Here is a 56,687-nt window from a genome sequence, read left to right as displayed (position 1 = left end):
GCAGATCCGCAGCCTTGAGGCGTACCTCGAGCAACCGCTGTTTTTCCGCAGCGGACGCAGCGTCAGCCTGACCGACGCCGGCCACGATCTGCTCAGCACCACCCAGGCCATGCTGCAGCAACTGTCGGTGGGCATCCGGCGGCTGGGGCAATACCAGAAACCCAATCAACTGGTGCTCAACACCACGCCGGCGTTTGCCCGGCACTGGCTGCTGCCACGGCTGGGGGATTTCCGCCGTCAGCATCCGCAGGTCGATCTGTGGATTTTCAGCACCGATGAGGTGCCGGACATGGCGACCCAGACCATCGATCTGGCGGTGCGCGACGACATCAGTTCCCAGGCTGAATGCAGCTTCAAGGTGTTGCACGCAGACCGCCTCTATCCAGCGTGTCACCCGAGCCTGCTGAGCGTGCCGAGCGCGCAGCGGACAACACTGCACGGCGAGCGGGAAATGGACTGGAGCCATTGGGCGGTGGAATCGGGGATCGATGTCGGCCAGCAGGATCAGGGCTTGAATTTCTCTGATCCTGGGCTGCTGCTGGACGCGGCGTGTTCAGGTCTGGGGATTGCACTGGTCAGTCAGTTGCTCAGCCGTCAGGCGCAACAAAACGGGTTGTTGCAGCCAATGGTGGAGCAAACCATTCGCGGCCCGAACTGGGCGCTGCTGACGCACCGCGACAGCGAGAACGACCCGATGGCGCGATGCTTCAGTCAATGGCTGACAACTCAGCTGGCAGAACCCGATCCGCAGGTTCAGACCGCCGTGAAATGACCGGCGCCGAGCCGGCCTTCCAGTCGACCGAACAGTACGTAATGCTGATAACCGCTGGTGAAGGCACCCGTGGAAATCGCGTTCCTGACGTCCTGATTCATATGCAGGTATTGCGCTTCGTCGAAGTTCTCGGCACTGACTTCGCCATTGCGACCAAGCCTGTCGCTGTCAACTGGCAACCCCATGATCGTGCGTCGCTGAAAGTCGATGATCCGGTTGACGGCGTGACTTTCGAGCGGTCCCCGGTTGGAGTGCGCCGAGTAGATGTGCAATCCGTTGTTCGCGCAGCGATTGCACATGTCGATGCAGTTCGACTGAGTGGACTTGCGTTCGGTCAGTTGCGCCAGCGGCATGTCCAGGTATTTGCCCACCTGATATTCGGTCTGATTGAAAATCGAACAACACAGGATGGTGTTGCCATTGCAGTCGAGCACCAGCCAGTCATCCTTGAGCGTGCAGGCCTGCTGGGGGTACTGGCGGACCAGATTGACCAGGTCGTCGTAGGGCGGCAACGCGAGTCGCTGCAGGGTCTCGCGATCAGTATCGGTCACCGACGGGTCGCGCTCGATCAGCGCCAGCGTCTTCTCCAGCGGCATCATCACTGAATAACCGGTCGAGAACTGAAAGCCCAGGCTCTGGCTGAATTCGCGCATCAGCCCTTCTTCTTCCATGTTGTCCAGGTAGCGGTGGTAATAGACCTCGATCCGCGTGTTCAAGCCATGTTGCTGCTTGAGCTCATGCAGTTTGATCATGTTGGCCTTGACGGCTTCAATGTCACCGCCCACATGGCCCTGTTCGTACGTCTCCTGATAAAACCCGGATAGCGAGATACGGAAGAACCATGGATTGGCGAGCATCGCCGTCTCCATGTTTTTCGCCAGATTCAGGTTGGAACTGATGCCGCTGCGCAAACCGGCCGCGTTGATGATTTCGACAAACTCGCCAATTCGCGGGTGGATCAGCGGCTCGGTCCAGTTATACAGAAAGATCGCCTCGACCCCTTCGTTTCGGGCCTTCTCGACGATCTTCCTGAACATGTCAACTTGCATGGCTTTCTTGAAGTTGACATTTTCCGAGTTACCCATCGGACACGAAGGGCAGCTCAAATTGCACGCGCCGACAATATCGATGTACATATTCATTGCGAGTGACGCTCCTGGGGTGAATAGCGGTGCATCCAGACTGTCGACTTTTGTGATTGCCGTTATTCGCTATTTTTTTGACAGTCCGAGAGCGCCGCGAGCAAGTTCCGCGCCATTGGCACGCTTGGCCATCAATTCCACGATCCAATCGATAAATACCCGCAGCTTTTGGCTGATATGCCGGTTCGGCGGGTACGCAACGTACAGTGGCATCGGGTCAAGCGCCCAGCCCTCGAACAGCGCCACCAGTTCACCCCGGGCCTCGTGCTCTGCTGACATATAGCGAGGCAGCCAGAGCACACCCAGCCCGGCGAGGCCTGCCGCCAGATAGGCGTTGCCGTCATCGACCGCCAGGATATGTCGACCCTTGATCAGCAGATTTTCGGTTGCGTTGCGCAAGGCGTAAGGCACCGGCCTGCCGGTGCGCGCCCAGAGGAAACCGACCACCCGGTGATGGCTGTCTTCCAGTTCCAGGGGATGCGTCGGGGTGCCGGCCCGGGCCAGATAGCTCGGCGCGGCATAAACACCCAGCTCAAGATCGGCGACCCGACGGGCCATCAATGACTGATCCCGCAGCTCCCCGCCGCGGATCACGCAGTCGACGTTTTCATCGATGATGTCGACGATCCGGTCGCTGACGCCCATGTCGATCTGGATCTCCGGATATCGCGCACAGAACTCAGGCAGTGCCGGCACCAGAATCAGATTGGCCAGGGGGCTGGGTACGTCGACTCGCAAGCGCCCCTTGGGCTGGGCCGTCGCGCCGGGAAGGCTGGTTTCAGCGTCGTCCATGTCCGCGAGTAACCTGATCACCCGCTCGTAATACGCCGCACCGTCCGCCGTGACGTTGACCTTGCGCGTGGTGCGGTTGAGCAACTTCACTCGCAGCCGCGCCTCCAGTTGCTGAATGAGCTGGGTCACGGTGGTCTTGCTCATGTGCAGGGTTTCGGCGGCCTTGGTGAAACTGCCCGCCTCCACCACTCGGGCGAAGGCTTGCATCGCGTCAAAACGGTCCATATCCCACCTCTGATAGCGGCTCGATTGTTCGGGATTTGCAAACAGTGATCGCCAAGGTTGCGCGTTTATCGCGCCGAGGCAAGTCCCTACAGTTGCTCCATCACCGGTTTTCAACCCATTGAAGGAGAAGCCCCATGACCCGTGCCCAGCCAAAACGCGACGTGGTTTTCCCGCCTGGACGCCATGCGCTTTACGAGCGCAATCGCTACTCCCCGGCGGTCCGTTCCAACGGTTTTCTGTTCGTCTCCGGCCAGGTCGGCAGCCTTGAGGACGGCTCGCCGGAACCCGATCTCAAGCAACAGGTGCGACTGGCCTTCACCAACCTCAATGCAATCCTCGGCGCGGCCGGCGGCAGTTTCGATGACGTGGTGGACGTGACGGTGTTCATGGTCGACCCGCAATCGACCTTCGAAACCATCTGGGAAGTAGTGCCCGAGTTCTGGGGCGAGGCGCCGCACCCGACGATTACCGCAGTCGGCGTGACCTGGCTGTATGGGTTTCAGTTCGAGATCAAGGTGATTGCCAGGTTGCCGGAGAAGACACGGGTGTAGGCTTGCGGCCATTGCTCACAATTCGTGTTCAACGGCTTCACTGAAGCGCTCTTGATGCCATTTCTGCGATCAATATTCTGTCCTCATGTTGTTTTTGCCCGGACAGAAAAGAGCGCAAGCCATGCCCAGCCCGAGAACGCTGTACCAGAAGCATATCGACAGTCACACCGTCTGCACCCTCGACGATAAGGGCCACGTGCTGCTTTACATCGACCGCCAGGTCGCCAACGAATACACCAGCCCACAAGCATTCAGCGGCCTGCGCGAGGCCGGGCGTACGGTGTGGCGGCCTGCGGCGACGCTGGCGGTGGTCGATCATGTGAACCCCACCGCACCGAAACGCATCGCGACCATGCCCGACGCCGGGGGTGCGCGTCAGGTGTCGTACTTCGAAGAGAACTGCCGTGACTTCGGCATCGAGCTGTTCGATGTGCTGGACAAGCGCCAGGGCATCGAACACGTCGTGGCACCGGAACAGGGCTTCATTTTGCCGGGCATGGTGGTCGCGGCCGGTGACAGCCACACCACCACTTACGGCGCACTGGGCGCCTTCGGTTTCGGTATCGGCACTTCGGAAATCGAGCATCTGCTGGCAACTCAGACTCTGGTCTACAAACGTCTGAAAACCTTGCGTGTGACGGTCAACGGTGAGCTCGGCGCAGGCGTCACCTCCAAGGACATCATCATGGCGCTGATCGAAAAAATCGGCGCTTCCGGCGCCACCGGTTACGCCATCGAATTCACCGGCCCGGCCATCAGCGCCCTCAGCGTCGAAGCGCGCATGACCATCTGCAACATGGCCGTCGAGGCCGGCGCCCGGGGTGCGTTCATGGCGCCGGACGACAAGGTGTTCGCCTACCTGCGACACAAGCCGCGTGCGCCCAAGGGCAAGCTCTGGGAGCAGGCCGTCGAGCGCTGGAAAACCCTGCGCAGCGATGAGGGCGCGGTGTTCGATCGCGAAGTCATCCTCGATGTCGCCGCGCTGGAGCCGATGGTGACCTGGGGCACCAGCCCCGATCAGGCTGCGCCGATCAAAGGGCACGTGCCCGACCCGGCCGCTCAGCCCGATCCGATCCTGCGTCAGGGCCTGCAGCGCGCCCTCGACTACATGGGCCTGACACCCGGCATGCCGCTGAACGAAGTGACGATCAGCCATGCCTTCATCGGTTCCTGCACCAATGCGCGGATCGAAGATTTGCGCGACGTTGCCCGCGTGGTGCGCGGCAAGCGTGTGGCGGCCCATGTGCGGGCGATGATCGTTCCCGGCTCGACGTTGGTGCGCAATCAGGCCGAGGACGAAGGCCTGGAGCAGATCTTTCTCGACGCGGGATTCGAATGGCGGCAATCAGGCTGCTCGATGTGCCTGGCGATGAACGACGACGTGCTCGCGCCGGGTGATCGCTGTGCGTCGAGCACCAATCGCAACTTCGAAGGCCGTCAGGGCGCCGGTGCGCGCACCCACCTGATGAGCCCGGCGATGGTCGCCGCCGCCGCCATCAGCGGCCATTTGACTGACGTGCGCACCGTCGCGCTGGAGGCTTGAACCATGCAACTTTTCGACACCGTCAGCGGCAGCGCCGCGCCGTTTCTTGCATCCAACATCGACACCGACGTGATCATGCCCAAGCAGTTTCTCAAGGGCATCGATCGTCAGGGCCTGGATCGCGGGCTGTTCTTCGATCTGCGCTTTCTCGCCTCCGGCGAACCCAACCCTGAATTCGTGCTCAACCAGCCGGCCTGGCAGGACGCGGCGTTTCTGGTGACCGGCCCCAATTTCGGCTGCGGTTCCAGCCGCGAACACGCGGTGTGGGGCTTGAAGCAAGTCGGCATCCGGGCTTTGATCGGCACCACGTTCGCCGGGATTTTCTACGACAACTGCCAGCGTAATGGCGTGTTGGCGATTCAACTGGACGACGCGCAGTTCAAGCGTGTGGCCGAGGCGATCAGCGTCCCGGCGACCGCGCGGATCAGCGTGAGGCTGGCGCAGCAGACCCTCGAGCTGGCGGACGGCACGCAGATCGAATTCGAGATCGATCAGCTGCGCAAACAGTCGTTGCTGCTGGGACTGGACGCCATCGGCACCACGCTGCAACGCACCGAGCAGATCCGCGCCTTCGAGGCACGGCATCTGGCGGACAATCCCTGGCTGGGTTGATGGCAAAAAAACGGGCGGTTCATTGAACCGCTCGTTTTCATTCCACGGACAAATCGCGGAAGTACTCCTCCAGAAACTCCACGCATACCCGCAATTTCGCCGACTCGCTGAGGCGCGTCGGATAGACCGCCCAGACGTTGGCGCTCTGGGTGTAGCCGTCCAGCACCTGCACCAGCCTGCCCTGCTCGAGCATCGGTTTGACGTCCCACATCGAGCGCAACAGGATCCCGCCGCCGCTCAGCGCCCACTCCAGCACGATCTCGCCGCTGTTGGAGGACAGCGGGCCATTCACCCGCACCGTCTCTTCTTGCCCGTCCTTGCTCAGGGTCCAGATGCCGAACGCGTTGTTGCGCTCCTTGAGCACCAGACAATCGTGGTCTTTCAGGTCTTCGAGAGATTGCGGCGTACCCCGGCGTTCGAGGTATTCCGGCGTGGCGCACAGCACGCGCCGGTTGCTCACCAGTTTGCGCGCCAGATGCTGGCCCGGCAGGTCATCGCCGACGAGGATTTCCAGATCGAAGCCCTCGCCCACCAGATCGACCACCCGGTCGAACACGTCCAGCCGGATATCGAGTTTCGGGCACGCCCGGGACAACTGGCAGATCGCCGGCGCTACATGATTGCGGCCGAAACCGAAACTGCTGCAAATGTGCAGCGACCCCGCCGGCTGGTGCCGGGCCTGGGAAATCTCGCCGAGGAACTGATCGAAATCCCCCAGCAGTTTTTCCGCCCAGATCCGCACCCGCTCGCCATCGTCGGTAAGCGCGATACGCCGGGTGGTGCGGTGCAGCAGCTTGCTTGCCAGCGTGGTTTCCAGCACCGAGATGCGCTTGCTGATGTAGGCCGGTGAGAAGCCCAGCTCATCGGCAGCGCTGGCAAAACTGTTCTTGCGGATGACGGTGAGGAACACCTTGAGGTCTTCGGGCAAGGGAAATTGGTCACGATTCGTGTTCATAGGCCGCATGTTTCCGCTGTTTATCACGCATTTTGCGAAGGATACCATCGAATCACCGCCTCACCACCCGAGCCCGGTGCACCGTGGTCCCGGATCGGCGGTGCCTCGACGGTGATCCTGGCGACGCTGTTGCTCGGTTTCTTCGCCTGAACACTGGATGAATGCCAAGTGATAGCCGTTGCGGTGGCGCACACCGCAACGGCCAGAATGACCGTTCGGCGCTTTTTCTGGCAGCCCTGCACAAACGGGTCTAGGGTTGCGTAGCTGGCGAAATGCTGGCCACTTGGCAAACGTCGCTCGACGAGCGCCATCAGCGGCACTGGAAAAAAATCAGGGATGGTTTTTGTGCTTGCGCGGGTATTGCACTCTTGAAGAGTGAACGACCTATCCCTGTGTTTCGTTGCTTTCTATCAAGGACAGAAAGATGACAAACGTACAGGCGAGATTCCCCCGTTTGCCCCACCGGCAACCCCCTTCATTGACGCCCGAGGCCAGACCCGACGGTTTTGGCTGACGACGCTTGCGCGTGAGCCGGCGCTGCGGCGTCGCCCCTGCGCGAACCGAATTTGCGGATTGATCAGATCCCGACGGATCAGGCTGTCACGTCGCCGAGAATCCCGGCTGCCGGTGATTCTGGCGGATGTCGTTCGCCTGCCTGTCAGGAAAGGCGCCCCTTCTGCGCAAGGGGTCGAGCGGCACACACCCACGAGGAAGACCTCGATATGACCGGTTCAAACCACAACATCCCGCCCTACGGCGTCGCCATCCAGAGCGCGATCACCGGCGGCGATCTGCAGCAGATGAAGACTTTGTTGAAGCAGCGCGATTCAACGAAGCCGGAAGCGAAGGAGCTACAAACCGCGTACGAAAACCTGGCCAGAGAAGTTTCTCGACTGGAAAAACCTTAAGGCCAATTCCCACATTGCAATGGAGGCAATCAACATGTCAGCAACTCAGCAAAATGTCGGCTTGTTCCCGGTGAGCTACCGGATCGGTACGGGCCAGCCGGGGGCGCAGAGTCTTGCGCTGAACCTGCTGGTGTCCACGCCACAGCAGCAGGTGACCGGCAACGCCGCGGTGACTCAGGCGACCAATCCGCCGCTCGACATCGACTCGGACGTCTGGGGTGAATACACCTACATGACGGTGATGAAGCCCGGTGTCAGCAAGATCCTGATCACCGCCCAAGGCAACCATGGCGGTCCCGGCTCCAACTCGATCATCAACTTCAAGATCCACCTGGTGGTCGGCACCGACTGGCGCGAAGGCGTGGCCAACTATGAGTACTTCGACGGCCAGCGCTGGCACGAACTGAACAACGTGCCAGCGCATCTGCTGGAGGTGCCCTCGAACGTCCTTCAACCGTTCAATCCCGGCCCGGTGATCGAGCCGCACAAACCGGTCCTGCCGCTGTATGCCGCGCCGATTCAGGGCGCTATCGCCAGCGGTGACCTGGCCCAGATGAAGAGCCTGTCCGCACAGGCCAGACAGCAGTTGGAGCAATTGCCGCAATTACGCATAGCGGTGGACGCCGCCAAGACAGAAATCAGCCGCTCGCAAAGTCGCTGATCGGCTACTGGAACCCCTACTTTCACAAGGAGCAGCATCATGTCGATCGGACTTTTTCACACCCGCCTCATCGCCAGCAATTCACTGCTGGGCGCACCGGTTCTGACCCTCGATATCGTGGTCGATACCGTCCGCAAAAAAGTCAGCGGCACCGCGAGCGTGTTTCAAAGCACCTGGCCTCCGGTCAACTTCCATGCCCGGGTCTGGGGCGATTATTCCGAGGCCAGACTGACGCCGTCGGCCGAGAATTACATCATTCTCACCCTCGACGGCAGCCCGAGCGGTCCGCTGAGTCAGATCGCCCAGACCTTCCACCTCAAAGGCATTCTGGGCGACTGGACCAGCGGTTTTGTCGATTACCGCTACAACGAAGGCGGCCAGTGGCAGGACGTGCGGCACGTCGCCGTGCATCAGGCACCAAGTGTCGAGCCACTGCCGCCCGAGCATCACGTCCAGCCGCTGTATGCCGTGGCCGTGCAAACGGCACAGGCCAGCGGTGATCTGGCGCAGTTGAAAGTCGCTGTGCAGCAAGGCGAGCAACAGCTGGCCCACGAGGGCGCCTTGCGCAGTGCCCTTGAGCAGTTGAATGCGGAAATCGCGCGACTGGAAGCACGCTAAGCGGTGCCGCCCGGGCGCGGTCCTGGATGACCGCGCCCGGTCTTCCAGCCCATCGAGGTCAGTCCAATCGTGCCGCGCACAGGCCCGTGCGCAAGGATCTCCCATGACAGACAACCGCCCTGCCCGCTACCTCAGCGACACCGATCTCAAACGCTACGTGCCGGTGCACGTGGTCTGGGAAATCACCCTCGCCTGCGACCTCAAGTGTCTGCATTGCGGCTCCCGCGCGGGGCATCGGCGTCCCGATGAACTCAACACCCGCGAATGCCTCGAGGTAATCGATTCCCTCGCCGCCCTCGGCACCCGCGAGATCACCCTGATCGGCGGCGAAGCCTATCTGCGCAAGGACTGGACGCAACTGATCCGCGCCATCCACGACCACGGCATGTACTGCGCGATCCAGACCGGCGGGCGCAACCTGACTCCGGCGAAGATGCAGGCAGCGGTCGATGCCGGGCTCAACGGGGTCGGCATTTCCCTGGACGGACTCGCGCCGCTGCACGACAAGGTGCGCAACGTGCCCGGCTCGTTCGACAAGGCTGTGGACACCCTGCGCCGGGCCAAGGCGTCGGGGCTGGCGGTGAGCGTCAACACCCAGATCGGCGCGGCCACGTTACCGGACCTGCCTGAGCTGATGGACACCATCATCGAGCTCGGCGCCACCCATTGGCAGATTCAGATCACGGTGGCCATGGGCAACGCCGTCGACCATCCGGAACTGTTGCTCCAGCCGTATAAGCTGCTGGAAGTGATGCCGCTGCTGGCCCGGTTGTACCGCGAAGGACTGGATCGCGGATTGCTGATGAACGTCGGCAATAACATCGGTTATTACGGCCCTTACGAACATCTGTGGCGCGGCTTCGGTGACGAGCGCGTGCACTGGAGCGGCTGCGCGGCCGGCCAGACTGTACTGGCGCTGGAAGCGGACGGCACGGTGAAAGGTTGCCCGTCACTGGCCACCGTCGGGTTTTCCGGCGGCAACGTGCGCAACATGAGCCTGCACGACATCTGGCATTACAGCGAAGGCATGCACTTCGGCCGCCTGCGCTCGGTCGATGATCTGTGGGGCTACTGCCGAACCTGCTATTACAACGACGTCTGCCGGGGCGGCTGCACCTGGACGTCGCACTCGCTGCTGGGCAAACCCGGCAACAATCCTTACTGCCACTACCGAACCCTGGAATTGCAGAAACAGGGTTTGCGCGAGCGCATCGTCAAAGTCGAAGACGCCGCCCAGCGCTCGTTTGCCGTCGGACGCTTTGACCTGATCACTGAACGCATCGACACCGGCGAAAAAGTCAGCAGCGTCAGCGACAGCGGACAAGTGATCAAACTGGCCTGGATCAATCAGGGCCAGTCGTCCCCCGAGGAAGGACGCCTGCCGACGCAACTGGCCCTGTGCCGCGACTGCCTGCAATACATTCAGCCGCACGAATCGATCTGCCCGCACTGCCGCGCCGATGTCGCCGCCGCCGAAGCCCGGCACCTGACCGACCGGGCGCGGCAGCAGGCGATCATGAAGACGCTGACCGGTTTGCTGGCGGGAGTGCCGGGTTCATTGAGCTGAGACGGCTGCAGTGCCGTTCGCCCGTCTTTCGGGCTTCATCGGTCGCTCTGATTCTCGGGGTAATCGTTGAAAAAGCCCGAAAAACCTGACCGGCGCTGCCATTCGGGAAATAAGTAGCTGTTTTCCATGAAATTTATTGGCTTGAGGGGTTCACAGAACGAAAGAGCGCTGGTAAAGTGCCGCCCACTGTTGCAGAGGTCCTCCCGGGACTGAAACCAATAGCTACAGGGGCGTCGCCAAGCGGTAAGGCAGCAGGTTTTGATCCTGCCATGCGTTGGTTCGAATCCAGCCGCCCCTGCCATTTTTTCCTCGTTTCACCCTCCTCCGTTTCACCTCTGCCTCAACGGCATATCATTTTTTCAAATTCAACGTAATAGCCGAACGCACCAGCGCTTTCAGAGCCTTGGTATCGATCTTGTCGTCTTCGTGAATATCAATTGCCCGCCGGGTATTGCCCTCAAGGCTGGCGTTGAACAGTCCTGACGGATCCTCAAGCGCCGCGCCTTTGGCGAAGGTCATTTTCACCACGGCCTTGTAGGTTTCCCCGGTGCAGATGATGCCGTTGTGTGACCAGACCGGAACGCCGCGCCACTTCCACTCCTCGACGACCTCCGGGTCCGCCTCATGAATGACCGCGCGGATTTCGGCCAGCTTCTGGCCGCGCCAGTCGTTCAGCTCCTTGATTCTTGCGTCGATCAGCACAGAGGGATTCTCAGTCGCCGCGCCGCTGCTGTCCTTCTTCATATTCTTGTACTCCCGAAAACTCTTTCCGCTATCCAGCGTAGCGCCGACTGCGCCAAACGCCGGGCAAAAAAAGCCCCGCAAGGTGCGGGGCAAAGGAATTGGTTGGTTGCGGCCAACCAAAGGAGCATCGTCAAAAAGCGTTAACCGTCAGGCGTTACAGGCACTCCTGGGCAGCCCGTTCAAAACTCGACGGCATGAAACTCGAAGCCAGCAAGTGGCGCTCATACAAAAACACCTTGCCGCCGTCCTGTGCCTTGTAGGCTTCCAGCACGTTGTCCGCCGCCACCTTGCTCGGTACCACGATCCGGTAGCTGCGCTGGGTCTGCGAAACCGTCGGGTTCAGCGCACTGCCCTGCAGTTTCGGCACCACGCATTCGGCGTACTGGGCAGGCGTCTTGTGCGTCTGCAGGGTCAGCGTCGGGTCGTTCGGCGCAGTGGCGCAAGCGGTCAGCAACAAACTGGCAGAAGCCATGGCAGGGATAAAAAAGGCACGCATGGATAAAATCCTGAAAATAAAAGGTTCGGTTCTTCGGCAACGTTCAGTGTCACGGGCACTGCCGTTGCCGTTTTTGATTTGGGTGTTCAGCCTGCACTCACCAGGGCTTTGAGCGAGTCATCAAACTGCTTCAAGGCACTCAGTTGCAGGTCGCGCTGCTGTTCAATCCCGGCAGCGATTTCGGGCGCTGCCTTGTTGTGTACCCACACCGACGGCAGTTGCTTCTCCACCGCGCCTTCGGCCTTGCCGATGTATTGCAGGTTGGCGTCGTAGAAGCGTGCGGCGAACCGCGCTTCGACCTGGCTGTTGCGTTGGGTCAGCAGACGGTTGTGGGTGTCGAGCATCACCACTACGTCCGGATGAGCCTGCACCAGTGCATCGAGGCTGTCGTAGACGGTCACCGAGAGAAACTGCTGTTGCAGCGAACTCATCAGCCAGTCGATGGCCAGTTCCGGATCGGAGCTGTCGACGAAAGCATCACGGATCCGCGCATCGAGCGCATCCTTGGCACCGTTCACCGCCACATCGTGGTAACGCTCGAGGTATTGCAGGTTATCCAGAGTGTTTTCGCTGTACAGCACACCCACGGTTTGCGAGTGCTGCAGCGCGGCGCTGCTGGCGGCGACGGGCAGAAAGTGGCACGAGTTGGCATCGTCTGCGTAAGCCGGGGCTACGGTGGCGGCCACCCCGCCCATCAGCAGGGCGACTACAGCCAGTCGGGTCAAAGTCTTCATCGCGCAATTCCTTCAGCAGCGTGTTCGATGGAGGCGATTTTCCGCCCATCGGCGCCAAAGCAGAACTTGCGTTTCTTGATGGTCACTATTACTTGAACCAATAGTTGCGCGGCGTGCAGACTGCTGCACACTCAATCACAACGAAAACAGATGAGGATTACCCGTGCGAACCTTTGACCTGATCCGCGATGCCGTCCTGCCCGAATTCCGCGACCGGGTGGCCGAATACCTGGTTGAATACGAAACCGTGCTGGGCCAGTCAGCGAACGATTCAGAGTCGGTGCGGGCCGTGGCCAATCAGTTGCGCGGTTATCTGCGCGGCCTCAATACCACGCGAGTACTGGGCATGGCGGATTGGGAAGAGCTCGACCGGCGCGTGCTGAACACCTGGCTAGCGCCCACTCGATGACACGCTAGACTCTTCAGGCTGCGCCCGCAGCGCCAGACCTGAAGGTGTCCCATGAGCAATAACACCGAACCCACGACATTCACCGGCTGGGCCGCCACTTCGGCCGGCGCGCCGCTGGAGCGCTTCAGTTACGACCCCGGCCGGCTGGGCGATGAGGAAGTCGAAGTCGCCGTGGAGTACTGCGGCGTCTGTCACTCCGATTCGACATCAAGCCGACCGACCGGGTCGGCGTGGTGGGTATCGGCGGCCTCGGTCACCTGGCGCTGCGTTTTCTCAATGCCTGGGGTTGCGACGTTACTGCCTTCACCTCCTCTCTGAGCAAACAGGACGAAGCCAAACGCCTCGGCGCCCACAAGGTCGTCGCCTCCACCGACAGCGAAGCGCTGAAAGCGATTGCCGGCACCCTCGACTTTCTGCTGATCACCGCCAACGCCAACCTCGACTGGACGGCCATGCTCGCCACCCTGCGCGGCAAAGGCCGGCTGCACTTCGTCGGCATCGTGCCCGACGCGATTCCGGTGCACGTGTTCAACCTCATCCCGCAACAGAAATCCCTGTCAGCCTCCCCGGTCGGCTCGCCCGCCACGGCAGCGACCATGCTGGAATTCTGCGCGCGGCATCAGATCCTGCCGCAGGTCGAGGAATTTCCGATGAGCAAGGTCAATGAGGCGGTTGACCATCTGCGCAGCGGCAAGGCGCGGTACCGGATTGTGTTGAACGCCAGCAAATGAAAGATTTGGCGCGCCGATTGTCATCGGCGCGTCACTTGCCTCACATAGAAGCAGATTGCATTAATAAATAAAAAATCAGTATTTATCGTTATAAAAATCTCGGCGTACTCTCAGCTCATCCCGTCATTTAACACAGTGAAGTGCGCCATGAAACCGACTGACAACCTGATCGACTTCGCCGTCTACCGCAAACGCCGCCACGCCCAGCAACAGGCCCGGCTGATGTGGGAAATGTATGCGTGCAATGCCGGTTATCAGGCTTGGCAGTGGGTGCAGGCCGCGCGTTCCAGCGAGACGCGTCAAGCGTGAACGCGCGTGAACCCTCGCGCTTTCTGGCGAGCGCCGATGAACCTGTGCTGGACCTGAACAACCTCGAATCCCTGGAAGAAGACCCGATCTGTGAACGCGTCGCGCAGAACCTGCAACGCCTGCGCGGCAAGCGGCATCTGTCGCTCGATGCCCTCGCCCGCCAGTGCGGCGTGAGCCGGGCGATGCTGGCGCAGATCGAATCCGGGCGCAGCGTGCCGTCGATCAAGGTGCTGTGCAAAATCGCCAAGGGTTTGAAGGTGTCGGTGGCAGCGTTTCTGGAACATCGCGCGTTTGAAGGCGTGGCCGTGTTGTCGGCGAGCCAGAGCAAGCGACTGGTGAGTGCCAGCGGCGCGTTTGTCAGTCGCGCCTTGTTTCCATTTGATGTGGCGCGCCAATCGGAATTCTACGAACTGCGTCTGAGCCCCTTGGGCGAAGATCAATCCGAAGGCCACGGCCCCGGCGTCCAGGAAAATCTGGTGGTGGCTCAGGGCGTGCTGGAGATCAGCGTCAACGACGAGCGCTATCTGCTGTCGACGGGCGACTCGATTCTGTTTTACGCCGACCAGCCCCATCGTTATCGCAACCCCGCCGACAGTGAAGCGGTGGCGTATCTGGTGGTGACTTACCCCGAACGCCTGGACTGACAAACAGACAACAAAAAGCCCGACCGGGAATTTCCCGGTCGGGCTTTTTCATGCGCTGGCGAAAATCAGCAGGTGCAGCACATCATCGGCATGCCGTTGCAGCTCATCATCATCGGCATGCTGCAGTCGTTCATCATCTTCATCATCAGGGCGCAGCAGTTTTTCATCATGTCCATGTTCATGCCCGGCATCGGCATGATTTTGCACATCATGCAGTCGGCCATCATGGTGCATTCCATCACGCACTTCATCGATGGCATCGGCATGCCAATCATCGGCATTGGCATCATCATGTTCATCATCGGCATGGCCATCGCCGCCGGGGACATGCACATCATGCTCATGTTGCCGCAATGCATCATCATCGGCATGCCGCAGTCCATCATCATCTGCATCATTTGCGCGCTGTTCTTGAACATGGCCATGTCCATGCCAGCGGCCGGCATCATCTTGCACATCATGCCGTCGTCCATCATGTCGCAGCTCATGGTCGCCATCATCATCGGCATGCCCGTCATCGGCATCATCGGCATGTTGGCGTTCATCGGCATTTGCATCTGCATGGCGTTCATCATGGTGTAGCTCCCTGAGGATTAAGAACTGGATGAGAAGTTGATGGAGCGGATTCTAAGGATTGGAAAATCCGCAACAAGCTGTCCATCGAGCAGCAAAAACTGCTGTTCAAGCGCTTCAAGTGCAGCGTTCCGTGCGACTTGAACCGTTGCAGCAGCAGAGTAGACGCCATGACAGATCCGGCAAATGCGGTAACAGGTTTTTAAATGCCATGGATATGCGATCAAACACCAAGCAAATAACTTAAAGAAATAATCGTTCTATCCAGCGGGCATTATTTTCACTGTGTTTGCTTATTCCATTAGTTCAGCGACGATCCACTTTTTAATCTTTTATTGCTATTAACCGCCCCCTCTATAATTCGGGACAGTTCTTAACAATAAGGAAGTTCCATGCCGCAACGTTTACTACTGGCAGCACTGTTCCTGGCGGTCGCCGGGTGTGCCAGCCCTCCTCCGGTGTCCGTGCATACCAAGGATCCCGTCAGTTCGACCCTGCAAGGCGATGCCACGCGGCCAGCGCAGGCGCAGTGGGTGCGCACCGAGTTGTATTTTTCGGTGGGGCCGCTGGAAGGCAAGGAAGGTGTGGTGAGCCCGGCGCGCTGGCGCGAGTTTCTCGATCAGGAAGTGACGACGCGGTTCCCGGACGGGTTCAGTGTGTTCGATGCGTACGGGCAGTGGAAGGACCACGACGCGAAGGTGCCCGAGCGGCTGGCGACGAAGGTGATTGTGATCCTGCACGAAAGCAGCGCGAAACGTGAGAGTGACATCGAGGCGATTCGTTTGGCGTACAAGCGGATTACGGGGGATTTGTCGGTGCTGCGGTTGTCTCAGCCGGCGGCGGTGTCCTTCTGATCCGAGGTCTTTTGCAGAGCCTGCCGAGGTGTCGACACCAGGCGGCTCAACCCGGCCAGCAACAACGCCCCCACCAGCAAAACCCCAATCCCCAGAAACGCCCCCAACCCCACCACTGTCACACTGGAATACAGCATGTACACGCACAACCCGAAAAACAACAGCGGCAAAACCGGATAAAGCGGCACCCTCACCGGCCGGGGCACTTCGGGAAAGCGCCTGCGCAGAATGATCAACGCCACGCTGCTCAAACTCAGAAACAACCAGTACACCGGCGTCAGGTACTCAACCATGGTGTTGAAACCGCTCTGGGTAAAACTGCCAAACAACACCAGCAACAACGCTACCGCCCCCTCCGCCAACAACGCCTTGCGCGGGACGCCATCGCGCTCATCCCACTCACCGAAGCGGCGCAATTGCGCCACATCGCGTGCGGCGGCGTAGGTGGTGCGGGCGCCGACCAGCAAGGTCGAGTTGATGGTGGCGATGGCCGCGATGCCAACCATCAGCAGGATCAGCAATACGCCCGGGGCACCGAAGGCGCGGTTCAACAATTCCACCGCCGGCGCGTTGCTCGCCGCCAGGCCTTCGAATCCCAGCCCTTGGACGAACGCCCAGTTCAGCGCCAGATAGATCGCCATCAGCACCGTCAGCGCACCGAGCATGGCGATGAAAATTCCACGTCGACCGTCGCGCACTTCAGCCGATAACGTCGCCGCATCGCTCCAGCCGCCGAAGGCCAGAAACACGAAGATCATCGCCGCTGAAAATCCCGCCGCGCCCGTGTGTTCGGGCACCACCGGATCGCTGGGCAGCGTCGGTTCGATCCCTTGCCACGCCAGCCAGACTCCGGCGCTGGCAATGCTCAGGAACCCGAGAGCAAGCAGCCCGACCAGCACCGTCTGAGTAATAAAACCAATGTGCTTGCCCGTCAGATTCAGCAGCACCAACGCTGCAATGATCGCACCGGCAAACAGCCCCGATCCGTAATGCCCCAACGGCACGACCGCATTGAAGTAGTCGGCAAACATGAACGCCGACAACGCGATCCACCCGGTGTGCATCACCGAGAATCGCGACCAGGCAAACAGGAAACCCATGCGCTCGCCATAAGCGGTGCGCAAAAAATGATAGTCACCGCCCGGATGCGGGAAGGCGGTGGCCATCTCGGCAAAGCACAAGGCCCCGGCCATCGACGCCAGTGCGCCGAGGACCCAGACCCAATAGAAATGTTCAGGCCCGACGTTCAAGGCAACGGTCGGCGCGGTTTTGAGAATGTCGGTGGTGATGACCATGCCCAGCGTGATCAGCAATGCCTGGAACACCGGCAGGTGCCGCTTGGGGCCATTGGTTTGAGTCATGAAGGTTCCCGCTGATGATCCGCCATCCATGGCGGAAAAGACTCAGAAGCCGTAAGTCGCGGTGGCGTAGTAATACGCGCCGTTGGTGCCGATCGGCGAGAGCACGTCGTACGGCAGGTTGCCGCCGTAGTTGATGGCCGAGCCGGAGCGTTCCGGGTAGTTGTCGGTCAGGTTGTTGCCACCCAGGGCGATGCTGAATTTCGGGGTGAATTTGTAGGTCACCTCGGCGTCCAGTTGCCATACCGCGCCGTAGGTTTGCTCAGGCTGCGAGTCGCCGAAATCGAACACCCGAGTGGTCTCACCCTGACGGGTCAGACGCCCGAGCAGGCCCCAGTGTTCGCTGGTCCAGTTGGCGGAAAACACGAAGCGATCCTTGGGAGCGGCGTCGGTCAGGGTGTTGCGTTCCTCGACGCCGACCAGCGCGTCATTGCCGATCCCTAAGGCGGTCAGCTGCGACGGCGTGCCTTTGGTGCTGGTGACCTTGGTGTGGTTGTAGGTGTACGCGGTGGTCAGGCCCAGTTGCCCGTCGTAGAACGGCTGATGGTAGTTGAGCACCAGTTCGGCGCCGTCAGTGCTGGTGTCAGCGGCGTTGGTGAAGAAGTTGACGTCGTGCACGCCCGGCACGCCGAAGTTGTCGTTGATGTAGCTTTCCAGCGCGTCGCTGCCGATTCGCTGCGACAGGGTGATCCGGTCCTTGACGTCAATGCGGAACACGTCCAGCGACGCATCGAAGCGTTCGTTCAACTGGAACGTCAGGCCGAGGCTGAAGTTCTTCGAGGTTTCCGGATCGAGTTTTTCCGCGCCCAGGGCACGGGCAATCGGATCGTTGACCGACAGCACGCGGATGTCGGTGAGCGTGCCGCCGTCGCCGAAGTTGCTGGTGGTGTTCTGGAAGCCGCTCTGGGCCAGCGACGGCGCGCGGAAGTTGTTCGACACCGCACCGCGCAACGCCCATTGATCGGTCAGCTTGTAGCGACCGCTGAGCTTGCCGGTGAGTTTGCTGCCCGCATCGTCGTAATGTTCCCAGCGCGTGGCGGCATCGACGAAGAAACGGTCGGTGAGATCACCGGACAATTCGGCGTAGGTGCCGAACACGTTGCGATCCAGATCCGACTCTTCACTCGGGCGCAGGCCGTTGGCGCCATCGGCCCCGGAACCGATGTAAGAGGCTTCGTCTCCGGCAAAGGTCAGGTAGTTTTCGTAGCGATATTCACCGCCCACCGCCAGCACGAACGAGCGGCCACCGAGGCGCAATTCGCGGCTGAAATCCAGGTTGGTGGTGGTCTGGCGCAACTCATAGTCGCCAGTGTCGAAGCGGGTCGGCGAGTCCGCGCCGAGGCTGACGTTGAGGGTGCGACGGGTTGCCGATTCGAAGCGGTTGCGACCGTGGGTGACACTGCTGTCGAAATCCCACTCATCGCCGATCAAGCCTTTGTAGCCGGCGGTGGCGGAGATGTCGGTGTTGTCGCCCAGCGATTGCGGCAAGTAGCCGTTGGGGTAGAACTGCGGCTGCTCGGACGGGTAACGATAGAACTCGGCGCCGGTGGTGTGGCGTTCGTTGTAGGTGCCGAAGCTGTAGGCCTTGCCGCCGGCCAGCGGCAATTCGCCGTTGAACCAGGCGTTGACGTCCCGCGCCACGCCGTCGCCCATCACGTAGTTGCGCTGGCCCGGAGTGTCGGCGAAACCGTCGTAGCCGGCGCGGTTGGTCGGGTTGCGATCCTTGTACTCGGTGCCGCCGCGAATGAAGCCGCCCTCCTCGCCCAGCCGCGTGCCGATCTTGGCGGTGGTCACGCTGTTCTGGCCGTCGGTGGTGGTTTTGCCGATGGCGTCCTGGTGGGTGTGGTAGGCGCCGTAGCTGGTGGACACTTCGCCGCCTTCGGGGGCATCGTCGAGGATGATGTTGATCACCCCGGCAATCGCGTCTGAGCCGTACTGCGCGCCCGCGCCGTCGCGCAGCACTTCGATGCGTTTGATCGCGCTGATCGGGATCGAGTTGAAGTCCACCGGCGCCGTGCCGCGACCGATTTTCGACGAGTCGTTGACCACCGCCGAGGTGTGGCGGCGCTTGCCGTTGACCAGCACCAGCACCTGATCCGGGCTCATGCCGCGCAGCTGCGCGGCGCGCACGTGGTCGGCGCCACCGGAGTTGGACTGGCGCGGAAAACTGAACGACGGCAACAGCGTCTGCAACGCCTGGCCCAGCTCGCCGCCACTGGCGCCGGCGGTCTTCAGGTCCTCGGCGGTCAGCACATCCACCGGCACCGGCGAATCCAGCACCGTGCGTGCGGTGCCCCGGGTGCCGGTGACCAGCACGGTGCCCAGCCGTGTGTCATCGTCGACGCGCGCGGAAGTCTCTTCGGCTTGCGCAGGAAGTTGCCAGATTGCACTGACAACAGCGATGGCGAGTAATGAACGCGAACGGTGAATCATGCGACAGCTCCTTGAATCGCAGTTAATAACCGGCCGCTGCCGAATCATGAAGTGTCGGCAATCGGTGCACGGCAATTTCTGCTGTAGTTTTGATATTCAGAAAGGCAGCCAAGTGTGTTGAGCAACTATCGGCTGTTAGAGCGCAAGAACCCCAAAGTTAGTAAAACCCCCTGTTTACCGATGCTAGACGAGCGGTCGCCTGCCGCAAAAGAACCAATAACGCTTAGGTTATGCCTGACGAATGGAGTGTTGCCTGAGCAACAGTTGTGTTTGCGCAACAACGTGAACACCCAACTAACCAACAACTAATCACGCACAAAAACGCACTCCACGTTGTTGTAGAGAGCGTTATTAATCTGTGTTTTTTTCGGTGCGAAGTTAGATGCCGTCAGTCGAAGTCCTTTTCCCGCCAGGCATCTTCGGCAATGTCCAGCGCGTCGCCGCTGAAGCGCTGCTCAATGAACGGATCGGCGTGCAAATGAAAGCCGTTGCGCTCCCAGAATCCCGGTTGTTCCTGATCGGTGAACTCGAGCCCGCGCAACCATTTCGCGCTCTTCCAGAAGTACCGCCCCGCCACCACCAGACGCAGCGGCCAGCCATGTTGCGCGGTCAGCGGCTGACCGTCGTAATGGGTGGCCAGCAGGCTGTCCGGGTGCAGCAGGTCATCGAGATGCAGGTTGGTCTGGTAATCGTGATCGGCGTGGGCCATGACGAAGGACGACGTCAGCCGGATGTCCAGGGCCTGCAGCAGGTCTTGCAGGTGCACGCCGCTCCAGCGGGTGTCGAACTTCGACCAGCGTGTCACGCAATGAATGTCGCATTGCAATTGGCGCTGTGGCAGCGCTTGCAGATCGGCGTAGGTCAGCTCGACCGGGTTGGCCAAGGTGCCGAACAGGCGCAGCGACCACGTCGCCAGGTCATAGGCCGGCACCTCGCCTTCGTGCAGGATGGGGAAACGCTCCGTCAGCACCTGCCCCGGCGGCAGCCGTTCGCCCAGCGCCACATCGGCTGTCGGCGAACGGCTCTTGCGCAGGCGCGCAGCCTTGTCGTGCATGTCGGCTCCTCAGTTCGCCACGGGAATCCACGGTGCCCGCGCGACATTGGCGGTGTCACCGAAGGCCGGCAGTTTTTGCCCAAGGTCGCGCACGTTTTTTACGTCCAGATCCAGCAGTTGCTGGCGGGTAATGAGAGTCGGCGGCACCAGCACCTTGTGCCCCGGATTTTCCCCGGCAATCAGCATCGCCAGACTGCGCACGCTGATCGCCCCGGCCACTTGCGGATTGACCGCCGCGGTGGCGGCCCAGGCGCTGTCCGGCTCTTTCATGATCTGGATGTCGGCGGTGGAAATGTCGGCGCTGTAGATCTTCACCTTGCGGCTCAGACCGGCCTCGTCCACCGCGATTTTCGCGCCTTTGGCGAATTCGTCGAACGGCGCGAAGATCACACTGATCCCCGGATTGGCCCGCAACACGGCGCTGGCCTGATCCGCCACCGAGTTGGCAATCGGCGGATTGAGCGTGCCGAAGCGCGCCTTCTCGATGATCCCCGGATTGCTCGCCTTGACCTGGCTCCAGATCTCGTCGCGGCGCTCCATCGGCGTGAAACCGCTGATGTAGACGTAACCGGCATCAAAACGGGTGCCGTTGTCCTTGACCGCTTGATCGAGTGCCAGCCGCGCCAGCGCGTGGTGATCCTGTTCGACCTGGGTCACTTGCGGCGTGTTCAGGTCAACGTCGAACGCAACGACCTTAATGCCTTTGGCGAGTGCCCGGTCGATCGGACCTTTGAGTGTTTCCGCCAGCCCCAATTGCACGATGATCCCGTCGACACCGAGGTCGGCAGCCTGATCGATCATCTCGCCCTGGCTCGCCGCCTGTTGCCGCGCGTCGAACACCCGCAGGTTGGCGCCCAGCGCTTCGGTCTGTTTCTCCACACCGCGCAGGTAGGCTTCAGGGAAATCCCCGGAAAACAGATAGCCGACCAGCGCAATCTGTACCTGACCTTTATCGAACGGCGCCGGTGCGCCGGGCAGGGCCTTGGCCTGCGCGTTGAGGGCCAGCGCCGAGAGCAGCGCCCCGGCGAGGCAATGACGTGCGAACTGTTTGATTGAACCGTGCATGGATCTTTCCTTGAAGCATCAATAAAACGGCTCAGCGCGCCCGATGCGCGAGGCCGAAGGTGAACATCAGGGCCAGCACCAGCACCAGTCCCTTGACGAAATCCTGCGCGTAATACGGCGCGTTGAGCATGGTCAGGCCGTTGAGCAACGAGGCCACCAGCAGCGCGCCGACCAGCGTGCCGAACGCGTTGGGCTTCTTCGCCCCGAGCACGGCAAAACCGATCAGCGCAGCGCCCAACGCATCGAGCACCAGGCCGTTGCCGGAACTGACATCCCCGCGCCCCAATCGCGCCGCCAGCAACAAACCGCCCAGCGAGGCCAGCAGCGCCGACAGCACATAAGCCAGCAACTTGAAGCGCTGCACCGGCGCACCGGCCAGACGCGCCGCCTGCTCGTTGCCGCCAATCGCATAGAACAACCGGCCGATGCGCGTGCGTTCGAGAAACAGCCACACCGCCACCGCGACCACCGCCGTGATCAACACCGGAACCGGCACGATGTCCCACAGTCGTCCACGGCCCAGCGCCAGAAACAGCGTACTGAACGAACCCTCGGCTTCATCGCCGTTGGGCAAGGTCATGCCCACCGCAATCGAGCGGCCGCCCGTGGGGATCAGTTGCACGCCGATCACCAGAAACATGCTGCCGAGCGTGGCGAGAATGTCCGGCACGCGCATCTTCACGATCAGCCAGCCGTTGAGCAGCCCCACCAGCGCGCCACCGGCCAGGCTGATCAGCACCGCCGGCACCGCGCCCCAGCCGAGCACCACCATCACGTAACTGGCAATCATCAGGCTCATGGCCGCCACCGCGCCGATCGACAAATCCAGTCCGCCGACAGCCATGGTCAGCGTCACGCCCAACGCCAACAGCGCGACAATCGACACCGACTGCAGAATGCTGAACAGGTTGCCAACGCGCAGGAACGCCGGTTCCGCGACACTGAAAAACACCACGATCAACGCCAGCACCCACAGCAGGCCGTAGCGGATCAGCGCTTGTACGAAGCGCTCGGACGGCGCCGGGGCGGATGACAACAGGGAACTCGAATCAGGCACTCGCTCTACTCCTTGGCGCGGCGTGAACATTAGAATTTTGCGGGTCGCTGCCGGCCAGCGCGGCGACCAGGGTGGCGCGATCCAGCCCGGCACGCGGGTACTCGGCCACCACCGCGTGATCGCGCATCAGCAGAATCCGGTCGGCGATCTCCAGCGCTTCATCGACGTCCGAGCAGATCACCAGCGTGGCGCGGCCAGCGGCGCTGTCGCGCAGCAACTGGCCGATCTCGCGCCGGGCACGCACATCGACGCCCTGAAATGGCTCGTCGAGGATCAGCACCCGGCCCTCGCCAAGCAGCCAGCGACCGAGCACGACTTTCTGCTGATTGCCGCCGGACAACGCACTCATCGGCACATCGATGCCGGCGGTCTTGATTCCCAGCGCTGCGACTTGCGCCTCCACCGCCGTCGCTTCGGCGCGGTTGCGGATGAAACCGCCACGGGTGAAGCGTTCGAGGAACGGCAAGGTCAGGGTTCGACGCAATGAAAAATCCGCCACCAGCGATTGGCTGGCGCGATCCTCGGCGGCGAAGAACACGCCGCTCTGGATGGCTTGTCGGGGCGAGCCCGGTTGCCACTCGATGCCGTCCAGTTGCAGAGAGCCGGACAACGGTTTGCGCAGCCCGAACAGCACTTCGGCGATCTCGCTTTTGCCGGCGCCGAGCAACCCGGTCAGCACCACCACTTCGTTTTCGTGCAGGGACAGATCAAAAGCCTGAGTGCGCGGCAGGATTTTCACGTCGCGCAATTTCAGTACTTCGCGCCCCGCCGCTCGCGGTGTGTAGACGTGGGCTTCCAGCGCCTGACCAAGCATCGCCTCCAGTGCCTCGGGCAATTGCCGGGCACTGAACTCACCGGCCAGTTGCCCGTCGCGCAACACCACGGCGCGGTCGGCCACTCGTTGCAGATCGGACAGGCGATGGGAGATGTACAGAATCGCCACACCACGGCTGCGCAAGGTGTCGATCAGCCCGAACAGGCGCTGCGCTTCCGCATCCGACAGCGCTGCCGTGGGCTCGTCGAGAATCAGCAGGCGCGGTTGCAGGGCGAAGGCGCGAGCCAACACCACCAGTTGCCGCTCGGCCTGGCCGAGGTGTTCGATCGGTTGCTCCAGCGGCAGCACCAGACCGAGCCCGGCAGCGATGCTCGCGGCGCGTTCCAGCAGGCGTCTGCGATTGAGCCAGAAGTCGGCGTCGGGGCGGCACAGTTCATCGAGCAGCAGGTTTTCCGCCACGCTCAATCCGGGCGCGATGCCTTCGTTAATCTGCTGATGAACCGCGACAATACCGAAACGGCGCGCCGACAGCGGCGAACTGAAATGCCGGGGCTGGCCATCGATCCGGATCTCGCCGCCATCGGGGGTCTGGCTGCCGGCGAGGATCTTCACCAGCGTCGATTTGCCCGCACCGTTGGCGCCGAGCAGCGCCACCACTTCGGCGGGAAAAATATCCAGGCTGACCCGGTCCAGCGCCCGGTTCGAGCCAAAGGTCTTGCTCAGTTCACGTACACGAATCAGTGGCTCGGAGACCACGGCGACAGGCGCACCCATAAAATTCCTTAACGTCGATGAGCCAGCGAACGCACCAGTCGATCGCCCAGGCTTTGCACGCCCTGGACGAGGATGACCAACACCACGACGGTGGCGACCATCACTTCATTGTTGAACCGTTGATAGCCGTAACGGATTGCCAGATCGCCCAGCCCGCCGCCACCGATGACCCCGGCCATGGAAGAAAAACCGATCAGCATCACCAGCGTCAGGGTGATGCCCGCCAGCAAGGCCGGCAGCGCTTCGGGCAACAGCACTTTGAAAATCACGTGGCGGATGTCACCGCCCATGGCCAGGATCGCTTCGATCCGCCCCTTCTCCACTTCGTCGAGGGCGTTCTCGACGATCCGCGCAAAAAACGGAAAGGCGCCGATGGTGATCGGCACCACGGCGGCGGTGCTGCCCAGGGTGGTGCCGACCACCAGCCGGGTCAGCGGGATCAGGGCAATCAGCATCACCACGAACGGCAGCGAACGCCCCAGATTGATGATCGCGCCCAAGGCTTGATTGAGCCTCGGCAACGGGTACAGGCCCTGACGCCGACTGATGAACAGCAACACCCCCAGCGGCAAACCGATCAGCAAGGTGAACAGCCCGGCGAGCAGCACCATGTACAGGGTTTCGCCGGTGGCGTTGAGCACCAGTTGCAGAATTTCATTCCAGTCGATCACACGGTTCATGAGTGGGCCGCCCGTACGCCGTATTGCCGCAGAAAACTCAAACCGGGCGCGTCATGCCCCAGCGGCAAGCCGCAACTGGGGCGCAGTGAGGCGCCGAGGGCGGACTGCGGATCGGCCAGCAATCGAGCCACCGGCCCCGCCTCCACCAGTTTCCCGTTGGCCATGGACGCGGCGTGATCGCAGATCGACTTGACCACGTCCAGTTCGTGGGTGATCAGCACGATGGTCAAACCGAGCTGGCGGTTGATGTCGCGCAACAGCTCCAGAATCGACGCGGTGGTTTCCGGGTCGAGGGCGCTGGTGGCTTCGTCCGACAGCAGATACGCCGGCCGCGCCGCCAGGGCCCGAGCGATGCCCACTCGCTGCTTCTGCCCACCGGACAGTTGCGATGGAAAGGCTTCGGCCTTGTCGCCCAGCCCCACCAGATCCAGCAGTTCCCGAACCCGTTCATAACGCTGTGGCTTGGCAACCTTGGCGATTTCCAGCGGCACCGCGACGTTGTCGAACACGTTGCGCGAATGCAGCAGATTGAAGCCCTGGAAGATCATGCCGATGCGCTGACGCTGGCGGCGCAGTTCGCTATCGGACAGCGCGGTGAGGTCTTCGCCGTCCAGCAGAATCCGCCCGGCATCCGGGCGTTCGAGCAGATTGAGGCAACGCAGCAACGTTGATTTACCCGCGCCGCTGCGCCCGAGAATCCCGTAGATCGCGCCATCGGGAATGCTCAGCGACACCTGATCCAGCGCCGGGGTCGACGCTGACGGATAGGTCTTGCTCAACTGCTCGACGACGATCATGGCTTGGCATCCGCCACCGGGATCACCGAGCCCTTGAAGTTCTCGGCGATGTACTTGGCGACTTGTGGCGAGGTCAGGTCCCTGGCCAGTTGCTGAATGCGCGGATCGTTTTCCAGTTTCGGCGTGGTCACCAGAATGTTGGCGTACGGGTTGTGCTCGGCCTTCTCCAGCCCCAGCGCATCCCTGGCCGGCACCAGCCCGGCTTCCAGCGCGTAGTTGCCGTTGATCACCGCCAGGTCCACGTCATCCAGCGCACGGGGCAGTTGCGGCGATTCGATTTCGAGGATCTTCAGCTGTTTCGGGTTTTCGGCGATGTCCTTGGGCGTCGCCTGATCCGCCGCCGGGTCATTGAAGCCAGGCTTGAGTTTGATCAGGCCGTTGTCCTGCAACAGGTACAGCGCACGGCTCAGGTTGGTGACGTTGTTCGGCACGGCGACCGTACCTTTGTCTGGCACCTGGGCGAAGGTTTTGTGGCGATGGGAATAGATGCCCAACGGCTCGATGTGCACCGTGGCGGCCACCGCGAGTTTTTCGCCGAGAGCCTTTTCCTGGGATTGCAGGTACGGCAGATGCTGGAAGTAGTTGGCGTCCACATCGCCGTGCACCAAAAGTTCGTTGGAGTTCACGCCCTGCGGGATTTCGATCACCTTGAGATTGAGCTGTGGATCGAGTTTCTGGATGTACGTCAGGATCTGCGCGTGTGGCACCGGGTCGGCGGCAACGCGCAATGGTTCGAGCGCTTGAGCACTGAACGAAGTCACCAGCGCGCCGAGGACGGCCAGGGTCAGGCCTGCTTTTTTCAACACTGCTTTTTTCAACACTGCTTTTTTCAACATGGAAAGAGTCCTTCTGCGAGTGATGGATCAGGCGTTGGCGGTCTTGCGAAGCGGTGTCTGGGTATTCGACGCATCGGCGTAGAAGCGCTGCGCGACATCGGGATGGGAGCGCAGTCGGCCCTTGAGGTAATTCCAGCCGACATCGCGAAACAACGGATTGAGCGGATCACTGGCCGGGCCACGCGCCTCACGCAGCAACGCCGTCGGCAAGGGATAAAGCGGCACCACTGCATCCAGTTGCGCGCCGAGGAAAAACGCGATGGACAAGCGCTCGCTGCCCACCGGTGGCGAGACCACCCGATGCACCGTGGCACGCAGGTAACCGTTGGTGGCCAGCTCCAGCAACTCGCCGATGTTCACCACCAAGGTGTTGTCCCGAGGCAGCGCATCGATCCAGCGCCCCTCTTCAATCTCCACTTGCAGCCCGGCCTGCTGGTCTTGCAGCAGAAAGCTGAGGAAACCCGAATCCTTGTGCGCGCCAACGCCCTGATTGCTCGCCGTCGAGGCTTGCCCCGGATAGCGCATCAGCTTGATGTGTTCGTTGGGTTTGTCGCCGTACAACCGGTCGAAAGCGTCTTCCGGCAAGGACAGCGCCTGAGCGAATGCGCGCAGCAGGCGCAGCGACATTTGGGTCATCGCCTGCTGCCAGTCGAGCAACAGCGGCTTGAGTTGCGGCAACGCTCCGGGCCATTGATTCGGCCCTTGCAGCCGCGCCCATAACGGACTGTCAGCGTTCAACGGCAAGACGTCGCGCTCGGCGCCCAGATCGAATTGCTCACGCTGATCGGGCTGGCCACGGGTGATCTCGGAAGCGGCGCGGTTGTAGCCGCGAAAGTGCGGCGAATTGATCATGCCGACGGCGTTTTTCTCGCTGTCGGGCAAGGCGAAGAACTGGCGTGCGTAGTCCTGCACTTGCTCGAGCAGGCCGGCGTCGATGCCATGGCCGGTCAGGTAGAAAAAACCCACATCGCGGGCAGCATGGCGCAGGTCATCAAGAAAGGCCTGGCGTTGCGACGGCGTGCCGTCGAGCAGGGACAGATCGAGGATGGGTAATGCGGTGATCTTTGAGGTGTGCGGCATGATTCACTCCCGTGTGAATCAAACCTGAAGAGTCCGTGATCGATTCAGCGTGTGCCGTCATGGCAATCGGGAGGTCTATCGGTTTGATGCTTTTGATTCGTCTATGAAACAAAACTAAACGATATTAAAAACACCGAACAAATATCTTTTTTGCATTAGCTTAGGTCTGTCTGACTACAGGACTCAGCTGACCACCGCGCCCTTCGGACCGCTGGCAATAAGCGCCGCCCCACACGCAGTTTTCATGCCGTCCAGCGCGATGGGCACGCCATCGACGGTGTAGGTGCTGCTGCCCTCGGCAATCGGAAAAATCCCTTTGCACAACGGGCAACTGACCTTGTGACCGAGCCCGGCAATCGGCTTGCCATTAAGGTCGGTTCGGGAGAAGGCTTCAAGGACTTTGCCACCGTGGGTGGTGGAGTCGCCGAGGCGGATTGCGTCTTTCATGTTGTCACTCCATTGACCGGCTTACTCATCCATCCAGACATCTTCGTCCCCTTGAGGATCGATGATGAACTTCACCCGGTGGACAGACAGAGACCCTGCCCGCCGGTCCGAATGCAGTCTCATTAACCTTCGACATCCCACGTCAAACCTGGATCGGCTGTCCCGTGCGCAGAAAAATACATCAGCGCCTGTTGTGCGATTTCTTTATCGACGCACTGATTCTGTGGATAGCTGCCGGACTGCCCTCCCACAACGACATCAAGACTTTCATCGCCGGATGCGTCGGGGGCAATCAGTGTGAAAAGCTTTTGATCCACATCCAGCGCGATAAACACCACATAACGATTTTGCGCACCGCCGCCAATGCTCATGAAGTTTTCATCATCGAGAAAGAACATCGTTGAACTGAATGTTTTTCCATCGAGACGATTCAGCGCAGAGAGCAACGCTTTTTCATCGGGTTGGTGCACTTCATGAGTGACCGAACGATTGCCTTGGGTTTCATCTTCCAGGATTTTATCCAGCTTCATAATCACTACTTCGTTGGTGTGTAAGTTCGACTGCCACTTGGCGAGTGTACGGTGATATTGCATCCCAGGTTTCGAGCCAGTGATCGAATGCCCCCGGCTCCCGGAAGTCCGCAAGCCTTGCACGGGTCTCGATCCACCCACATTTCCGCACTTTCGGCCTTGCCAGCCATTCCCGCATTGACCGCATGCTGCACCGCTTCGGCTTCTGCGTGGGTTTTGGTCTGCGCGTTTACCCGCTCAAGTGTAATAGGCGTTTTGGGATTTTGAGCGCTTGAGTTTATACCCTCGAAACTCTGGTCGTTGACCTTCAAAATCGCCAGTGTCGATGTGTCTTCGGCAGAACCTGCAACCGGAAGGCCCAATGCCTTTCTTCGGTCGGCCAGTTGTTGCCTTGGATCACAGCCCTCAAGACCCAGTGGGTCAACCCAGCCTGTCGGGTTAGGCGCATAGGCATATAGATTCAGGCCGCCTGCATAACTGATCGGATCCTTGCTGATGAAACGGCCAACGTCAGGATCGTAATATCGGTACCGGTTGTAATGCAGCCCTGTCTCATGATCGTGGTATTGCCCCTGGAAACGAATCGGGTTTGCCAGCCCTTGCTGCAGTGCCCACTCCGAACGTTTTTCAATGGCAGTACCCCATGCCTTGTACTGTGCACTCCAGACGATCTCCCCGTTCTGGTTGGTCAGCTCCTGTGGTGTGCCCAAGTGGTCACACTGATACCAGCTCAAGACATCGATCGGTGGTGCTTTGGGCACAATGCTCCATAACGGATCATCGGCCAGACGATAGTCATCGCTGTAATGAGGCTCGGCAAACAAGTTGATCGATTGGTGCCGTAAAGCCTGGGCCACGGGAACAAACGTGCCGGGCTCATAGATGTAGTGCACCGTCCGCCCCGGATCCCCGTCGGCCTGTGAAAGACTGCTTTCCCAGGCCAGGTTATCGCCGTCCCAGCCATACAGCGTGAAACCACAACCCAGTTCTCTTTGCCGACGTGACAGTTCGTTCTGGTTCCACTGCGACCCGGCTTCGGGGTGTTGCTTGAAGTGCGCACGTGAATGCTTGTACAGCCGCCGACCCAGCGCATCGTAGGCGAAGTCGATTTCCAGACGGGCATCATCGAAATGCACCAGGCGATCGAACAGGTCCCAGCGCATCCGGCTGATACTCGCGTTGTGCCAGCGCTGAATCAGGTTGCCACGGTCGTCATAGTCGTAATGGCTGCCAGCGTACTCACGCAACAAGTTGTCGAGAAGCTTGCTCCGGGTCGGATACTGGTCCAACGGTCGCCGAACCTGTTCAGCCTTGGCATCCATCAAATTGCCGGCGGGATCGAACGCGAAGGTTTCCACACCCAGACGACTGGTGGCGTTGAGCAGACGACCTACCGGGTCGTATTGATAGCCGATCGGCCCACGGCGAGTGTCATGGATACCATTCAATTGGCCCGCCGCGTCATATTGATACTCGCGCTTGAGCAGGATGCGCTTGTCATCACTGTGTCCCAGCAATTGTTGTTGCAAGCGACCGGCAGGGTCCCATTTTTGAGTCTGGAAAAGGCGATTGCCCTGATGTCGGGCGACTTCACGATGCAGATCATCACGCTCGTAACCGATCAGGTCGTGCTCATCCAGCCGCATTCCCAACAAGTGGCCACTGCCGTAGGTCAGCCAACTGATCCGGTGTCCATCCGGACGCACAGTGGCCACTCGCTGATTCAGCGCATCATATTCGTGCTGCCAGACCGCAACCGTCGGCTTTTCCAGTACCGAATAATGCTGATGCTCGCGCAACAGGTTACCTGCCGGGTCATGAAACCACTGCAAGCGACTCTTATCATTGCTGGCGAGCACCAGGTTGCCGTTTCCATCGTAGGCAAAGGTTTCTTCCTGCGACTCACCGCCAAGTCTTGCAAGACGAGAGATCAGGCGGTTCATCGGATCGAAGCGCAATTCAGTAACGCGCTCCCCATCCCTCGTCGAGGCTAGACGCCCGGTATCAGGATCGTATTGGTAGTGCTTGCTCCGACCGTCGAAGCCGGTTTCGTGGAGCAGCCGCCCTACCGGGTCGTACTCGAACTGCGCTCGCTGTTCATTTTCGTTTTCCAGGGCCGACAAGCGCCCGAGCCGATCCCAGCGATAGCGCAATGTCTGCTCGGCAGCGTCCACCCGCTCCGCCACCAGACCGGCAGCGGTGTAACTCCAGGAGGTGCAGCGACCAAGGCCATCGATGTGGATCAGTAATCGACCTTCGGCATCGCGCGTGAATCGCTCTTCGGATTTGTCCGGATGTTTGATCAGTACCAGTTGACCCGCCTGATATTCGTACTCGGTACTTTGCCCGGCTGCATCGGTGAAACAGATCGTCTGCCCTCGACTGTCATATTCCCAGGTGCTGCTTTTTCCGGAGCAATCGGTGTACTTGGTCAACTGGCCAGCGTCGTTGTACTCAAGTTTCTTCTCGGCGCCGTTGGCATCCTTGATGGCCGTGAGCAGACCGGCCGGGGTGTAGGTGTATTCGGTCTTGTTACCCAATGGGTCGACGGCTTCTACCAGATTGCCCTGTGGATCGTAATCGCGAAGCCACAGGCCACCCTCCGCGTCGCTGATCTTGATCAGTTGATCCTGGTCGTCGTAGGCAAAGTGCAGGACCGTATCGTCGGCCCGGATATGTTCGAGTACGTTCCCGCGATCGTCATAGCTGAATCGATCGATGCTGCCGTCGGTATGAACATGGCGCACGATGTTTTTTGCGTCATCGCGAAACAGCCATTCCGAGCGTTCGTCGGGATGACGGATACGATAGGTGTAGCCAAGGATGTCGTAGTAGTGCCAAGTCTCATTGCCATGGGCATCGGTGACGTAAGTCAGGCGAATATTTTCATCCCACTCCAGCCGGGTATCGTAGCTGCCGTCATCGGCCCATTCGCGTATCGCCCGCGCATCGGCGCCCTGTCCCTGCCATTGCAGATTCATACCGCGTCCGGTGCGATCGGTGTATCGGGTGATGAGGTGATGCTGGTACTGGTAACTCCAGACCGCCGCATTTTCGTCCTGAGCCTGTATCAAGTCCCCGGCGTCGTCATAAACATAGGCACACAGCTGACGCCAGGGGGCACCGTCGCGAATTTCCCAGAGGCCGATCAAACGCCCCTGATCGTCGATCAATGTACCGAGTTGCAAATGAACCCTGGAAACGTCCCCTTGGTAGGTGATCAGATCCGACAACACGACTTCATCGTTATGGCGATGTTCGTAGTGCAGCATGATTCCCGCACCGCTGCGCAGTACGATTCCACTCAGCAGATAGCGCTGACCTCGACGAACGTAGGTTTCCTTGCGCTCGACACCGCTGCACAGCACCAATTGGTTCTCGTCGACGCGTACCAGCGTGAGGCTCTCGATCGGGTCGTAGTGAGCTTCACCCACTTTGGGCAGAGGGTAGTTGTGGCTGCGACCATCAGCTGCGTGGTACACCACCCCGTCATCGACGCGATCAAATCGGGTGGTGAACTCGGTAATCCAGCGAGCACCGCAGACGCCCTTGTCGTAGGCATCCAGACGTGAGTAATAGGTGCGAGTCCAGGTGACCGGAAACGGGCCGGGCAGGCTGAAGTCCGTGTGATTGAAAGTCTCCGATCCCATGGCAAAGCTGATGCTATGGGCGGTGATGGGACACACACCGTTCTTGCGGCAGTTGGCGTCGGCTTTCGCGCCTGCCTGCTTTGACTGCATCTCCAGTTGCCCGTCCCCGGCCCTGCGTTGGGCTTTACTCGTTCCGCCGGGTTTGACCGTTGCGCTCTGGCCATGAGACCTGCGTTTGCGCCAGGTCACTACCGCCCCCGCCAGCATCTGCAACAACCAGCCGATAGAGTGCTGCACACCTGGATCGGCAAGTTTTTTCAGCTGGGTTCGCAGTTCTACACCCAGATTACGCAGCATGGATGTATTACCCAGTACCAAGGCCTTGGCTTTTTCCGGCAGCAGATTTTTCGCTGCACTATTGGCCACCCCTTTTCCTGCAGCCTTGTAGGCGCTAAATGCAGCGCCAAAGATATTGCTGATGGCCGCCTTGGGATCATGCAGTAACTGGCCCCGTGCCGCGGTGAGCTTTGAACCTGCCGCGTTAAGGTCGCCTTTGGCGTCAAGCTTGCCGTTGACCACCGTTTCCAGGCCCTTGGCAATCTCGTTCACCGCGCTTTGACCCAGCTTTCCAGCGTCGTCGAGAATGCCCGCCAGTTTGGGTTGTGCCTGTTTGACGAAGTCATCGATGGTGCCGACGATGGTCGCGTTCAGATGCCCGATCAACACTTCAATCAGCGAGTCCCCCAGCAGCATCTTGGCGCTGTTACGCAGTTCCTGACGCACCAGCCCCAGGGTCGGGCGTAGTGTCATGCGCGCAGAAGCCATGGTCGGCGGCGCAGGCAATACACCAATCAGGTTGATACCCAGGCTGACCCAATCCAGCACCTGACGCTGTTTGCTTTTGGCCAGGGTGACGATGTCTCCGAGGGCATCAACCAACGCCATGATGTTGCCCACGACAGGAAGAGCACCCGCGACGTTCTTGACCCGATCAAGTGTGACGACACCGCCGCTGATGGACTGCAACCAGGCATCGAATTTGGCAGCGCCGCGTCCGACATCCTGAATATCGATCGTGTTGAGGGGTACCACCGCGACTTGCGGCTCACGCTGTTTCGCACCACCGCCCCCAGTTGTCATGACAGCACCTCACCCGCCAGCAATTCCGGAGTTTTCAAAGAAGGTTTTGGAAGCGTCGGCGCCGGCAGACTCGGCAACTTGCCCGCCTTGCTCGCCGCCCCGAGGATTCCCGACGCACTCGGCATCGCCGCACTCGCCAGTTTCGGCAGCCCGGCTACCCCGCCCTGCACCACGCCCTTCACCTGCTGCGCCGTTTGCATCGCACCTTGCGCGGTCTGCACGGCGCCCATCCCTGTTTTCGCCATGTCCTTGCCCTTCTCCAACATGTCCCAGTTCTTGCTCGGCAACACTTTGGCGACCATCGCCTGCACCTGACTTGGCACCTCATCAGCACCCGGCGGATTCAACGGCCATTCCGGTTTGCCGATGTAACTGCCTTCACTCCAGGTGTCCGCCGGATCCTTGCCGAACAGCACCCGCGCCGGGCCTGGTGCGGCGCCGGCAACGCTGGCGAACCCCTTCGCATCGAGCTTGCCCTTGATGCTTTTGCCCAGCGCATCGATGACTTCGTAATCGCCGTCCTTGATGCCCTGACGCCCGGCGTACTGGTTGAACAGTTCGAGGTTGCCCTTGCCCGGTTTCGGCGGCTCCGGGAACACGCCCGCGAGACTCTTGGCACCGGTGTAAGCAAAGTTCGCCGCGTGGGCGGTGTACGGGCCGCTGGTGGCGTGGGTGATGCCGCCGGCGTTGTAGGTCGTGGCGCTGCCGCCGCCCTGGATCACCAGTTCGGTCTTGGCGGTGATGGTGATGCGGTCGGCATTGGCGGTGATGTTGAGTTTGGCCAGCAGGTTGATGCTGTCCTTCAGCGCCTTGACGTCGATGTCGCCGGACGCTGCGACCAGACGCCAACCCATGCTCTGCACAAACAGGCGCATGCCGCGACTGGCACTGGCCAGCAGGCGTTTGCCGATGGAAAAACTGGTGTGCCCGGTGCTGCTCAGCGCCAGGTGTTCGCCGGTGGCGATGTGGCTGGAACGCGGCGTGGTCAGGGCGATGCCGGCGGGACTGGCGAGTACCAGATGCGGCTCGGTGAATTCGGGGAATTCGTTGGCGGTGAGGTTTGCCGGGCCGCTGCCCAGCACACCCTGATGCTGTGCGTGCAACGCCTTGGCCACATCGTCCTGATCGCCGGCCTCTTGAGCCTGAAGCTCTTTGGCTTGCGTGGCGAAACCGTCCTGTTGATCGCTGGCGGTGGCCAGGCGCTCGGCGGTTTCCGGCAGGTCCTTGTGGTGCTTGGATTCATTCGGGCGCGGTTCGGTGGTAATCAGCAGACCGGCGCCGGCACGCACGGCGCCGTGGCGGTCGGTTCTTAACTCAAAACCTTCACCCCGAGGCTGACCGCCGCTTGGGCGCGGGTGGGTCAGGTAACCAAGGTTGATCGCGCTCGCGCCGTGATCGCTGCGCAGCGCGATGCTGATCTCGCTGGTGGTGTCGTCGATGCGCAGTTCGTTGGCGCGGCTGCCCTTGTATTCCTTGCTCTTGACCGTGGCCAGGGTCTTGAAGTCCGGCAGCTTGTAAGGCGGCAGGTTGGCGCCGTGGTACAGGCAACCGGTGATCAGCGGCTGGTCGGGATCGCCTTCGAGGAAGGTGATCAGCACTTCCATGCCGACCCGCGGAATGTTGATCGAGCCAAAGGTCTCGGCGGCCCAGCTGGAGGCCACGCGCATCCAGCAGGAGGTCTTGTCGTCGTGCTGGCCTTCGCGGTCCCAGAAGAACTGCACCTTCACCCGGCCGTACTGGTCGCAGAAGATTTCTTCGCCTTCGGGGCCGGTGACCACGGCGCTTTGCGAACCGAGGACCTTGGGTTTCGGGTGATCCAGCGGCGGACGGTACGGCACGTCCCACGGAATCGCGTTGAAGCGGTTGCGATAGCCCTGGTGGAAATCGTCTTTGTTGTCGGTGGTGTCGCTGGTCACCGACTCTTCCAGCACTTGCGGCTGCTTGCCTTCGTGGAAGATTTCGGTGAGCAGCCACAGGTCGTTCCACGTCGGGTTGGCGTGGTCGGTCAGGGCCAGAAAATGCCCGGTGACCAGGATCGGCTGGTCGCTGTTGCCCTCGGCCAGGCGATAGTCGCTGCGATGGCGTTCGAGGTTGCGGTTGGCCAGGTGCTTGCCACGCTCGCGATCCACGAAACGGCCCGGGTAATCGTAGTCTTCCAGGTCCGGCTGGGCGCTGCTCTTGGCGTCGCTTTCCAGCTCGATCTTCGGTTTGACGAAGTCGTAATCGCGGCGCGTTGTACGGCTGGTGCGGGTGGCCAGGCGCAGGCCGAAACGCTTGACCACCGGCTGGTCCGCCACCAGCCCGGAGTCCTGCTGATACGCCACTGGCGCCAGTTTCGGGAACACCGTCTGGTCATCGCCGAAGGTCAGTTTGTGGCCGCTTGGGGTGTGCTGGAAGTGGTAGTGAATACCCTCTTCTTCGCACAGGCGCTGGACGAAATGCAGGTCCGATTCGTCGTACTGCGTGCAGTAGATCCGCTCGGGATACACCGCACTCAACTGGAAGTGGTAATCGCTGGCCAGAATGCCGTGTTCTTCCAGCACCTGGCTGATGATCTGCTGCACGGTCATCTGCTGAAAGATGCGCTGGTTGAAGCGGTGCGCCAGGTACGAAAGCTGCGGTCGCAGGGAGATCTTGTAGCGGGTCAGGCGCTTGCCCGCCTCGCCTTGGGCAATGCTGTAAATCAGCCCGTGAATCCCGGTACCGCTCGGCGACAGTTGAAGAAACGCCAGTTTGTGCAGCAGGCTTTCGAGGTTGATCGAAGCCTTTTCGCTGACCAGTTCCAGCTCGAATTCGAAGGGCGTGTTGAGGGCTTCCCGACCGGTGAACGACAGCACCTGGAAATCGCTGTCCGCGCCATCGATGGTCAGATTGAAATGGGGCTGGTTGGCCGGTGAGAACATTCCCTTGTCCCTCGTGCTGTGCTGCAACCCACGCCAGATTGATAAACCTCTGGCGGCAGTAATCCTTTAAGAACTCAAAGGTTCCGGCCAGTAACACTGGCCGGAACGGTACAACCATCAGCCGTGATTAAACGACCGGAGCACGCCAGTCATCGGAGCCCGAAGTACCGGAGACTTCGTGGGTCCAGGTGATTTTGCGGTAGGTGAAATGCACCTCTTCCAGATGAGTGAAGTGGGCGTTTGCCGGGTCCTGGCAGTTGTGCATCTTGTTGTTGATGGCGACGATGATCGCGTCTTCCAGTTTGGTGGTGTAGTAGTGCTCTTGAGTGCCTTGCGCCGAAGTGCGGTACCACTGGATAACGATTTCGCTCATGCGCTCGCCGGAAGTCAGTGCTGCTTGCAGCAGTGGCGAAGCCTTGTCGTAGACCTTGGTGATCACAACTGGCTTGTGCACGCGCTGACCGGTTGGCTGACCGGATTGCGGGTCACGCGGGATGATCACGTCGTGGGTGAACGCCTGAACCATGACCTGGTCTTCATGACCTTCCTGGTAGGTGTTGCCAACGGAGTCGGCGGTGAACGCGCCGGCAGTGATCAGGCCTTGTTTTTCGCCGGTAACCGACATGTACGCTGGTGTTGCCATGGGGTGTGCTCCTTGCTCAAAAGACAGGACCGGACGGCGTGATTGCCTGCCCAGATGGCCAAGGAGATATCAAAAGTCGTGCCAGCCACATCAGGGCTTTTACCCATCAAAGACTTACGATGCTTGCGTGGGATAAGTTCGTTTTTGGCTGTAGGAAACAGCGAAAAAGTGCGCAAGAAGTTGCGCAGTGCTGTGCAACTTCTTGCGCACTTGGCTGTAAGCCTCGATATAGAGAGCTTGCCGTGGTTTTCACCGAGCTTTTATTACGGACAACTGCGCAACTTTTTGCGCAGTTCAGCCAATCCAATCAGAACTCCGACATCAGGCTTCCTGCAACGCCCGTGGCCGCTGACTGCGCTGCTGCGCCGCCGCATCCGGCGCCTGCTGCAACTGGAAGTCGAACTTCAATTCAGCACGACGTCCCGCTGCATCCTCCAGAAACTCGACCTCTCCGACCAACCCTTCACGGGTCGCATACGCGAAGTCATCCCACAGATATTTGTCCCCGGACAGATTGATCTGCGTCGTCAGATGCCGATGCCCCGGTGCGGAAATGAAGAAGTGAATATGAGCCGGGCGCTGGCCGTGGCGGCCGAGCAGGTCGAGACATTCCTGGGTCGGGCCTTGGGGGTCGCAGCCATAACCGGAGGGCACGATGCTGCGGGCGCGATAGCGGCCTTCGGCGTCGGTGATGATCCGCCGGCGCAGGTTGTATTCGGACTGGCTCTGGTCGAAGAACGAGTAAGTACCTTTGGTGTTGGCGTGCCACAGGTCGACCGTGGCGCCGGCCAGCGGCTGGCCCTGCGGATCAAACACCTGACCTTCGAGCAACATCAGCGTGGCGACGCCCTCCTCGCTGCCGTCGTCCATCCGGCATTCCCCTTCGTACAGCGGCGCGCCGGCCACGTATAACGGGCCTTCGATGGTGCGCGGCGTGCCGCCGGTCAAGCCGATCTGCGCGTCCTTGGCGTCCTGCAGCAGGTCGAGGAAATGCTCGAGGCCGAGGCCGGCCACCAGCAGCCCGGCTTCCAAGCGGCCGCCCAGACGGTTGAGGTAGTCGACGGCTTTCCAGAATTCGTCTTCGCTGATCTCAAGGTCTTCGATGATCCGGGCGGTGTCCTGCAACACTCGCAGGACGATGTTTTTCAGGCGCGAGCTGCCGCCATCGTTGGCAAAACCGGCAGCTTCTTCGAAGAATTTTTGCAGTTCGGCAGTGTGGGCAATCTTCACGGTCATGGTGTTCACCTCATCTTGTTGTTGTGGGGGCGGGCTCAGCGGTCGTCGGTGTGGATCGACGAGGGATGGCGGCAGAGGCCGTCGATCTCGATGTCCATGTAGGGAAACAGCGGCAGCAGCATGAGGGTGTCGTGCAGCGCTTCGACGCTGGGCACGTCGAACACGCTGTAATTGGCGTAGTGCCCGGCGATGCGCCAGAGGTGGCGCCACTGGCCTTCGCGTTGCAGGCGCTGGGCGAGTTCCTTTTCGTCGGCCTTGAGTTTTGTGGCAACGGCCGGGTCCATGTCGGCGGGCAATTTCACGGTCATTTTTACGTGGAACAGCATGGCGTTCTCCTTAGGGGTCAGTGCCGGCGAAAGCGCGCCAGACGCTCTTCATCCAGCGTCAGGCCCAGGCCCGGGGTGCGTGGAATGTGCAGGTGAAAGTCGCGGTACTGCGGGCGCTCGGTGACGATGTCTTCGGTGAGCAACAGCGGACCAAATAGCTCGGTGTCCCAGGTCAATTGCCTGAGCGTGAGGAACGCATGGGCCGAGGCCAGCGTGCCGACGGATCCTTCGAGCATGGTGCCGCCGTACAGGGCGATGCCGGCGGCTTCGGCGATTTGCGCAGTGCGCAACACAGCGCGCGGGCCGCCGTTCTTGGCGATCTTCAGGGCGAAGACGCTGGCGGCGCCGTCGGCGGCAAGGCTGAACGCGTCTTCCACGCTTTCAATGGATTCATCGGCCATGATCGGCGCCGGGCTGCGCTGGTTCAGACGAATCTGACCGGAACGATTGACTCGCGAGATCGGCTGCTCGATCAGGTCGATACCGTTGTCGCCGAGCACCTGGCAGCCGCGAATTGCCTGGGATTCGTCCCAGTACTGATTAACGTCGACCCGCACACTGGCACGCTCGCCCAGGGCTTTCTTGATCGCCACCACGTGCTTCAGATCCTGCTCCAGCGGGTTGGCGCCGATCTTCAGTTTGAAGATCCGGTGACGCCGCGCTTCCAGCATTTGTTCGGCCTCGGCGATGTCGCGGGCGGTGTCGCCGCTGGCCAGGGTCCAGGCGACTTCGAGGCTGTCGCGGACCCGACCGCCGAGCAGTTCGCTCACCGGCAGGCCGAAGCGTTTGCCCTTAGCGTCGAGCAACGCGCTCTCGATGGCGGACTTGGCGAAGGTGTTGCCCTTGGCGATCTTGTCGAGTTTCTGCATGGCGACGTTGAGGTTGTCCGCGTCCATGCCGATCAGCGCCGGCGCCAGGTGCGCGTCGATGTTGGCCTTGATGCTTTCCGGGCTTTCGTAGCCGTAGGCCAGGCCGCCGATGGTGGTGGCTTCGCCGATGCCTTCGATACCGTCGCTGCAACGCAGGCGCAGGATCACCAGCGTCTGGTTCTGCATCGTGTGCATCGCCAGTTTGTGCGGGCGGATGGTCGGCAGGTCGACGATGATCGCCGACAGGTTTTCAATCAGGATCCGGTTCATTTCAGTGTCCATTCAAGCGTGATCAACCGAGGTCACCGCCACCGACCGGCAGGGTTACACCGGTGATGTAGGAGGCGTCGTCCGAGGCGAGAAACAGGATCGCGCCGACCTGTTCATCAATGGTTCCGTAGCGTTTCATCAGGCTGCTATCGAGGGTTTGCGCGACGATTTCCTGATACCAGGCCTGCTCCTGCGCAGATTGTTCGGCGGCGTTGCGCGGGATGCGCCGGGGCGGCGCTTCGGTGCCTCCGGGCGCGGTGGCGTTGACCCGGATCCCGCGCTCGGCGTTTTCGAATGCCAGACAGGCAGTCAGCGCATTGATTCCGCCCTTGGCCGCGCCGTAAGGGACGCGGTTCAGGCTGCGGGTCGCAATCGACGAAACATTGACGATCACGCCGCGCCCCTGCTTGAGCATGTACGGCAATGCGGCGTGGCAGCACCACAGCGTCGGGAACAGCGAGCGGCGCACTTCGGCCTCGATCTGCTCGACATCGTAGTGTTCGAACGGCTTGGCCCAAATGGTGCCGCCGACGTTGTTGACCAGCACATCCAGGCGCCCGAACGCATCGACGGCGGCGCTCATCACCCGCGCACAATCGGCGTATTGCTCAAGATCGGCGATCAGCGGCAGCACGCTCTCGCCCTGCAGTTCGTGAACCAGCTCGGAGCGGTCGACGGCGATCACCTGCGCGCCCTCCTCCAGCAAGCGCTCGCACACCCGGCGACCGATGCCCTGCGCCGCGCCGGTGACCAGCGCGACCTTGTTGGCGAATCTGTTGTTCATGACAACCTCGCAATTCAGAAAGAAGACTCAGGCCGCCGCGAATTTCTCGTAGTAGAAGTTCGCCGGCGTGATGCCCTGCTCGCGGATGTACTGGCTGACGGCCTCGACCATCGGCGGCGGACCGCACAGGTACACGTCGACATCGCCTTCGTTGAGGTGGCGCGGTTCGATGTGCTGGGTGACGTAGCCCTTGAGCGGATGCTGGCTCTGCGGATTGGCCACGCAGGCGCCGAAGCTGAAATTCGGAATGCGCGCGGCGAAGGCTTCGAGGCGGTCGAGTTCCACCAGATCGAAATCGTTGGTCACACCGTAGATCAGGTGAACCGGATGTTCGCTGCCCTGCTCGGCGATCTTCTCCAGCATCGCCGTGAATGGCGCCAGCCCGGTGCCGCCGGCCAACAACAGCAGCGGCCGCTTGATCTCGCGCAGGTAAAAACTCCCCAATGGCCCGGCGAGATTCAGGCTGTCGCCGGCCTTGGCCAGCCCGGTGAGGAAGCTGCTCATCAGGCCGCCGGGGACATTGCGGATCAGGAAACTGACCTCTCCGTTCTTCTGCAACGAGCTGAAGGAATAGGCGCGGGATTGCTCGCTGCCCGGCACTTGCAGGTTGACGTATTGCCCTGGCAGGAACGCCAGTTTGCTCAGGGATTCACCCTTGAGCGACAGCGCGATGGTGCTTTCGGAGAGCTGCCGGACATCGCTGATCGACGCCTGGTAGCTTGCCTGTTCGGTCTTGCACACCTGCGAGCCGACCGGCACCCGCACCACGCAGTCGCTTTCGGCGCGCATCTGACAGGTCAGAACGTAACCCTGGGCCAGTTCGTCTTCACTCAGGGCGTCTTCGATGAAGTTGTCGCCCATGGCGTAACGCCCTGCCTCGGCGAAACATTTGCAGGTGCCGCAGGCGCCGTCGCGGCAGTCCAGCGGGATGTTGATGCCCTGGCGGTAGGCCGCGTCGGCAACGGTTTCGTGGCCCGAGGCCTCGATGAAACGGGTGACCCCGTCTTCGAAATTCAGTGCGATCTGGAAACTCATGGTGCACCTCGCTCACAGCGTCGAGCCCGGCTCGCCGCCGTCTCGATCAGATGTGATAGATGTCGATGACCTGACGGACGTAATCGTTCTTCAGCACGACTTTCTTGGCCTTGATCAGCGGCTGTTCGCCGCGCAGGTCGAGGGTGTAGAAGCTGGTGCCGAAATAACTGTCGGTGACCTGATAGCGAAAGCTCAGGGTGTGCCAGTTGAAGCGCACCTGACATTGCCCTTCGCCCTGCTCGACGATCTCGATGTTGCTGAGGTTGTGCGAGGTGCGAGTGTCGGGGATGGTCGCGCTGGAGCGCTCGGTCTTGATCCGGAACACCCGGTCTTCGAGGCCGCCACGGTTGCCGTACCAGATCAGCGAGATTTCGCTTTGCGGGTCTTCGGTCAGGGTGTCGTGGTCGTCCCAGGCCGGCATCCAGAAACTGGCGTCGGCGGCGTAGAGTTCCAGCCACTGATCCCATTGGCCGTCGTCGAGGTAGCGTGCTTCGCGGTAGAGGAAGTCGCGCACGGTGTCGTAGAGGTTGCTCATCACACAGCCTCCACGGGGATCAGGTTTTTATCGCTGGCGGCGGCCTTGAGCATGGTTTCCTGCCAGTACTTGTGTTGCAGCACGAACAGGCCTTCGTCCTCGGTGCGCATGCCGGACAGCAAGGGCTTGAGGTCGATTTCCTCGGCCGCCGCGTCCGCGCCTTCGACCCAATGGGTCGCGCCACGGGACATGTCGTTCCAGCCGCGCCCGGCGCCGTAGCCGGTCTGGCACGAGCGGAATTCTTCGAGGTCATCCGGAGTGGCCATGCCGCTGACGTTGAAGAAGTCTTCGTATTGGCGAATGCGTTTGGCCCGGGCCTCCGCGCTTTCGCCTTTGGGGGCGATGCAGTAGATGGTGATCTCGGTCTTGTCGACGGAGATCGGCCGGGCGATACGGATCTGCGAGCTGAACTGATCCATCAGGTACACGTTGGGGTACAGGCACAGGTTGCGCGAGTTCTCGATCATCCAGTCGGCGCGGGCCTGGCCGAAATCCCGGGCCAGTTCGTCGCGGCGCTCGTAGGCCGGACGATCCTCGGGGTTGGCCCAGCGGGTCCAGAGCAGCAGATGGCCGTGGTCGAACGAGTAGAAACCGCCGCCCTTCTTCGCCCAGCTGCCGGCGCTCATGGTCTTGATTTCTTCGCCGGCGTCGCGCTGCTGACGCTGGTTCTGGGTAGCGGCGTAGTTCCAGTGCACGGAGCTGACGTGATAACCGTCGGCGCCATTTTCGGCGGTGAGTTTCCAGTTGCCTTCATAGATGTAGGAGCTGGAACCGCGCAGCACTTCCAGACCTTCGGGCGACTGATCGACGATCATGTCGATGATCTTGGCCGACTCGCCCAGGTGCTCGGCGAGGGATTTCACATCGGCGTTCAGGCTGCCGAACAGAAAGCCGCGATAGGACTCGAAACGCGCGACCTTGGTCAGGTCGTGGGAGCCTTCGCAGTTGAAACCTTCGGGATAGCCAGCTTCGCTCGGATCCTTGACCTTGAGCAGTTTGCCGCTGTTGTTGAACGTCCAGCCGTGAAACGGGCAGGTGTAGCTGGAACGGTTGCCGGACTTGTGCCGGCAAAGCATCGCGCCGCGATGGCTGCACGCATTGAGAAAAGCATTGAGTTCACCAGCCTTGTTACGGGCGATGAACACGGGTTGGCGACCCATGGTGGTGGTCAGAAAATCGTTGGCGTTAGGGATCTGGCTTTCGTGGGCGAGGTAGATCCAGTTGCCTTCGAAGATGTGCGCCATCTCCAGTTCGAACAGCCGTGGATCGGTGAACATCTCCCGCTTGCAGCGGTAGGCCCCCTTCTCGGGGTCCTCTTCAAGCATGGCATTGAGGTAGTCGATTCCCAGGGACATGGCCGGGGCCTCCATTGTTATTGTTCAGGCCAGGTCAGATTAGGGAGGCAACGCGGGCGGCAATATCCGAATCCTGCAGAGCGCTATCCGTTTTGTGCAGGACGGCGCAGCAGGTGCTTCAGATTGTTTCGGGGCGGGAATTCAGTGGCGGCGTTTGAAGGTCACGGACGGCAATTCGCCGAACTGCTGGCGATAGCTTTCGGAGAAACGCCCGAGGTGCAGGAAGCCGTAGTCCAGCGCCAGTTCGGTGAGGTTGCGCACCGGGCAGCTCGGGTCGCTGAGGCAGGCATGAATGCGTTCCAGCTTGCGCTGGCGGATGTACTGCATCGGGGTCACGCCGAGCTGGCGTTCAAACAGGGCGTACAGTGAGCGCGGGCTCATGTTCGCCTGGACCGCGAGGTGTTCGGCGGGCAGATCCCGCTTCAGGTTGCGCTCTATGTAGTCGAGGATCCGCTCGAAACTGACGCTCGGCGAACTCAGGCATTCACGGCTGACGTTGGTGTTCATCAGCGAAATCAGTTTGCTGCCGACGATCTGCGCGTAATGCTCCTGTACCCGCAGCAACGGATCGCTGGCTTCGGCTTCCTGGCAGATCATGCCCAGCAGGCTGGTAAACCCTTCCAGCTCGTCGAGCCGGTAATGATTGCGCAGAAACCGGATGCCGCCGGCAGGATGCAGCCAGCGCTGCTCGTCGCACACCGATTCCAGCACGCTGACCGGCACCTTGAGGATGAATTTCTCGCAATCGTCGGAATAAGTCAGGTCCACCGGATCGTCCGGGTTGATCAGCAGCAATTCGCCCGGCACCAGATGATGCTCGCGCTTGTGCCCGCGCCACAGGCAGTTGCCTTGCAGCAGGACTTGCAGGTGATACACGGTTTCCAGCGCCAGCGACGTCACGCGAACGCTGCCGCCATAGCTGATGCGGCACAGATCGAGATCGGCGAGTTTGCGGTGGTTGAGGCTGGCTTGCGGGTGGGTGGTTCTGGACAGGCCGATGAAATGCTGGCCGACGTGCTGGTTCACATAGTCGGAGACGGCATACGGGTCAGCGTGGCGAAACACGCTGCTGCGGTCGCTCAGCAGGCGGCTGTCCATGGGCAAGGCACTCGATCTTGTCGTTATGGTGATGGTCGCGGTTTGCGCCATCACCGGTCACAGTACGCCGGCGTGGCGGATCGGGCAATTGGACGAAGGTTTGGCTGTCCGGTGATCGAACGGTTTCAATCACCGCGCTTTCGTCGGATCAAAGCAGACTCCACGACACCCCGACATACATCGCCATGCCCTCACCCAGTGTGGAGCGTGCGGCGTCCAGTCCTTTATCGTCATAGCCCGGCGTAACTGTAGCGGCGTAGTGTTTGTCGGTCAGGTTGCGCATGTCCAGCCAGGTCTGCCAGTCGCCTTTCGGTGCGTTGTAACCGAGGGTCGCGCCGAAGGTGGCGTAAGGATCGGCGTAATAGCTGTTGGCGTAATCCACTGCGGTTTTCGAGACCAGTTGCGTGTTGACCGCCGCGAAGAACCCCTGCGGGAAGTCGTAGCGCAGTTCGCCCTGGTAGTAATGCATCGGCAGGCCCGGCAAGCGGTTGTCGCCGAAGCGGTCGTCGTCGCGGTAGTGGAAGTCGCTGAAGGTATAGGCCTGGCGCAGGCTCAACTTGCCGCCATCGTTTGCTGACCACAGGTTGCTGAGCAGGCTGGCTTCAATACCTTGGTGCACGGTCGGGCTGGCATTGAGTTCGTAAGGCGTTGTGGCGTTGGCGTCCGGCAATACCGAGAGCAATTCGTGGCGCACTTGAGCGTAGTACCAGGCCAGGCTCCACTCGCCCAACGCGCTGTCGCCACGGCCGCCGAGTTCCAGGGTGGTCGCGGTCTGGTTCTGCAGCTTGACCGGGTCGCGCTGGGTGCCGGTGGCGGCGCCGCTGCCGGCCGGGAACCGTACGTTGGAGCTGTAGACCAGCGACCACGGATGCGGCGCTTCGACCGAACGGCTCAGGTTGCCGAACAGTTGCAGGTCCGGCGTCACCTGATAGCGCAGACCCAGACGTGGCGCATAGTCCCAGTCACCGAGGCTGGTCTTGCCGCCACCTTCCGGGTAGGTCACGGCGCTTTCGCGACGGGTGTAGATCGCGGCGAGGCCGGTGGTCAGCCACAGGTCGTCGGCGATTTCCAGGTCGTTGCCCACGTGCAGGACAGAATCCGAACCCTGATAAGTGAAGTTGCGCATATGCGTGCCCGGAGCATAACCAGCGGTGTTGCCGCCGGGAATACGCACCAATTCGCTGGCCCCGTCGTTGGGCAGGTGTTTGGTCACTCGCAGGCCCACGGTGCTGTTGCTCTCCATCCCCCAGAGAGTGTCGCGGCGCTTGTAGTCGAACGTGCCGCTGACATCGGTGTACGCCACCTTCAGGCGATTGGGGCCTTCGCGCAGGTCCATCGGGTAATCGTGATAAACCAGACCGGTCTGGATGCTCGAATCGTCATCGATGTAGTACGTGGTCTTGTTACCGATGAAGGTGCTGCCAGGCTGGTCGCGGCTGTCGTTGCGCGTCACGTAGGCCGGGTTGGCCGCGCGCGGATCGTGTTCGATGGAATGTTTGGTCACCCGGCCGGCGAGGTCGTTGTCGGTCTCGCGGTGACGAATGTAGAAGCGGGTTTCCAGATTCGGATTGAAGCGATAACCGAAGTTGGCGATCACGCCCTGACTCTTGCTGGCGGTGTGATCCTGATAACCGTCGGAATGCGCATCGGTCATCGACAGGTAGTAATCGAAATCGCCCAGCACCTGACCGGAGCTGACTTGTCGCTGGGCATAACCGTGGCTGCCCATGACATAGCGCACATTCAGCAGTGGCGCGTTATAGCCGGTGTGGCTGACGTAATCGACGGCGCCACCGAGGGCCAGCGCACCGCGATCAAATCCGTTGGCACCGCGCAGGACTTCTACATGGTCGAGCCACAACGGCTCCAGTAATTCGTAAGGCGTGCCGCCGGGGCCGGTCAGCGGCAGACCATCGAGCATCGTGTACAGCCCGGACGCGTGGGCGCCGGGAGCACGGTTGATGCCCGAGCCACGGATCGAAATCTTCGTCCCTTCGTTGCCCGCCGACTGGGCATAGACACCCGGCTGATACGCCAATACGTCCTGATTGCCCGCGACCCGGCCCTGCAATGGCTGGCGCATATCCACCACGTTGCTGCCACCCGGCACCTCGGCCAGACGCGCCTTCGCCTCTTCCACCGACGCATCTTCACCGCTCTGATCCTCGGCCCCGATCAGCACTTGCCCCAGTTCCAGCCCCTGGGATTGCGCCTTGAGCGGACAGACAAGGGCCAGCCCCAGCAAGGCAGCGGGCAGGGTTTTCAGCGAAGGCATCGGGTGAACTCCAGACAGGCGGGAACGGACAGTGACAACTGCGACGCATGAATGAACGAAGGAAACACATGGCGATTTGGTTTTTTGTCAGGTAAACAGGCCTGTGGTTTTCCAACAGCAATCAAACAAGGGAGCGTCTGAGGTGGCTGAAGAAGTGCTGAAGTCCAGGCTGGCCAATTTTCTCGTGCCCGGCGGACTCTGGGTGGGTGGGAAAGTGGTGATCACGCCGTCCGGGATTCGTATGAGTGCCAATGCCATGAACCGCGCGGTGCCCGGCGGAGTTCTGGACGTTGAAGTCCCGATAGCCACGATTCGCAAAGTCACTCTGGAGGGGGGATTCATTACCCGGATCGTCAGTCTGGAGACCGACAACGGTTACGTTTACTTCCGTTGTTTCGGAGCGAAGGCAATGGCCGGGCTGATCACAAAACTGTACGTCGCACACACGCTGAAACGAGCGGGCTGATCGCCCACCGAAACCCGCTCATTGCTCTGTCGCCTGCCGATACTGACGCGGGGTAAAACCGGTCGACGCCTTGAACTGGCGGGTGAAAGCACTGTGATCGGTGTAGCCGCATTGCAGTGCCACCTCGGTGATCGGCAGTTCGGTATGCAACAGGCGATGGGCATGTTCCAGTCGCACTTTCTGAATCATCTGCCTCGGCGTCAGGTGGAACACCCGTTTGCAGTAACGTTCCAGTTGCGCCACCGAGATACCGGCGATCCGCGTCAATTCGCCCAGGGTCACCCGACGATTGAAATGGGCGCGGATGTGTTCGTCGACCGCCGCCAGGCGCTGAAACGCCGGGTGGGTTTCGCTGGCCGATTGCAGGTCCACCGAAATCCCCGCGAGGCCGATGATCTCGCCGTCGCGGTTGTACAGCGGGCGTTTGTGCGTCAGGCACCAGCCCGGTTCGCGACTGCCGTACAGGTGCAGTTCCAGCTGATCTTCCAGCACGAAACCTTCTTCCAGCACCCGCCGATCCTGCTCGGTATAACCGGGCCCCAGTTGCGCCGGAAACACCTGCGCACTGGTTTTGCCGAGCAGCGGTTTCAGGTCTTTCAGGCCACAGCGTTGCACCAGCGTGCGATTGGCCAGGACGTACCGCGCCTGCACATCCTTGATGAAGATCGCCGCGTTCGGAATCACGTCCAGCATCGGCAACAGCGGTGTCACGCCGGCCAGCAGCGCGTCGAGGGTGTGGGGACGATTGTGCTCATCGCCCTGGCTCAGGATCGCAAATGCGTTCTGCATGGTGACGGTTTTCCCCGGTGAGTGGATCGGGCTTAGGCGTTCGCGTGCAGATTGCAGCAACGTTCGAAGCGTGTCGAGCGTCGCTGGCTTTCTTCGCAACTGTGCCGATTTCGTCATTCAGAGCTGCGCAAAACATCAATCGCCCGACGCCTGATGAGTTCACTGTTTAGCCGTTCCAGTGACTCACACCTGCCTATCCAATAACTCACAAGAAGGCGATGCCATGTCAGGCCAAGGCAAGTTCAAAAAACAACTTTCATTGATCGACCTCACCTTTATCGGGTTGGGGGCGATCTTCGGTTCCGGCTGGTTGTTCGCGGCCAGTCACGTGTCGGCGATTGCCGGGCCGGCCGGGATTTTTTCCTGGTTGCTGGGCGGGTTCGCCGTGTTGCTGCTGGGCATCGTCTACTGCGAACTGGGTGCAGCATTGCCCCGCGCTGGCGGTGTGGTGCGCTACCCGGTTTACAGCCACGGGCCGCTGCTCGGTTACCTGATGGGATTCATTACACTGATCGCGTTTTCCAGTCTGGTGGCGATCGAGGTGGTTGCCTCTCGCCAATACGCGGCGGCCTGGTTTCCGAGCCTGACCAAGGCTGGCAGCGGTGATCCGACCTTGCTCGGCTGGCTGGTGCAGTTCGGTCTGCTCTGCGTGTTCTTTCTGCTCAACTACCGCAGCGTGAAGACCTTCGCCAAGGCCAACAACCTGGTCAGCGTGTTCAAGTTCATCGTGCCTCTGCTGGTGATCGGCGTGCTGTTCACCTTCTTCAAACCGGAAAACTTTCAGATCCAAGGCTTCGCCCCATTCGGTCTCTCGGGTATCGAGATGGCCGTCTCCGCCGGCGGTGTGATCTTCGCCTATCTGGGCCTGACCCCGATCATCTCGGTGGCCAGCGAAGTGAAGAACCCGCAACGCACCATTCCGATTGCGCTGATCCTGTCGGTGCTGCTTTCCACCGCGATTTACGTATTGCTGCAAACCGCCTTCCTCGGCGGCATCCCGACCGAACTGCTCGCCAATGGCTGGGCCGGGGTATCCAAGGAATTCGCCCTGCCGTACCGCGACATCGCCCTGGCGCTGGGCGTGGGCTGGCTGGCGTATCTGGTGGTCGCCGACGCGGTGATCTCCCCCAGCGGCTGCGGCAACATTTACATGAACGCCACGCCCCGGGTGATCTACGGCTGGGCGCAGACCGGCACGTTCTTCAAGGTCTTCACCCACATCGACGCGAAGTCCGGGATCCCGCGTCCGGCGTTGTGGCTGACCTTCGCCCTTTCGGTGTTCTGGACCCTGCCGTTCCCATCGTGGGAAGCGCTGATCAATGTGGTATCCGCCGCGCTGGTGCTGAGCTACGCCGTGGCTCCGGTGACCGTCGCCGCGCTGCGTCGCAATGCGCCCGACATGCCGCGCCCGTTCCGGGTCAAGTGCATGGGCGTGCTGGGGCCGGTGTCGTTCATCATCGCCGCGCTGATCGTTTACTGGTCGGGCTGGAACACCGTGTCCTGGCTGCTCGGCCTGCAAATCCTGATGTTCGTCGTCTACCTGCTCTGCGGCCGCTTCGTGCCGACCGCCCACCTCAGTCTGTCCCGGCAAGTACGCTCGTCGGCGTGGCTGATCGCCTTCTACGCGGTGACCATCGTCCTGTCGAAACTCGGCACCTTCGGCGGTCTGGGCATCCTCACCCATCCGTTCGACACCTTGGTCGTCGCAGCCTGTGCGATGGGTATTTATTACTGGGGCGCGGCCACCGGCGTACCGGCACACCTGCTGCGTCTGGAATCGGAAGAGGATGAAAGCGAAGTCGCGTCTCCATCTCCTGCCTCCAACACCAATCCTCGCGCTGCCGGCGCTTACTGAAATCACTCAACGGGACCTGTCCATGAAACGAGTACACGTCATTGATTCCCACACCGGCGGCGAACCCACGCGTCTGGTGATGAAGGGTTTTCCTGATCTGCCCGGCCGCACCATGGCCGAGAAACGCGACGCCCTGCGCAACCAGCACGACCAATGGCGCCGCGCCTGCCTGCTGGAACCGCGCGGCAACGATGTGCTGGTGGGCGCGCTGTATTGCGAGCCGGTGTCGCCGGACGCCACCTGCGGCGTGATTTTCTTCAACAACGCCGGTTACCTCGGCATGTGCGGCCACGGCACCATCGGCCTCGTCGCATCGCTGCAACATCTGGGGCTGATCGCACCGGGCGTGCACAAGATCGACACGCCGGTCGGCCCGGTCAGCGCAACGCTGCATGAAGACGGCGCCGTGACCTTGGGCAACGTGCCCGCCTATCGCTCACGCAAACAGGTGGCGGTGGAAGTGCCGGGATACGGTCGTTTCCTCGGCGACGTGGCCTACGGCGGCAACTGGTTTTTCCTGATCTCCGAACACGGCCAGACGCTGACGCTGGACAACGTCGAAACCCTGACCGACCTCACCTGGAAAATGCTCAAGGCCCTCGAAGACCAAGGCATCCATGGCGAGGACGGCGCGGTCATCGACCACATCGAACTGTTCGCCAATGACGCCGAGGCCGACAGCCGCAACTTCGTGATGTGCCCCGGCAAGGCTTACGACCGCTCCCCTTGCGGTACCGGCACCAGCGCCAAACTGGCATGCCTGGCCGCCGACGAAAAACTCGCGCCTGGCGAGCGCTGGGTGCAAGCGAGCATCACCGGCAGCCAGTTCGAAGGCCGCTTCGAATGGGCAGGCGAACGCATCCGCCCCTACATCACCGGCCGCGCCCACATGACCGCCGACAGCACGTTGCTGATCGACGAAACCGATCCATTTGCGTGGGGCATCTGAGCCGCCGCGCTGCATTTTCAAACCCCTCTGAATGACCGTTCCAAGGAGAACAATAATGAGCGACAACATCTTCACCGGCTGCATGCCCGCCCTGATGACCCCGTGCACCGCCGCGCGCAAACCGGACTTCGATGCGCTGGTGGCCAAGGGTCGCGAGCTGATCGACATCGGCATGAGCGCGGTCGTGTACTGCGGCTCCATGGGCGACTGGCCGCTGCTCACCGAAGCGGAGCGTCAGGAAGGTGTGGCGCGGCTGGTGGCCGCCGGCATTCCGACTATCGTCGGCACCGGCGCGGTCAACACCCGTGAAGCGGTGTCCCACGCGGCCCATGCGGCGAAAGTCGGCGCGCAGGGTTTGATGGTGATTCCTCGGGTGCTGTCCCGTGGTGCTTCGGCGGCGGCGCAAAAAGCCCACTTCGCGGCGATTCTGCAAGCCGCGCCGAACCTGCCGGCGGTGATCTACAACAGCCCTTACTACGGCTTCGCCACCCGCGTCGACCTGTTCTTCGAACTGCGCCGTGAATACCCGAACCTGATCGGTTTCAAGGAATTCGGCGGTGGCGCCGACCTGCGCTACGCCGCTGAAAACATCACCTCCAAGGATGATGACGTGACCTTGATGGTCGGTGTCGACACCCAGGTCGTGCACGGTTTCGTCAACTGTAACGCCACCGGCGCCATCACCGGCATCGGCAACGCCCTGCCCCGCGAAGTGCTGCAACTGGTGGCCCTGAGCAAGCAGGCTGCCAAGGGTGACGCCAAGGCGCGGCGTCAGGCCCGTGAGCTGGAATCGGCGCTGGCGGTGCTGTCGTCCTTCGACGAAGGCACGGATCTGGTGCTGTATTACAAACACCTGATGGTGCTCAACGGCGACAAGGAATACACCCTGCATTTCAACGAAACCGATGCCCTTAGCGACTCACAGCGTCGTTACGCAGAAGCCCAGTACACGTTGTTCCGTCACTGGTACGAAAACTGGTCGGCGGAACAGAACTTCGCCTGACCTGCCGCTGCGCTCAAGCCCGCCGCCCCCACGGCGGCGGGCCTTTTCGTGACCTGTTTTATTGATAAGGAATGCGCCATGACTCTGACGGGCCAACTGCTGATCGGTCAGCAAACCCTCACCGGCGACCGCGACGTCATCCACGGGATCAATCCCGCCACCAACTCGCCTTTGCAACCGGCCTACGCCGGCGGCTCTGCCGAGCATGTCGAGCAGGCCTGCGCACTGGCCTGGGCGGCGCTCGACCGTTATCGCGAGACATCGCTCGAGGCACGGGCGGAATTCATTGAAACCATCGCGGGCGAAATCGAAGCGCTGGGCGACGAACTGATCGACCGCGCCCTGGCCGAAACCGGCCTGCCGCGCCCGCGCCTGCTGGGCGAGCGGGGCCGCACCTGCCAGCAACTGCGCTTGTTTGCCCGCACCGTGCGAGCCGGTGAATGGCTGGATGTGCGAGTCGACAGCGCGCAACCGCAACGCCAGCCGATGCCGCGTTCGGATCTGCGTCAGCGGCAGATTCCACTGGGCCCGGTGGCCGTGTTTGGTGCGAGCAACTTTCCACTGGCGTTCTCGGTGGCGGGCGGCGATACCGCTTCTGCGCTGGCCGCCGGTTGCCCGGTGATCATCAAGGCCCACGGCGCCCATCCCGGCACCAGCGAGTTGGTCGGACGTGCAGTGGCGCGGGCGGTGAAGGCCTGTGGTTTGCCGGATGGTGTGTTCTCGTTGTTGTACGGCTTCGGTCGTGAAGTGGGGATTGCGCTGGTCAGCGATCCACGGATCAAGGCAGTCGGCTTCACCGGTTCGCGCAGTGGCGGGCTCGCGCTGATCAAAGCGGCACAAGCCCGGCCCGAGCCGATTCCGGTATACGCTGAAATGAGTTCGATCAATCCGGTGTTGCTGTTTCCGGCAGCCCTGCAAAATCGCGCCGAGGCATTGGCCCTGGGTTTTGTGGCTTCGCTGACATTGGGCGCCGGTCAGTTCTGCACCAATCCCGGTCTGGTCATCGCCCGCAAGGGGCCGGCGTTGGACGCCTTTATTGGCGCCACCACCGAACTGATCCAGCGCAGCCCCGCGCAGACCATGCTGACGCCGGGGATCTTCAACGCCTATGAGTCCAGCGTGAATGCTCTCGCGGAAAATACCCGGGCGCGTATTGCCGCCGTCGGCCAGCGCGCGACGGAACCGAATCAGGGCCAGGCTCATGTGTTCGTCACCGACGCCGCTGACTTTCTCGCCGACCACACCTTGCAGGCCGAAGCCTTCGGCGCCACCTCCTTGATCGTGCAATGCGCCAGCGACGCTGAGATCCGTCAGGTGCTCGAACAGCTGGAAGGCCAACTGACCGCCACGCTGCATCTGGATGACGAGGATCTGGAGCAGGCCCGCGCCTTGCTGCCGACCCTGGAGCGCAAGGCCGGACGCCTGCTGGTCAACGGCTGGCCGACCGGGGTCGAAGTCTGCGATGCGATGGTGCATGGCGGGCCGTTCCCGGCGACCTCCGATTCGCGCACCACCTCAGTGGGCACGGCGGCGATCCTGCGTTTCCTGCGCCCGGTCTGCTATCAGGATTTCCCCGACAGCCTGCTGCCGACCGCGCTCAAACACGCCAATCCACTGTCGCTGCGTCGCTTGCTCGATGGCCAAAGGGAAACCGCGAAAAATGCCGAATAACCCGCACGACATCGCCGTGGTCGGCGCCGGCATCATCGGCGTCGCGAGCGCCCTGCGCCTGGCCCGTCAGGGTTTGCGGGTGGTGGTGATCGATCCGCAGGAACCGGGCCACGGCGCCTCGTTCGGCAACGCCGGGCATCTGGCGACCGAGCAGGTGTTCCCGATTGCCGACAGCTCGATCCTCAAACGCCTGCCGGTCATGCTCATGGACCCGATGGGCCCGCTGCGCCTGGACTGGAAATACCTGCCCCGCGCCCTGCCCTGGTTCGCGCGGCTGTTGCTGAACCTGCGCTCGGCGCCGTTCCAGCGCACCGTTGCCGGGTTGCGCGCGCTGAATGAAAGCTCGCTCGACGCCTGGCACCACTTGCTCAAGGACATCGAGCGCCCCGAGCTGTTGAAGATGGAAGGTTCGCTGCTGGTGTTCGAACGACCCGACTCACGCCCGGCACTCGAAGCATTGCAGCGACGCATGCAACAGCAACAAGTGCCGGTCGATTGGTGGCAGGCCGGTGCGGTACGCGAGGCCGCGCCGCAACTCAGCGAACGGATTCAGAGCGGACTGTTTTTCCCGAACACCGGGCACTTCATAGATCCCTACCGGGTCGTGCGTGAATTGGTCGAGGCGGCGAAAGCCAGCGGCGTGCAGTTTGTGAAACAGGCGGTTCAGGGCGGGCAACTGCACGAGCATGGCGTCAATCTGATGACCGGAACCGGCACCCTGTCCGCTCGCCAGGTATTGATCGCCTGCGGCGCTCACTCGGCAAAACTCACCGCTGCACTGACCGGCAAAAAAGTCCCGCTGGACACCGAGCGCGGCTATCACCTGATGCTGCCTTACGAACACAACCGACTGCCCTTCCCCGTCACCTCGCTGGAACGCAAATTCATCATGACCCCAATGTCCGAAGGGCTGCGCCTGGCCGGCACCGTCGAATTCGCCGGCCTCGACGCCCCTCCGACCATGGCCCGCGCCTGGCAGTTGCATCGGTTGAGCAAGGGGTTGTTTCGTGATGAGTTGAGTGTCGAGGCAGCCACACCGTGGATGGGATTTCGACCGTCGCTGCCGGATTCGTTGCCGGTGATTGATCGGGTGTGTGACGGGAAAGTGCTGCTTGCGTTCGGGCATCAGCATCTGGGGCTGACGCAGGCGGCGGTGACGGCGGAGATGGTTGGGGGGATGGTGTTGCCATCGGCGCAGGACACGGCGCGTATTCTTCCGTCGAGCGAGCCCTATCGGCTGGATCGCTTTTGAGTGGCCGTCTATCGGGCGCCCTGCTGATATTCACGGGGCGTACACCCGAACTCTCGACGGAACACCGTGTGCAGGTACTGCGCGGATTTGAAACCGCAACTGCGGGCAACGTCCGCAATCGGCGTGTCGGTTTTTTCCAGCCCGCGAGTGGCCGCCGCCAGTTTGAAACGCAGAATTTCGTCATGCACGCTGCAACCACGCACCGTGCGAAAGTGCGACTCCAGCGATGAGCGCGACACGCCGACATAGGCCGCCACTTGCGCGGTCTTGATGCCCTGACAGGCATATTGGCGGATGAACAGCAGCGCCTGCATCACGTAGGGGTTGCCCAACGGTTGATGCAAGCTCGACACCTGGACGTTGATCGCTTCGGGCGGGATCAGGACATGCGCGCCCGTTGACGGTTTGCCGTGCAGCATCTGGTGCAGCAGTTGCGCGGCGGTGCGGCCCATGGTTTCAGTGCCCTGGATCACCGAACTTAGCGGGACCCGGGTCAGGCTGCGAGTCAGCGGGTCGTTGTCGATGCCGATCAACGCCACCTGTTCCGGAACGGCGATGCCGGCGGTCAGGCAGGCTTGCAGCAACTGCCGGGCGCGGGCGTCACTGACCGCGATGATGCCAATGGGCTTGGGCAGGCTTTGCAGCCAGGCGATCAACTGTTCGACGGCGCTGTCCCACAGCGGCGCGCTGGTGCCCATGCCGCGATAGACCTCGCCGTGCAAGCCGTCCCGTTGCATCAATCGCAGAAAAGCCTTTTCGCGTTCCTGGGCCCAGCGGTTGGCCTGCGCCTCAGGCAGGCTGAAACAGGCAAACCGTTGCAGCCCGGCCTCGATCAAGTGCTCGTAAGCCATGGTGATCAGCAAGTTATTGTCAGTCGCGACGTACGGGATCCCCTTGGGATAGGCCCGTTCATCCTGATAAGAACCACCCACCGCTACCACGGGCAACTTGATATCGGCCAGCGCCTCGCCAATCAGCGGATCGTCGAAGTCGGCGATGATCCCGTCACCTTGCCAACGCTCGATACCTTTCAAGCGGCAGAGAAAATCCTCTTCCAGAAACAGGTCCCAAGACGCGCGCGTGCTGCTCAGGTAGTTGCCGATGCCGCTGATGATGCCGCGGTCATAGATCTTGCTGCCGTTGAACAACAGGGCGATGCGGTGAACAGGCGGTACGGTTTTCATTGTTTTCAGGCTTGTTCCGGGCCCCTTGCCGTAGAGGCGATCTGCACAGACTAGGCGCGCAGAGGGCGAATCTCAATACGCAAAATCGCACTGCGTGTTGGTGATTTTCGCAATCGGCAGGCACAGGGCCGTTGCTAGTATCGGGACACGCCCCAAGAACAACAAGGACATTGCCAATGCCGTACTTCCCCGATATCGAGCGGATCCGCTACGAAGGTCCTGCCAGCGATTCTCCCCTTGCCTTCCGCCACTACGACGCCGACAAAATCATCCTCGGCAAGCCCATGCGCGAACACCTGCGCATGGCCGCCTGTTATTGGCACACCTTTGTCTGGCCGGGCTCTGACGTGTTCGGCGCCGGGACGTTCAAGCGCCCGTGGCAACACGCCGGTGACCCGATGGAACTGGCCATCGGCAAAGCGCAGGCCGCGTTCGAGTTCTTCTCCAAGCTGGGTATCGATTACTACTGCTTTCATGACACGGATGTCGTCCCCGAAGGCAATTCGCTGAAGGAGTACCGCAACCACTTCGCCCAAATGGTCGATCACCTGGAACGGCATCAGGAAGAAAGCGGGATCAAGCTGCTGTGGGGCACCGCCAACTGCTTCAGCAATCCGCGCTTTGCCGCTGGCGCCGCCAGCAACCCGGATCCTGAAGTGTTCGCCTGCGCCGCGGCCCAGGTCTTCAGCGCCATGAACGCGACTCAACGCCTCAAGGGCGCCAACTATGTGTT

General features: G+C 61.3%; 53 protein-coding genes, 1 tRNA gene and 1 pseudogene (2 of these 55 running past the window's edge). 21 read left to right on the top strand and 34 right to left on the bottom strand.

Annotated elements, in window-relative coordinates; genetic code table 11:
• On the top strand, window positions 1-772 hold the 3' portion of the coding sequence (locus ACTJK7_RS16765) for a LysR substrate-binding domain-containing protein (protein WP_440780512.1). Its footprint begins 116 nt before the window's first position; the window shows 772 of its 888 coding nt (coding positions 117-888); its start codon lies off the left edge, out of view; its stop codon occupies window positions 770-772.
• Here the strand turns inward: ACTJK7_RS16765 and ACTJK7_RS16760 are convergent.
• Window positions 754-1,908 carry a radical SAM protein gene (locus ACTJK7_RS16760; RefSeq protein WP_440819230.1) on the bottom strand — a complete coding sequence of 385 codons (1,155 nt, stop codon included), beginning with the start codon at window positions 1,906-1,908 and terminating at the stop codon, window positions 754-756. The two genes, ACTJK7_RS16765 and ACTJK7_RS16760, sit on opposite strands and share 19 nt — an antisense overlap.
• Before the next feature lie 75 nt (window positions 1,909-1,983).
• Window positions 1,984-2,931, bottom strand: a complete 948-nt coding sequence (locus tag ACTJK7_RS16755; RefSeq protein WP_108561510.1) for a LysR family transcriptional regulator — start codon at window positions 2,929-2,931, stop codon at window positions 1,984-1,986.
• A gap of 134 nt (window positions 2,932-3,065) precedes the next feature.
• On the opposite strand from ACTJK7_RS16755, the gene ACTJK7_RS16750 reads away from it, so the two are divergent.
• The 3 genes from ACTJK7_RS16750 (at window position 3,066) to leuD (ending at window position 5,637) form a co-directional block, all read left to right on the top strand.
• Window positions 3,066-3,482 (top strand): RidA family protein, encoded by a 417-nt coding sequence (locus tag ACTJK7_RS16750; RefSeq protein WP_108561508.1) that lies wholly within the window; start codon window positions 3,066-3,068, stop codon window positions 3,480-3,482.
• Window positions 3,483-3,603: 121 nt separating this feature from the next.
• Window positions 3,604-5,025 carry a 3-isopropylmalate dehydratase large subunit gene (gene leuC, locus ACTJK7_RS16745; RefSeq protein ID WP_440780513.1) on the top strand — a complete coding sequence of 474 codons (1,422 nt, stop codon included), beginning with the start codon at window positions 3,604-3,606 and terminating at the stop codon, window positions 5,023-5,025.
• A gap of 3 nt (window positions 5,026-5,028) precedes the next feature.
• The gene (gene leuD / locus ACTJK7_RS16740) at window positions 5,029-5,637 is read left to right on the top strand and encodes a 3-isopropylmalate dehydratase small subunit (RefSeq protein WP_108561504.1); all 609 of its coding nucleotides are present in this window, start codon (window positions 5,029-5,031) and stop codon (window positions 5,635-5,637) included.
• Between the two features lie 37 nt (window positions 5,638-5,674).
• On the opposite strand, the gene ACTJK7_RS16735 is transcribed toward leuD, so the two are convergent.
• Window positions 5,675-6,592 (bottom strand): LysR substrate-binding domain-containing protein, encoded by a 918-nt coding sequence (locus ACTJK7_RS16735; RefSeq protein ID WP_440780515.1) that lies wholly within the window; start codon window positions 6,590-6,592, stop codon window positions 5,675-5,677.
• 23 nt (window positions 6,593-6,615) lie between these two features.
• Window positions 6,616-6,903, bottom strand: coding sequence for a hypothetical protein (locus tag ACTJK7_RS16730; protein WP_190241570.1), 288 nt, complete (start codon window positions 6,901-6,903; stop codon window positions 6,616-6,618).
• A gap of 411 nt (window positions 6,904-7,314) precedes the next feature.
• On the opposite strand from ACTJK7_RS16730, the gene ACTJK7_RS16725 reads away from it, so the two are divergent.
• From ACTJK7_RS16725 to ACTJK7_RS16705, 5 genes are all read left to right on the top strand, one after another.
• Window positions 7,315-7,500, top strand: a complete 186-nt coding sequence (locus tag ACTJK7_RS16725) for a DUF1843 domain-containing protein (protein WP_108561502.1) — start codon at window positions 7,315-7,317, stop codon at window positions 7,498-7,500.
• 34 nt (window positions 7,501-7,534) lie between these two features.
• Window positions 7,535-8,161 (top strand): DUF1842 domain-containing protein, encoded by a 627-nt coding sequence (locus ACTJK7_RS16720; protein ID WP_064381943.1) that lies wholly within the window; start codon window positions 7,535-7,537, stop codon window positions 8,159-8,161.
• A 39-nt stretch (window positions 8,162-8,200) separates the two neighbouring features.
• The gene (locus tag ACTJK7_RS16715; RefSeq protein WP_064381944.1) at window positions 8,201-8,779 is read left to right on the top strand and encodes a DUF1842 domain-containing protein; all 579 of its coding nucleotides are present in this window, start codon (window positions 8,201-8,203) and stop codon (window positions 8,777-8,779) included.
• Window positions 8,780-8,882: 103 nt separating this feature from the next.
• Window positions 8,883-10,346 (top strand): GDL motif peptide-associated radical SAM/SPASM maturase, encoded by a 1,464-nt coding sequence (locus ACTJK7_RS16710; RefSeq protein ID WP_323151767.1) that lies wholly within the window; start codon window positions 8,883-8,885, stop codon window positions 10,344-10,346.
• A gap of 226 nt (window positions 10,347-10,572) precedes the next feature.
• A tRNA-Gln gene (locus ACTJK7_RS16705) sits at window positions 10,573-10,647 on the top strand.
• Between the two features lie 50 nt (window positions 10,648-10,697).
• Here ACTJK7_RS16705 and ACTJK7_RS16700 read toward each other — a convergent pair.
• From ACTJK7_RS16700 to ACTJK7_RS16690, 3 genes are all read right to left on the bottom strand, one after another.
• Window positions 10,698-11,090 carry a DUF1801 domain-containing protein gene (locus tag ACTJK7_RS16700; protein WP_108561498.1) on the bottom strand — a complete coding sequence of 131 codons (393 nt, stop codon included), beginning with the start codon at window positions 11,088-11,090 and terminating at the stop codon, window positions 10,698-10,700.
• Between the two features lie 154 nt (window positions 11,091-11,244).
• On the bottom strand, window positions 11,245-11,586 hold the full coding sequence (locus ACTJK7_RS16695) for a hypothetical protein (protein WP_064381947.1): 342 nt from the start codon (window positions 11,584-11,586) through the stop codon (window positions 11,245-11,247).
• An 86-nt stretch (window positions 11,587-11,672) separates the two neighbouring features.
• Window positions 11,673-12,320: a hypothetical protein gene (locus ACTJK7_RS16690; protein ID WP_064381948.1), complete on the bottom strand. Its 648-nt coding sequence runs from the start codon at window positions 12,318-12,320 to the stop codon at window positions 11,673-11,675.
• A 163-nt stretch (window positions 12,321-12,483) separates the two neighbouring features.
• Here ACTJK7_RS16690 and ACTJK7_RS16685 point away from each other — a divergent pair, with 163 nt between their 5' ends.
• From ACTJK7_RS16685 to ACTJK7_RS16670, 4 genes and pseudogenes are all read left to right on the top strand, one after another.
• A complete protein-coding gene (locus ACTJK7_RS16685; RefSeq protein ID WP_108561495.1) occupies window positions 12,484-12,729 on the top strand; it encodes a hypothetical protein in 246 nt (81 codons plus the stop codon).
• Window positions 12,730-12,780: 51 nt separating this feature from the next.
• Window positions 12,781-13,460: pseudogene (locus ACTJK7_RS16680) on the top strand (zinc-binding dehydrogenase).
• A 147-nt stretch (window positions 13,461-13,607) separates the two neighbouring features.
• Window positions 13,608-13,769 carry a hypothetical protein gene (locus tag ACTJK7_RS16675; RefSeq protein ID WP_199913016.1) on the top strand — a complete coding sequence of 54 codons (162 nt, stop codon included), beginning with the start codon at window positions 13,608-13,610 and terminating at the stop codon, window positions 13,767-13,769.
• A 53-nt stretch (window positions 13,770-13,822) separates the two neighbouring features.
• Complete coding sequence (locus tag ACTJK7_RS16670) at window positions 13,823-14,413, top strand: helix-turn-helix domain-containing protein (RefSeq protein WP_165369529.1); 591 nt, start codon at window positions 13,823-13,825, stop codon at window positions 14,411-14,413.
• 65 nt (window positions 14,414-14,478) lie between these two features.
• Here the strand turns inward: ACTJK7_RS16670 and ACTJK7_RS16665 are convergent, their stop codons facing one another.
• The gene (locus ACTJK7_RS16665) at window positions 14,479-14,988 is read right to left on the bottom strand and encodes a hypothetical protein (RefSeq protein ID WP_234420618.1); all 510 of its coding nucleotides are present in this window, start codon (window positions 14,986-14,988) and stop codon (window positions 14,479-14,481) included.
• Window positions 14,989-15,378: 390 nt separating this feature from the next.
• Here ACTJK7_RS16665 and ACTJK7_RS16660 point away from each other — a divergent pair, with 390 nt between their 5' ends.
• Complete coding sequence (locus tag ACTJK7_RS16660; protein ID WP_108561493.1) at window positions 15,379-15,840, top strand: DUF3574 domain-containing protein; 462 nt, start codon at window positions 15,379-15,381, stop codon at window positions 15,838-15,840.
• Here ACTJK7_RS16660 and ACTJK7_RS16655 read toward each other — a convergent pair.
• The 24 genes from ACTJK7_RS16655 to ACTJK7_RS16540 all read right to left on the bottom strand — a co-directional run bounded on the left by ACTJK7_RS16655 (window position 15,816) and on the right by ACTJK7_RS16540 (window position 46,785).
• The gene (locus ACTJK7_RS16655) at window positions 15,816-17,201 is read right to left on the bottom strand and encodes an APC family permease (RefSeq protein ID WP_108561491.1); all 1,386 of its coding nucleotides are present in this window, start codon (window positions 17,199-17,201) and stop codon (window positions 15,816-15,818) included. The genes ACTJK7_RS16660 and ACTJK7_RS16655 overlap by 25 nt on opposite strands.
• Before the next feature lie 42 nt (window positions 17,202-17,243).
• Complete coding sequence (locus ACTJK7_RS16650) at window positions 17,244-19,631, bottom strand: TonB-dependent receptor plug domain-containing protein (protein ID WP_440780517.1); 2,388 nt, start codon at window positions 19,629-19,631, stop codon at window positions 17,244-17,246.
• 388 nt (window positions 19,632-20,019) lie between these two features.
• Window positions 20,020-20,685: a sulfite oxidase-like oxidoreductase gene (locus ACTJK7_RS16645; protein WP_323151960.1), complete on the bottom strand. Its 666-nt coding sequence runs from the start codon at window positions 20,683-20,685 to the stop codon at window positions 20,020-20,022.
• A 9-nt stretch (window positions 20,686-20,694) separates the two neighbouring features.
• Entirely contained in the window at window positions 20,695-21,750 is a 1,056-nt protein-coding gene (locus ACTJK7_RS16640; protein WP_007955504.1) for a substrate-binding domain-containing protein, read from the bottom strand.
• Between the two features lie 31 nt (window positions 21,751-21,781).
• On the bottom strand, window positions 21,782-22,807 hold the full coding sequence (locus ACTJK7_RS16635; protein WP_011333764.1) for an ABC transporter permease: 1,026 nt from the start codon (window positions 22,805-22,807) through the stop codon (window positions 21,782-21,784).
• Entirely contained in the window at window positions 22,800-24,356 is a 1,557-nt protein-coding gene (locus tag ACTJK7_RS16630; protein WP_440780519.1) for a sugar ABC transporter ATP-binding protein, read from the bottom strand. The genes ACTJK7_RS16635 and ACTJK7_RS16630 overlap by 8 nt, the downstream gene beginning before the upstream one ends.
• Window positions 24,357-24,364: 8 nt before the next feature.
• On the bottom strand, window positions 24,365-25,036 hold the full coding sequence (locus ACTJK7_RS16625; protein ID WP_007955507.1) for a methionine ABC transporter permease: 672 nt from the start codon (window positions 25,034-25,036) through the stop codon (window positions 24,365-24,367).
• Window positions 25,033-25,833 carry a methionine ABC transporter ATP-binding protein gene (locus tag ACTJK7_RS16620; protein ID WP_084776990.1) on the bottom strand — a complete coding sequence of 267 codons (801 nt, stop codon included), beginning with the start codon at window positions 25,831-25,833 and terminating at the stop codon, window positions 25,033-25,035. Before ACTJK7_RS16620 ends, ACTJK7_RS16625 begins: the two co-directional genes overlap by 4 nt.
• The gene (locus ACTJK7_RS16615) at window positions 25,830-26,639 is read right to left on the bottom strand and encodes a MetQ/NlpA family ABC transporter substrate-binding protein (protein WP_440780586.1); all 810 of its coding nucleotides are present in this window, start codon (window positions 26,637-26,639) and stop codon (window positions 25,830-25,832) included. Before ACTJK7_RS16615 ends, ACTJK7_RS16620 begins: the two co-directional genes overlap by 4 nt.
• Before the next feature lie 57 nt (window positions 26,640-26,696).
• A complete protein-coding gene (locus tag ACTJK7_RS16610) occupies window positions 26,697-27,749 on the bottom strand; it encodes an isopenicillin N synthase family dioxygenase (protein ID WP_108561483.1) in 1,053 nt (350 codons plus the stop codon).
• 183 nt (window positions 27,750-27,932) lie between these two features.
• The gene (locus ACTJK7_RS16605; protein ID WP_039771176.1) at window positions 27,933-28,196 is read right to left on the bottom strand and encodes a PAAR domain-containing protein; all 264 of its coding nucleotides are present in this window, start codon (window positions 28,194-28,196) and stop codon (window positions 27,933-27,935) included.
• Window positions 28,197-28,318: 122 nt separating this feature from the next.
• Window positions 28,319-28,726 (bottom strand): Imm1 family immunity protein, encoded by a 408-nt coding sequence (locus ACTJK7_RS16600; RefSeq protein ID WP_064381959.1) that lies wholly within the window; start codon window positions 28,724-28,726, stop codon window positions 28,319-28,321.
• Window positions 28,727-28,731: 5 nt separating this feature from the next.
• Window positions 28,732-33,456, bottom strand: a complete 4,725-nt coding sequence (locus tag ACTJK7_RS16595; RefSeq protein ID WP_440780522.1) for an RHS repeat-associated core domain-containing protein — start codon at window positions 33,454-33,456, stop codon at window positions 28,732-28,734.
• On the bottom strand, window positions 33,453-36,359 hold the full coding sequence (locus ACTJK7_RS16590) for a type VI secretion system Vgr family protein (RefSeq protein ID WP_440780524.1): 2,907 nt from the start codon (window positions 36,357-36,359) through the stop codon (window positions 33,453-33,455). The genes ACTJK7_RS16595 and ACTJK7_RS16590 overlap by 4 nt, the downstream gene beginning before the upstream one ends.
• Before the next feature lie 127 nt (window positions 36,360-36,486).
• Window positions 36,487-37,002 (bottom strand): Hcp family type VI secretion system effector, encoded by a 516-nt coding sequence (locus ACTJK7_RS16585; RefSeq protein ID WP_011333753.1) that lies wholly within the window; start codon window positions 37,000-37,002, stop codon window positions 36,487-36,489.
• 321 nt (window positions 37,003-37,323) lie between these two features.
• Window positions 37,324-38,238, bottom strand: coding sequence for a catechol 1,2-dioxygenase (gene catA / locus ACTJK7_RS16580; protein WP_440780526.1), 915 nt, complete (start codon window positions 38,236-38,238; stop codon window positions 37,324-37,326).
• A 35-nt stretch (window positions 38,239-38,273) separates the two neighbouring features.
• On the bottom strand, window positions 38,274-38,564 hold the full coding sequence (gene catC / locus ACTJK7_RS16575) for a muconolactone Delta-isomerase (protein ID WP_039771165.1): 291 nt from the start codon (window positions 38,562-38,564) through the stop codon (window positions 38,274-38,276).
• A 17-nt stretch (window positions 38,565-38,581) separates the two neighbouring features.
• Window positions 38,582-39,703 (bottom strand): muconate cycloisomerase family protein, encoded by a 1,122-nt coding sequence (locus tag ACTJK7_RS16570; RefSeq protein WP_440780529.1) that lies wholly within the window; start codon window positions 39,701-39,703, stop codon window positions 38,582-38,584.
• A 22-nt stretch (window positions 39,704-39,725) separates the two neighbouring features.
• Window positions 39,726-40,487, bottom strand: a complete 762-nt coding sequence (locus ACTJK7_RS16565; RefSeq protein ID WP_323151840.1) for a 1,6-dihydroxycyclohexa-2,4-diene-1-carboxylate dehydrogenase — start codon at window positions 40,485-40,487, stop codon at window positions 39,726-39,728.
• A 27-nt stretch (window positions 40,488-40,514) separates the two neighbouring features.
• Complete coding sequence (gene benC / locus ACTJK7_RS16560; protein ID WP_064381965.1) at window positions 40,515-41,522, bottom strand: benzoate 1,2-dioxygenase electron transfer component BenC; 1,008 nt, start codon at window positions 41,520-41,522, stop codon at window positions 40,515-40,517.
• A 46-nt stretch (window positions 41,523-41,568) separates the two neighbouring features.
• On the bottom strand, window positions 41,569-42,057 hold the full coding sequence (gene benB / locus ACTJK7_RS16555; protein WP_011333747.1) for a benzoate 1,2-dioxygenase small subunit: 489 nt from the start codon (window positions 42,055-42,057) through the stop codon (window positions 41,569-41,571).
• Complete coding sequence (benA, locus tag ACTJK7_RS16550) at window positions 42,057-43,412, bottom strand: benzoate 1,2-dioxygenase large subunit (RefSeq protein WP_108561469.1); 1,356 nt, start codon at window positions 43,410-43,412, stop codon at window positions 42,057-42,059. Before benA ends, benB begins: the two co-directional genes overlap by 1 nt.
• A 141-nt stretch (window positions 43,413-43,553) precedes the next feature.
• Complete coding sequence (locus ACTJK7_RS16545; RefSeq protein WP_108561467.1) at window positions 43,554-44,510, bottom strand: AraC family transcriptional regulator; 957 nt, start codon at window positions 44,508-44,510, stop codon at window positions 43,554-43,556.
• Window positions 44,511-44,658: 148 nt separating this feature from the next.
• Window positions 44,659-46,785, bottom strand: a complete 2,127-nt coding sequence (locus ACTJK7_RS16540) for a TonB-dependent receptor family protein (RefSeq protein ID WP_440780531.1) — start codon at window positions 46,783-46,785, stop codon at window positions 44,659-44,661.
• A 142-nt stretch (window positions 46,786-46,927) separates the two neighbouring features.
• Here ACTJK7_RS16540 and ACTJK7_RS16535 point away from each other — a divergent pair, with 142 nt between their 5' ends.
• Complete coding sequence (locus ACTJK7_RS16535; RefSeq protein WP_082934460.1) at window positions 46,928-47,251, top strand: hypothetical protein; 324 nt, start codon at window positions 46,928-46,930, stop codon at window positions 47,249-47,251.
• A gap of 18 nt (window positions 47,252-47,269) precedes the next feature.
• On the opposite strand, the gene ACTJK7_RS16530 is transcribed toward ACTJK7_RS16535, so the two are convergent.
• On the bottom strand, window positions 47,270-48,040 hold the full coding sequence (locus ACTJK7_RS16530; protein ID WP_108561463.1) for an AraC family transcriptional regulator: 771 nt from the start codon (window positions 48,038-48,040) through the stop codon (window positions 47,270-47,272).
• A 223-nt stretch (window positions 48,041-48,263) separates the two neighbouring features.
• Here ACTJK7_RS16530 and ACTJK7_RS16525 point away from each other — a divergent pair, with 223 nt between their 5' ends.
• The 5 genes from ACTJK7_RS16525 (at window position 48,264) to ACTJK7_RS16505 (ending at window position 54,770) form a co-directional block, all read left to right on the top strand.
• A complete protein-coding gene (locus ACTJK7_RS16525; protein ID WP_108561461.1) occupies window positions 48,264-49,895 on the top strand; it encodes an APC family permease in 1,632 nt (543 codons plus the stop codon).
• 22 nt (window positions 49,896-49,917) lie between these two features.
• A complete protein-coding gene (locus tag ACTJK7_RS16520; protein WP_108561459.1) occupies window positions 49,918-50,844 on the top strand; it encodes a 4-hydroxyproline epimerase in 927 nt (308 codons plus the stop codon).
• Window positions 50,845-50,899: 55 nt separating this feature from the next.
• On the top strand, window positions 50,900-51,847 hold the full coding sequence (locus ACTJK7_RS16515; RefSeq protein WP_323151334.1) for a dihydrodipicolinate synthase family protein: 948 nt from the start codon (window positions 50,900-50,902) through the stop codon (window positions 51,845-51,847).
• 78 nt (window positions 51,848-51,925) lie between these two features.
• Entirely contained in the window at window positions 51,926-53,518 is a 1,593-nt protein-coding gene (locus ACTJK7_RS16510) for an aldehyde dehydrogenase (NADP(+)) (RefSeq protein WP_440780534.1), read from the top strand.
• The gene (locus tag ACTJK7_RS16505; protein WP_323151332.1) at window positions 53,508-54,770 is read left to right on the top strand and encodes an NAD(P)/FAD-dependent oxidoreductase; all 1,263 of its coding nucleotides are present in this window, start codon (window positions 53,508-53,510) and stop codon (window positions 54,768-54,770) included. Before ACTJK7_RS16510 ends, ACTJK7_RS16505 begins: the two co-directional genes overlap by 11 nt.
• A gap of 8 nt (window positions 54,771-54,778) precedes the next feature.
• On the opposite strand, the gene ACTJK7_RS16500 is transcribed toward ACTJK7_RS16505, so the two are convergent.
• Window positions 54,779-55,954 carry a XylR family transcriptional regulator gene (locus ACTJK7_RS16500; protein WP_323151331.1) on the bottom strand — a complete coding sequence of 392 codons (1,176 nt, stop codon included), beginning with the start codon at window positions 55,952-55,954 and terminating at the stop codon, window positions 54,779-54,781.
• A gap of 176 nt (window positions 55,955-56,130) precedes the next feature.
• On the opposite strand from ACTJK7_RS16500, the gene xylA reads away from it, so the two are divergent.
• Window positions 56,131-56,687, top strand: the beginning of a protein-coding gene (gene xylA / locus ACTJK7_RS16495) for a xylose isomerase (protein WP_323151330.1). It continues 760 nt past the right edge of the window; 557 of the gene's 1,317 nt are visible here — the first part of the coding sequence; the start codon lies at window positions 56,131-56,133; its stop codon lies beyond the right edge, outside the window.

The organism is Pseudomonas sp. 22085 (genome assembly GCF_052045815.1).
Lineage (GTDB): Bacteria > Pseudomonadota > Gammaproteobacteria > Pseudomonadales > Pseudomonadaceae > Aquipseudomonas > Aquipseudomonas glycinae.
The sequence above is the reverse complement of the archived record's forward strand: the minus strand, read 5'-3'. Positions and strand labels throughout refer to the sequence as shown.

Coding starts and splice junctions, on each gene's coding strand:
- ACTJK7_RS16715 (WP_064381944.1), top strand. CDS start 8,201: ATGTCGATCGGACTTTTTCACACCCGCCTCATCGCCAGCAATTCACTG.
- ACTJK7_RS16500 (WP_323151331.1), bottom strand. CDS start 55,954: ATGAAAACCGTACCGCCTGTTCACCGCATCGCCCTGTTGTTCAACGGC.
- ACTJK7_RS16750 (WP_108561508.1), top strand. CDS start 3,066: ATGACCCGTGCCCAGCCAAAACGCGACGTGGTTTTCCCGCCTGGACGC.
- ACTJK7_RS16625 (WP_007955507.1), bottom strand. CDS start 25,036: ATGAACCGTGTGATCGACTGGAATGAAATTCTGCAACTGGTGCTCAAC.
- ACTJK7_RS16710 (WP_323151767.1), top strand. CDS start 8,883: ATGACAGACAACCGCCCTGCCCGCTACCTCAGCGACACCGATCTCAAA.
- catC (WP_039771165.1), bottom strand. CDS start 38,564: ATGCTGTTCCACGTAAAAATGACCGTGAAATTGCCCGCCGACATGGAC.
- ACTJK7_RS16690 (WP_064381948.1), bottom strand. CDS start 12,320: ATGAAGACTTTGACCCGACTGGCTGTAGTCGCCCTGCTGATGGGCGGG.
- ACTJK7_RS16545 (WP_108561467.1), bottom strand. CDS start 44,510: ATGGACAGCCGCCTGCTGAGCGACCGCAGCAGCGTGTTTCGCCACGCT.
- ACTJK7_RS16760 (WP_440819230.1), bottom strand. CDS start 1,908: ATGTACATCGATATTGTCGGCGCGTGCAATTTGAGCTGCCCTTCGTGT.
- ACTJK7_RS16585 (WP_011333753.1), bottom strand. CDS start 37,002: ATGGCAACACCAGCGTACATGTCGGTTACCGGCGAAAAACAAGGCCTG.
- ACTJK7_RS16505 (WP_323151332.1), top strand. CDS start 53,508: ATGCCGAATAACCCGCACGACATCGCCGTGGTCGGCGCCGGCATCATC.
- ACTJK7_RS16755 (WP_108561510.1), bottom strand. CDS start 2,931: ATGGACCGTTTTGACGCGATGCAAGCCTTCGCCCGAGTGGTGGAGGCG.
- ACTJK7_RS16665 (WP_234420618.1), bottom strand. CDS start 14,988: ATGATGAACGCCATGCAGATGCAAATGCCGATGAACGCCAACATGCCG.
- ACTJK7_RS16595 (WP_440780522.1), bottom strand. CDS start 33,456: ATGACAACTGGGGGCGGTGGTGCGAAACAGCGTGAGCCGCAAGTCGCG.
- ACTJK7_RS16605 (WP_039771176.1), bottom strand. CDS start 28,196: ATGAAAGACGCAATCCGCCTCGGCGACTCCACCACCCACGGTGGCAAA.
- ACTJK7_RS16645 (WP_323151960.1), bottom strand. CDS start 20,685: ATGCACGACAAGGCTGCGCGCCTGCGCAAGAGCCGTTCGCCGACAGCC.
- ACTJK7_RS16725 (WP_108561502.1), top strand. CDS start 7,315: ATGACCGGTTCAAACCACAACATCCCGCCCTACGGCGTCGCCATCCAG.
- benC (WP_064381965.1), bottom strand. CDS start 41,522: ATGAGTTTCCAGATCGCACTGAATTTCGAAGACGGGGTCACCCGTTTC.
- ACTJK7_RS16695 (WP_064381947.1), bottom strand. CDS start 11,586: ATGCGTGCCTTTTTTATCCCTGCCATGGCTTCTGCCAGTTTGTTGCTG.
- ACTJK7_RS16610 (WP_108561483.1), bottom strand. CDS start 27,749: ATGCCGCACACCTCAAAGATCACCGCATTACCCATCCTCGATCTGTCC.
- ACTJK7_RS16530 (WP_108561463.1), bottom strand. CDS start 48,040: ATGCAGAACGCATTTGCGATCCTGAGCCAGGGCGATGAGCACAATCGT.
- ACTJK7_RS16525 (WP_108561461.1), top strand. CDS start 48,264: ATGTCAGGCCAAGGCAAGTTCAAAAAACAACTTTCATTGATCGACCTC.
- ACTJK7_RS16600 (WP_064381959.1), bottom strand. CDS start 28,726: ATGAAGCTGGATAAAATCCTGGAAGATGAAACCCAAGGCAATCGTTCG.
- ACTJK7_RS16730 (WP_190241570.1), bottom strand. CDS start 6,903: ATGGCGCTCGTCGAGCGACGTTTGCCAAGTGGCCAGCATTTCGCCAGC.
- ACTJK7_RS16540 (WP_440780531.1), bottom strand. CDS start 46,785: ATGCCTTCGCTGAAAACCCTGCCCGCTGCCTTGCTGGGGCTGGCCCTT.
- ACTJK7_RS16620 (WP_084776990.1), bottom strand. CDS start 25,833: ATGATCGTCGTCGAGCAGTTGAGCAAGACCTATCCGTCAGCGTCGACC.
- leuC (WP_440780513.1), top strand. CDS start 3,604: ATGCCCAGCCCGAGAACGCTGTACCAGAAGCATATCGACAGTCACACC.
- ACTJK7_RS16655 (WP_108561491.1), bottom strand. CDS start 17,201: ATGACTCAAACCAATGGCCCCAAGCGGCACCTGCCGGTGTTCCAGGCA.
- benA (WP_108561469.1), bottom strand. CDS start 43,412: ATGTCCCTGGGAATCGACTACCTCAATGCCATGCTTGAAGAGGACCCC.
- catA (WP_440780526.1), bottom strand. CDS start 38,238: ATGACCGTGAAGATTGCCCACACTGCCGAACTGCAAAAATTCTTCGAA.
- ACTJK7_RS16520 (WP_108561459.1), top strand. CDS start 49,918: ATGAAACGAGTACACGTCATTGATTCCCACACCGGCGGCGAACCCACG.
- ACTJK7_RS16660 (WP_108561493.1), top strand. CDS start 15,379: ATGCCGCAACGTTTACTACTGGCAGCACTGTTCCTGGCGGTCGCCGGG.
- ACTJK7_RS16735 (WP_440780515.1), bottom strand. CDS start 6,592: ATGAACACGAATCGTGACCAATTTCCCTTGCCCGAAGACCTCAAGGTG.
- ACTJK7_RS16590 (WP_440780524.1), bottom strand. CDS start 36,359: ATGTTCTCACCGGCCAACCAGCCCCATTTCAATCTGACCATCGATGGC.
- ACTJK7_RS16510 (WP_440780534.1), top strand. CDS start 51,926: ATGACTCTGACGGGCCAACTGCTGATCGGTCAGCAAACCCTCACCGGC.
- ACTJK7_RS16720 (WP_064381943.1), top strand. CDS start 7,535: ATGTCAGCAACTCAGCAAAATGTCGGCTTGTTCCCGGTGAGCTACCGG.
- ACTJK7_RS16700 (WP_108561498.1), bottom strand. CDS start 11,090: ATGAAGAAGGACAGCAGCGGCGCGGCGACTGAGAATCCCTCTGTGCTG.
- ACTJK7_RS16675 (WP_199913016.1), top strand. CDS start 13,608: ATGAAACCGACTGACAACCTGATCGACTTCGCCGTCTACCGCAAACGC.
- ACTJK7_RS16515 (WP_323151334.1), top strand. CDS start 50,900: ATGAGCGACAACATCTTCACCGGCTGCATGCCCGCCCTGATGACCCCG.
- ACTJK7_RS16630 (WP_440780519.1), bottom strand. CDS start 24,356: ATGGGTGCGCCTGTCGCCGTGGTCTCCGAGCCACTGATTCGTGTACGT.
- leuD (WP_108561504.1), top strand. CDS start 5,029: ATGCAACTTTTCGACACCGTCAGCGGCAGCGCCGCGCCGTTTCTTGCA.
- ACTJK7_RS16640 (WP_007955504.1), bottom strand. CDS start 21,750: ATGCACGGTTCAATCAAACAGTTCGCACGTCATTGCCTCGCCGGGGCG.
- ACTJK7_RS16650 (WP_440780517.1), bottom strand. CDS start 19,631: ATGATTCACCGTTCGCGTTCATTACTCGCCATCGCTGTTGTCAGTGCA.
- ACTJK7_RS16570 (WP_440780529.1), bottom strand. CDS start 39,703: ATGAACCGGATCCTGATTGAAAACCTGTCGGCGATCATCGTCGACCTG.
- benB (WP_011333747.1), bottom strand. CDS start 42,057: ATGAGCAACCTCTACGACACCGTGCGCGACTTCCTCTACCGCGAAGCA.
- ACTJK7_RS16565 (WP_323151840.1), bottom strand. CDS start 40,487: ATGAACAACAGATTCGCCAACAAGGTCGCGCTGGTCACCGGCGCGGCG.